Origin of the sequence: Frankia nepalensis, assembly GCF_016786325.1 — a bacterium.
GTDB classification, from domain to species: domain Bacteria; phylum Actinomycetota; class Actinomycetes; order Frankiales; family Frankiaceae; genus Pseudofrankia; species Pseudofrankia nepalensis.
This window is the reverse complement of record NZ_JADWYU010000131.1, coordinates 16523-69037: the sequence shown is the minus strand read 5'-3', so window position 1 is coordinate 69037 and position 52515 is coordinate 16523. Positions and strand designations below refer to the sequence as shown.

45 protein-coding genes and 1 pseudogene are annotated in these 52515 nt (G+C 74.7%); 28 read left to right on the top strand and 18 right to left on the bottom strand.

The window, feature by feature from the left end; all coding sequences use genetic code 11:
* Positions 1-254: 254 nt before the first annotated feature.
* The gene (locus tag I6A81_RS17875) at positions 255-1274 is read right to left on the bottom strand and encodes a patatin-like phospholipase family protein (protein WP_203010239.1); all 1020 of its coding nucleotides are present in this window, start codon (positions 1272-1274) and stop codon (positions 255-257) included.
* 433 nt (positions 1275-1707) lie between these two features.
* Here I6A81_RS17875 and I6A81_RS17870 point away from each other — a divergent pair, with 433 nt between their 5' ends.
* Both I6A81_RS17870 and I6A81_RS17865 read left to right on the top strand, forming a co-directional pair.
* Entirely contained in the window at positions 1708-2235 is a 528-nt protein-coding gene (locus I6A81_RS17870) for an NUDIX domain-containing protein (RefSeq protein WP_203005377.1), read from the top strand.
* A gap of 455 nt (positions 2236-2690) precedes the next feature.
* Positions 2691-3458, top strand: coding sequence for a ThuA domain-containing protein (locus tag I6A81_RS17865; protein WP_203005378.1), 768 nt, complete (start codon positions 2691-2693; stop codon positions 3456-3458).
* 153 nt (positions 3459-3611) lie between these two features.
* On the opposite strand, the gene I6A81_RS17860 is transcribed toward I6A81_RS17865, so the two are convergent.
* From I6A81_RS17860 to I6A81_RS17850, 3 genes are all read right to left on the bottom strand, one after another.
* Complete coding sequence (locus tag I6A81_RS17860; RefSeq protein WP_203005379.1) at positions 3612-5096, bottom strand: toll/interleukin-1 receptor domain-containing protein; 1485 nt, start codon at positions 5094-5096, stop codon at positions 3612-3614.
* Between the two features lie 97 nt (positions 5097-5193).
* Positions 5194-5817, bottom strand: a complete 624-nt coding sequence (locus I6A81_RS17855) for a DJ-1/PfpI family protein (RefSeq protein ID WP_203005380.1) — start codon at positions 5815-5817, stop codon at positions 5194-5196.
* A gap of 43 nt (positions 5818-5860) precedes the next feature.
* On the bottom strand, positions 5861-7897 hold the full coding sequence (locus I6A81_RS17850) for a heavy metal translocating P-type ATPase (protein WP_203005381.1): 2037 nt from the start codon (positions 7895-7897) through the stop codon (positions 5861-5863).
* Between the two features lie 100 nt (positions 7898-7997).
* On the opposite strand from I6A81_RS17850, the gene I6A81_RS17845 reads away from it, so the two are divergent.
* Positions 7998-8396: an ArsR/SmtB family transcription factor gene (locus I6A81_RS17845; protein WP_203005382.1), complete on the top strand. Its 399-nt coding sequence runs from the start codon at positions 7998-8000 to the stop codon at positions 8394-8396.
* 86 nt (positions 8397-8482) lie between these two features.
* On the opposite strand, the gene I6A81_RS17840 is transcribed toward I6A81_RS17845, so the two are convergent.
* On the bottom strand, positions 8483-9544 hold the full coding sequence (locus I6A81_RS17840) for an alpha/beta hydrolase family protein (protein WP_203005383.1): 1062 nt from the start codon (positions 9542-9544) through the stop codon (positions 8483-8485).
* Between the two features lie 438 nt (positions 9545-9982).
* Here I6A81_RS17840 and I6A81_RS17835 point away from each other — a divergent pair, with 438 nt between their 5' ends.
* Positions 9983-10999, top strand: coding sequence for a 2-oxoglutarate and iron-dependent oxygenase domain-containing protein (locus I6A81_RS17835; protein WP_203005384.1), 1017 nt, complete (start codon positions 9983-9985; stop codon positions 10997-10999).
* 468 nt (positions 11000-11467) lie between these two features.
* Complete coding sequence (locus I6A81_RS17830; RefSeq protein ID WP_307874730.1) at positions 11468-12433, top strand: NAD(P)H-binding protein; 966 nt, start codon at positions 11468-11470, stop codon at positions 12431-12433.
* Positions 12434-12620: 187 nt separating this feature from the next.
* Here the strand turns inward: I6A81_RS17830 and I6A81_RS17825 are convergent, their stop codons facing one another.
* A complete protein-coding gene (locus tag I6A81_RS17825) occupies positions 12621-14111 on the bottom strand; it encodes an FAD-dependent monooxygenase (protein ID WP_203005386.1) in 1491 nt (496 codons plus the stop codon).
* Positions 14112-14200: 89 nt separating this feature from the next.
* On the opposite strand from I6A81_RS17825, the gene I6A81_RS17820 reads away from it, so the two are divergent.
* Together I6A81_RS17820 and I6A81_RS17815 are read left to right on the top strand one after the other, a co-directional pair.
* Positions 14201-14839, top strand: coding sequence for a TetR/AcrR family transcriptional regulator (locus tag I6A81_RS17820; protein WP_203005387.1), 639 nt, complete (start codon positions 14201-14203; stop codon positions 14837-14839).
* A gap of 188 nt (positions 14840-15027) precedes the next feature.
* Entirely contained in the window at positions 15028-15549 is a 522-nt protein-coding gene (locus I6A81_RS17815; RefSeq protein ID WP_307874729.1) for a cupin domain-containing protein, read from the top strand.
* A 415-nt stretch (positions 15550-15964) separates the two neighbouring features.
* Here I6A81_RS17815 and I6A81_RS17810 read toward each other — a convergent pair.
* The 4 genes and pseudogenes from I6A81_RS17810 to I6A81_RS17795 form a co-directional block, all read right to left on the bottom strand.
* Positions 15965-16219 (bottom strand): annotated as a pseudogene (locus tag I6A81_RS17810) (ABC transporter permease subunit); the annotation flags it as partial.
* 45 nt (positions 16220-16264) lie between these two features.
* Positions 16265-18826, bottom strand: coding sequence for an FtsX-like permease family protein (locus I6A81_RS17805; RefSeq protein WP_203005388.1), 2562 nt, complete (start codon positions 18824-18826; stop codon positions 16265-16267).
* Positions 18823-19665 carry an ABC transporter ATP-binding protein gene (locus I6A81_RS17800; protein ID WP_203005389.1) on the bottom strand — a complete coding sequence of 281 codons (843 nt, stop codon included), beginning with the start codon at positions 19663-19665 and terminating at the stop codon, positions 18823-18825. Before I6A81_RS17800 ends, I6A81_RS17805 begins: the two co-directional genes overlap by 4 nt.
* Positions 19662-20357, bottom strand: coding sequence for a DUF2306 domain-containing protein (locus I6A81_RS17795; protein ID WP_203010238.1), 696 nt, complete (start codon positions 20355-20357; stop codon positions 19662-19664). The genes I6A81_RS17800 and I6A81_RS17795 overlap by 4 nt, the downstream gene beginning before the upstream one ends.
* Before the next feature lie 273 nt (positions 20358-20630).
* On the opposite strand from I6A81_RS17795, the gene I6A81_RS17790 reads away from it, so the two are divergent.
* Together I6A81_RS17790 and I6A81_RS17785 are read left to right on the top strand one after the other, a co-directional pair.
* Complete coding sequence (locus I6A81_RS17790) at positions 20631-21920, top strand: sensor histidine kinase (protein WP_307874728.1); 1290 nt, start codon at positions 20631-20633, stop codon at positions 21918-21920.
* Positions 21917-22585 carry a response regulator gene (locus tag I6A81_RS17785; RefSeq protein ID WP_203005392.1) on the top strand — a complete coding sequence of 223 codons (669 nt, stop codon included), beginning with the start codon at positions 21917-21919 and terminating at the stop codon, positions 22583-22585. The genes I6A81_RS17790 and I6A81_RS17785 overlap by 4 nt, the downstream gene beginning before the upstream one ends.
* Positions 22586-22884: 299 nt before the next feature.
* Here I6A81_RS17785 and I6A81_RS17780 read toward each other — a convergent pair whose 3' ends face one another.
* Positions 22885-24003, bottom strand: a complete 1119-nt coding sequence (locus I6A81_RS17780) for a threonine aldolase family protein (RefSeq protein WP_203007684.1) — start codon at positions 24001-24003, stop codon at positions 22885-22887.
* A gap of 167 nt (positions 24004-24170) precedes the next feature.
* On the opposite strand from I6A81_RS17780, the gene I6A81_RS17775 reads away from it, so the two are divergent.
* From I6A81_RS17775 to I6A81_RS17720, 12 genes are all read left to right on the top strand, one after another.
* Complete coding sequence (locus I6A81_RS17775; protein ID WP_203007685.1) at positions 24171-25247, top strand: 2OG-Fe(II) oxygenase family protein; 1077 nt, start codon at positions 24171-24173, stop codon at positions 25245-25247.
* A 130-nt stretch (positions 25248-25377) separates the two neighbouring features.
* A complete protein-coding gene (locus I6A81_RS17770; RefSeq protein WP_203007686.1) occupies positions 25378-26436 on the top strand; it encodes an ABC transporter substrate-binding protein in 1059 nt (352 codons plus the stop codon).
* A gap of 49 nt (positions 26437-26485) precedes the next feature.
* Positions 26486-27847: an amidohydrolase family protein gene (locus tag I6A81_RS17765; protein WP_203010237.1), complete on the top strand. Its 1362-nt coding sequence runs from the start codon at positions 26486-26488 to the stop codon at positions 27845-27847.
* Positions 27844-28806, top strand: coding sequence for an ABC transporter ATP-binding protein (locus tag I6A81_RS17760; protein ID WP_203007688.1), 963 nt, complete (start codon positions 27844-27846; stop codon positions 28804-28806). The genes I6A81_RS17765 and I6A81_RS17760 overlap by 4 nt, the downstream gene beginning before the upstream one ends.
* Entirely contained in the window at positions 28803-29708 is a 906-nt protein-coding gene (locus tag I6A81_RS17755; protein ID WP_203010236.1) for a hypothetical protein, read from the top strand. The genes I6A81_RS17760 and I6A81_RS17755 overlap by 4 nt, the downstream gene beginning before the upstream one ends.
* A complete protein-coding gene (locus tag I6A81_RS43505) occupies positions 29705-30532 on the top strand; it encodes an ABC transporter permease (protein ID WP_203005232.1) in 828 nt (275 codons plus the stop codon). Before I6A81_RS17755 ends, I6A81_RS43505 begins: the two co-directional genes overlap by 4 nt.
* Positions 30529-32004 carry an amidohydrolase gene (locus I6A81_RS17745; protein ID WP_203005233.1) on the top strand — a complete coding sequence of 492 codons (1476 nt, stop codon included), beginning with the start codon at positions 30529-30531 and terminating at the stop codon, positions 32002-32004. The genes I6A81_RS43505 and I6A81_RS17745 overlap by 4 nt, the downstream gene beginning before the upstream one ends.
* A 148-nt stretch (positions 32005-32152) precedes the next feature.
* Positions 32153-33601 (top strand): aldehyde dehydrogenase family protein, encoded by a 1449-nt coding sequence (locus I6A81_RS17740; RefSeq protein WP_203005234.1) that lies wholly within the window; start codon positions 32153-32155, stop codon positions 33599-33601.
* Positions 33602-33678: 77 nt separating this feature from the next.
* Positions 33679-35133: an allantoinase AllB gene (gene allB, locus I6A81_RS17735; RefSeq protein WP_203005235.1), complete on the top strand. Its 1455-nt coding sequence runs from the start codon at positions 33679-33681 to the stop codon at positions 35131-35133.
* Complete coding sequence (locus I6A81_RS17730) at positions 35130-36119, top strand: hypothetical protein (RefSeq protein WP_203005236.1); 990 nt, start codon at positions 35130-35132, stop codon at positions 36117-36119. The genes allB and I6A81_RS17730 overlap by 4 nt, the downstream gene beginning before the upstream one ends.
* Complete coding sequence (locus I6A81_RS17725; protein WP_203005237.1) at positions 36116-36943, top strand: GntR family transcriptional regulator; 828 nt, start codon at positions 36116-36118, stop codon at positions 36941-36943. Before I6A81_RS17730 ends, I6A81_RS17725 begins: the two co-directional genes overlap by 4 nt.
* 5 nt (positions 36944-36948) lie before the next feature.
* Positions 36949-37440: an allophanate hydrolase-related protein gene (locus I6A81_RS17720; protein WP_203005238.1), complete on the top strand. Its 492-nt coding sequence runs from the start codon at positions 36949-36951 to the stop codon at positions 37438-37440.
* A 33-nt stretch (positions 37441-37473) separates the two neighbouring features.
* Here I6A81_RS17720 and I6A81_RS17715 read toward each other — a convergent pair whose 3' ends face one another.
* Positions 37474-37911 carry a TIGR03618 family F420-dependent PPOX class oxidoreductase gene (locus I6A81_RS17715; protein WP_203005239.1) on the bottom strand — a complete coding sequence of 146 codons (438 nt, stop codon included), beginning with the start codon at positions 37909-37911 and terminating at the stop codon, positions 37474-37476.
* 810 nt (positions 37912-38721) lie between these two features.
* Between I6A81_RS17715 and I6A81_RS17710 the strand changes: the two genes are divergently transcribed.
* The 6 genes from I6A81_RS17710 (at position 38722) to I6A81_RS17685 (ending at position 44689) form a co-directional block, all read left to right on the top strand.
* Entirely contained in the window at positions 38722-41214 is a 2493-nt protein-coding gene (locus I6A81_RS17710) for a PEP/pyruvate-binding domain-containing protein (protein WP_203010235.1), read from the top strand.
* The gene (locus I6A81_RS17705; protein ID WP_203005241.1) at positions 41211-41879 is read left to right on the top strand and encodes a hypothetical protein; all 669 of its coding nucleotides are present in this window, start codon (positions 41211-41213) and stop codon (positions 41877-41879) included. Before I6A81_RS17710 ends, I6A81_RS17705 begins: the two co-directional genes overlap by 4 nt.
* On the top strand, positions 41876-42289 hold the full coding sequence (locus I6A81_RS17700; protein ID WP_203005242.1) for a hypothetical protein: 414 nt from the start codon (positions 41876-41878) through the stop codon (positions 42287-42289). Before I6A81_RS17705 ends, I6A81_RS17700 begins: the two co-directional genes overlap by 4 nt.
* A gap of 1 nt (position 42290) precedes the next feature.
* On the top strand, positions 42291-43025 hold the full coding sequence (locus I6A81_RS17695) for a TetR/AcrR family transcriptional regulator (protein ID WP_203005243.1): 735 nt from the start codon (positions 42291-42293) through the stop codon (positions 43023-43025).
* Positions 43026-43175: 150 nt separating this feature from the next.
* Entirely contained in the window at positions 43176-43874 is a 699-nt protein-coding gene (locus I6A81_RS17690; RefSeq protein ID WP_203005244.1) for a fused DSP-PTPase phosphatase/NAD kinase-like protein, read from the top strand.
* A 176-nt stretch (positions 43875-44050) separates the two neighbouring features.
* On the top strand, positions 44051-44689 hold the full coding sequence (locus I6A81_RS17685; protein WP_203005245.1) for an acyl-CoA-like ligand-binding transcription factor: 639 nt from the start codon (positions 44051-44053) through the stop codon (positions 44687-44689).
* 60 nt (positions 44690-44749) lie between these two features.
* Here the strand turns inward: I6A81_RS17685 and I6A81_RS17680 are convergent, their stop codons facing one another.
* The 6 genes from I6A81_RS17680 to I6A81_RS17660 form a co-directional block, all read right to left on the bottom strand.
* Complete coding sequence (locus tag I6A81_RS17680) at positions 44750-46384, bottom strand: GGDEF domain-containing protein (protein WP_203005246.1); 1635 nt, start codon at positions 46382-46384, stop codon at positions 44750-44752.
* Between the two features lie 155 nt (positions 46385-46539).
* Positions 46540-46674: a hypothetical protein gene (locus I6A81_RS44925; protein WP_285222785.1), complete on the bottom strand. Its 135-nt coding sequence runs from the start codon at positions 46672-46674 to the stop codon at positions 46540-46542.
* A 145-nt stretch (positions 46675-46819) separates the two neighbouring features.
* The gene (locus I6A81_RS17675; protein WP_203005247.1) at positions 46820-48775 is read right to left on the bottom strand and encodes a flavin-containing monooxygenase; all 1956 of its coding nucleotides are present in this window, start codon (positions 48773-48775) and stop codon (positions 46820-46822) included.
* Positions 48776-48889: 114 nt separating this feature from the next.
* Positions 48890-49732, bottom strand: a complete 843-nt coding sequence (locus I6A81_RS17670) for an SDR family NAD(P)-dependent oxidoreductase (protein WP_203005248.1) — start codon at positions 49730-49732, stop codon at positions 48890-48892.
* A gap of 103 nt (positions 49733-49835) precedes the next feature.
* Positions 49836-50810, bottom strand: coding sequence for an alpha/beta hydrolase (locus I6A81_RS17665; RefSeq protein ID WP_203005249.1), 975 nt, complete (start codon positions 50808-50810; stop codon positions 49836-49838).
* On the bottom strand, positions 50810-51415 hold the full coding sequence (locus I6A81_RS17660) for a TetR family transcriptional regulator (RefSeq protein ID WP_203005250.1): 606 nt from the start codon (positions 51413-51415) through the stop codon (positions 50810-50812). Before I6A81_RS17660 ends, I6A81_RS17665 begins: the two co-directional genes overlap by 1 nt.
* A gap of 196 nt (positions 51416-51611) precedes the next feature.
* Here I6A81_RS17660 and I6A81_RS17655 point away from each other — a divergent pair, with 196 nt between their 5' ends.
* The gene (locus I6A81_RS17655; RefSeq protein ID WP_203005251.1) at positions 51612-52331 is read left to right on the top strand and encodes an alpha/beta hydrolase; all 720 of its coding nucleotides are present in this window, start codon (positions 51612-51614) and stop codon (positions 52329-52331) included.
* The last annotated feature ends 184 nt before the right edge of the window (positions 52332-52515 follow it).

Here is a 52515-nt window from a genome sequence, read left to right as displayed (position 1 = left end):
CCCCCGCCGAACGCCTCCGTGATCTACTAGCAGCCACATAGACCACCAGGTGTTGCGAGCACCCCTGGAAACCGCCGTCCACGACCTCCCCAGGGCACAAACGGCGATCATGTCCGGCGTCGAGACAGAGACAGGGCGAACCTTCGCGGGGCCGGCACCAGGAGCCGCATCCGGCGGCGTTCGTCCCCGGGACGCGGCGCCGAGGCGTCGGAGAAGCCCGCCGCCGCCGGTCCGCGCGGCGGCGGGCGCGGCCGTCAGGCCAGTCCGGGAGCCGGTGCCGCGAGCGGGGGCCGGCGCTGCGCCGGCGACGGCGCCGGAGACAGCGCCGGGACCGGGACCGGGTCGCGAAGCCAGGCTCGGGTGAGCCGGTAGCCGGCGGCGATCAGGGTCCGGGTGCCGCGGAAGTCGAACGGGTTGACGGTCGCCGTGCTGGGCGTGGGCAGCAGGTACACCGTCCCCCGGGCGACGGACATGTCCGCCCTGGCGGCGTTGCCGAGGATCTGGTTGACCGCGCGCAGCGCCAGCGCGAACGCTCCGCGTGGGACGAGTTCGGGGGTCGCGCCGCCGACGGTCGGGCCGACCGAGGGCAGCACGTAGGTGGTCGTCGCGCCCAGGCTCTCGGCCTGCCGGACCGGCGTGTCGGCACTCACCCCGCCGTCGATCAGCCGCCGGCTCCCGACGGTGACCGGCGGAAAGACCCCCGGGTAGGCGGAGGTCGCCAGCAGGGCCTCGACCGCGTCCCCGGACGAGAGCACGACCGGGCATCCGGTCTCCAGGTCGGTGGTGACGACGTGCGCCGGGATGATCGTCTGCTCCAGGCGGGGCACCACCAGCCCGCTTTCCAGCAGGTGGCGCAGCCCGGTGCTGGAGGTCAGCCCGTCCTGCCGGCCGACCAGGCCACCCACCAGCCCACGCAGGGACAACGGGGCCACGTCCTTGCGGCGCAACGAGGCCCAGATGTCGGCCACCCGTTCGATGCCCACCGCGGTGGGATCGCTGGCGTAGGCGACGGCGTTGAGCGCGCCGGCCGAGGCACCCACGACGAGATCCGGGACGACGCCCGCCTCGGTCAGCGCCCGCAGCATCCCGATCTGGGCCGCGGCGAGGCTCCCCCCGCCCTGGAAGACGAACGCGACCCCGCCTTCGGCGGAGCCCTCGCCGGCGTCCTTCGTGTCCGTGGTGTCGGCGGCCCGCGGGCCGGCCGCGAGGCGAGCACCGGCCCGCGGCGGGACCGAGGGACGCGACGACTGAGAGGGAAGCAGCGGCTCGGTCATCGGACCTCCCGGGCATGTTCAGCGGCCTGAAGGGCCCCGTCGCCTCGCCTGGAGGACACCGCCGCCCAAAGCCGATGTCAGACTATGACAATCTCATTAACAGCGACACCACCGTGCCGTATGCCACATGGCCGACAGGAAGCGATCGGACACGCCTGGCGGCGGGACAGCGGCGGCCCGGCCCGCCCGCTGATCCGCGTACGGATTCGGCGATCTCCGATTCCTGGCTGGCTGGTCGGCGTGCCTGATCGCGAGCTTCGCCGCCGGCGACGCGACGGCGGCCCGCGCGGAGCCCTGGTCAGGAGGGCGGGCTCGCCGCGAGCAGGCACCGGCCGCCGCTGCCACCGTTACGGCGGTCATCGTTACCGCGGCTGCCACGGACCGGATGAAGGTGGTCGCGGTAACGGGTGCGGACCGATTATGGTCACGGTTCATGCAGAATTCGTTTTGCTCGTACTGCGGTACTGGTTATCAGCCCGAGGCGCTGTGGCCACGGGTATGCGACGCCTGTGGCGAAACGACCTGGCGCAATCCGCTTCCGGTCGCGGTGGCGCTGCTGCCCGTCGCCATGCCCGAGGGTGATCGCGGCCTGGTGGTGGTGCGCCGTGACATCGACCCCGGCCGCGGTGAGCTGTCGCTGCCCGGAGGCTTCATGGAGGTCGGCGAGGTCTGGCGGGAGGCCGCCGTCCGGGAGCTGCGCGAGGAGACGGGAATTACCGCGGACGCGGCCGACGTCCGCCTGTTCGACGTCCACAGCGGGACCGACGGCGGGGTGCTGCTGGTGTTCGGCCTCCTTCCGGAGCGTTCCTGGGCCGAGTTGCCGCCGGTGACGGCCACGGAGGAGGCAACGGAGTGGCTGGTGGTCACGGAACCGCGGCGGCTCGTGTTCCCGACCCACACGGACGCGATGGCCTCGTACTTCGCCCAGGTGGCCGGGCGCGCCTCCCTCCCCGCCACCTGACCGGCCGGCGACCCGGGCATCTGACCTGGGCCATTCACTGACGTAGGCGATCCACCGCCGTGGACCAGCGAGCTGGTCCGCGTCCCGGTGGCCCGCGTCCGCCAGGGCGGGCGGCCGGCGATGTGCCGACGCCCGGCCGCCCAGTCGCCCTGCCGGCGGGCTACGGCCAGCGGCCGGTCTCCTGGGTGTCGTCACGCTCGGATGCCGCATCCTTTTACGGCTTTTCTGGACGTTCTGGGCGCGGCCGTCAGTGCTCGACCGGGTGGATCTGGGCGGCGGACCGGACCGGCTGTCCCGGCGCTGACGGCACGGATCTCCGGGGCGGCGGATCGTGTGGTGACCCCGGCGACGGCCCGCCGCCCATGGCCGACGCGGCGCCGCGCCGCCTGGCCCAGCGCGAGAGCGGCACCGGAGCCAAGGCACCGGCGCCAAGGAATCTGAGACGAGGAACTGGCATGCTGGAAATGGATGGTTCCCGACGTCCGCCGCGGGTCCTGGTCTGGGGCGAGAACGTGCACGACCAGGAGGATCACGAAGTACGGCAGGCGTATCCGCTGACCATGCACGAGACGATCGCCGCCGCGTTGCGTCGGCTGCTCGGGGAACGCGCGCTGGTGGAGACCGCGACCCTGCAGGAGCCCGACCACGGGTTGAGCTCGGCCCGCGTCGCCGAGGTCGATGTCCTGCTGTGGTGGGGACACGTCGCGCACGACGTGATCGCGGACGAGGTCGTGGACCGGCTGCAGCGCCGCGTGCAGCAGGGGATGGGCTTGATCGTGCTGCACAGCGGCCACCTGTCGAAGATCTTCCGTCGGCTGATGGGCACGAACTGTCACCTGCGCTGGCGCGAGGGAAACGACAGGGAGATCCTCTGGCCGATCATGCCCGGGCACCCGATTCTGCGGGGGATATCTGGGCCCATCGTCCTTCCCGCCCACGAGATGTACGGGGAGCCTTTCAACGTACCGGCCCCGGATTCCCTTCTGTTCATCAGTAACTTCTCGGGCGGGGAGGTCTTCCGTAGCGGTATGTGCTGGACCCGCGGTCAGGGAAAGGTCTTCTACTTCAGCCCTGGCCACGAGACCCATCCCGTCTACCATCATCCCGAGGTCCAGCTGGTGCTCGCGAACGCGGTCCAGTGGTGCGCTCCCAGCGGTGCTCAGGCAACCCTTGAATCGTCTTTGCGCTCTCCGGAAGGCTGGTTCGAACGGGAAACGACCTGAGGTCCGCCGCCGGCTGGTTCTGAACCGCCCGTCAGGTGGGTGAACGGCTGGGGGCGCGGTTACCGGCGCCCGCTGGGACGTCCGCCGCCGGCGAAGCGGGCGAAGCGGACGGTGCCGCCGCGTCGGATTTCCGAGCCTCGCCGGCGTCCGGCTTCAGATGACCCACAGCCGCGCCGTCGCGTCGCTGCTGCCCGTGGCCAGGAGATTCCCACCCGGCGCGAACGCGACCGCCTTCACCCTGTCGGTATGGCCCGTGAGGGTTCCGCGCGGTCTGGGCGCTGCCGGGTCGGCGACGTCCCACAGGCGCACGGTCGCGTCGGTGCTGCCGGTGGCCAGCGTCCGTCCGTCCGGCGCGAACGCGACCGAGCGCACCGAGGCGGTGTGGCCGGCGAGCGGCTCGCCGATCGGGCAGGGCGCTGCCCGATCGGTCAGGTCCCACAGCCACACCGCCGTGTCGGCGCCGGCGGTGGCCAGCGTGCGTCCGTCCGGCGCGAACGCCACCTGTCGTATCTCGCGGCCGTGGCCGGTCAGGGGATCACCGATCGGCCGGTGCGTGGCCGGGTCGGTGACGTCCCACAGGCGCACGGTCCCGTCGGTGCTGCTGGTGGCCAGGGTCCGACCGTCCGGCGCGAACGCCACCGACCGTACCCAGTCCGCGTGGCCGGTCGACCAGTTCGCGAGCAGGCGGGGCCGGGCAGGACGCGTCACATCCCACAACCGCGCTCTGCGGTCGTCGACGGTGGCCAGGATCCGATCGCCCGGCGCGAACGCCATCGACCACGCCCAAGGGGTGTGGCCGGTGAGGGGCCGGCCGCTGAGGTGGGGCCTGGCCGGGTCGGTGACGTCCCACAGGCGGATCGTGCCGTCGGCGCTGGAGGTCGCCATGACGCGCCCGTCCGGGGCGAACACGACCGACCTCACCCGGTCGGTGTGGCCGGCGACGGGCTGGCCGGCGGGGCGCAGAGCGGGCGGGTCGGTGACTTCCCACATCCGGACCGTCATGTCGACGCCACCGGTCGCCAGGATGTGCCCGCCCGGCGCGAACGCCACCGACCCCACCTCGCCCGTGTGACCCGGGAGGAGGCCGGCGACCGGTCCGCGCCTGGGTACGGACGGCGGGGCCGGGTGACCGGGGAAGGATGGTTCCCGAGCCGGCGAACGTGGACCCGGCGTGGCTGGGAAAGCCGGGGCGGAGGCCGGCTTCATCCGGCCATCCAGCGCGGCGCGGACATGACGCAGCAGATGGAGCCGAGCCGTCTCGGCGGACAGACCGAACAGGTCGATCGAGATCACGGAGCCGAGCAGACCGGGACGGTCGCAGTCCTCGACGCGGACCGGGAGCAGCTTGCGCTCCAGCCCTCGCGGGTCCGCCGCCTGCGCGGCCTGCCATTCCTCCTGCCCATACACGGACGTGAGATAGGTGGTGGACAGCACCGCGATCGTCCGGGATGCCCGGGTGATCCCCTCCTGCATCTTGACCCGCCAGTTCGACCCGGGGACGAAGTCCCACGGCTGGCACAGCACCCGGTAGCCGGCGTCCTCCAGCCACCACGCCACCCACTCCGCCCACGCCTGGTCGGCGCGGGTGGAGGAGACGAAGAAGTCCAGCCGCGCCGCGGCATCGGCGTCCCCCGACATGGCCCATATTTTCCATCCACCGGCCGGGGCTTTACCGGCCACCGGCGGAACGGGAAACCCTCGGAGGAGAAATGCCGCCCCCTGGGTCGGCGGTGCCCTACGGCCTGGCCGCGAGTTGCTGGTCGCCCGCCCGCAGGACGGAGAGCACCCGGTCCACCGTGTCCTGTTTCTCGCCGACCGGCGCCACGTAGTCGATCGCGGCACGGGCCGCGGCCTCGCCGAGCGTTCGGCTGATCACCCAGGCGGCGAGGTACTGCGACGCCAGGCAGCCGCCGGCCGTCGCGATGTTCCCGACCGCGTGGAACGGCCGGTCCAGCACCTCGACGCCGCTGGCCTCGACCCATGGGCGGCTGGTGGCGTCCGTGCAGGCCGGGACCGCCGCCAGCAGGCCGAGGCGCGCCAGCACCAGCGCGCCGGAGCACTGCGAACCGATCAGCTGCCGGGCGGGGTCCAGCGGAAGCGCTCCGAGCAGGCGGTCGTCCTGGACGACGTCCCGCGTCCTGATGCCGCTTCCGACCAGCACGACGTCGGCCTGCGCGGCGAACCCGAGGGGGCGCTGGCCGGTGACCTCGACACCGTTCATCGAGGTGACGACCGGCGTCGGGGTGGTGAGGTAGGCCGTCAGACCGTCGGGACGGCAGCGGTTGATGATCGCGGCGGCGATGAAGCTGTCCAGCTCGTTGAACCCGTCGAACGTCACCACGGCGACCTGCGCGCCCATACCCGTCCCCCTGCCCTGTCCCCGCTGTGGCCGGCACCGGTACTCAGACCGTAACGGACCCCGGCGCCGTCTTTCGAGACGGTGGCGGCGCGCCGGCGGGCGCGGCCTGATCGCCTCCGGCTCGGCGCCAGGCGCCGTCCGTCAGCAGCCGCAGCCCGTTGAGGCCGACCAGCACCGTCGAGCCCTCGTGGCCGGCGACGCCCAGGGGCAGCGGCAACGTGCCCGCCAGGTCCCAGGCCACGAGGCCGGCGATGAACGCCGCCGAGACGGCCAGGTTCTGCGTCACCACGCGCCGGGCGCGCCGCGCGAGGGCGATGACCGTGGGGATCGACGCCAGCTCGTCGCGGACGACCACGGCGTCGGCGCTGCGCAGGGCGAGGTCGGAGCCGACCCCGCCCATCGCGACGCCGAGGTGGGCGGCGGCGAGCGCCGGCGCGTCGTTGACGCCGTCGCCGACGACGAGCACCTTGTGGCCCGACCGCTCGAGGTCCCTGACGACGGTGACCTTGTCGGTGGGCAGCAGGCCGGCGCGGACGTCGACGATGCCGACCCGATCGGCGAGGTGGGCGGCGGTGCGCGGGTTGTCCCCGGTGATCAGGATGGGCGCGGCGCCGGTCAGGCCGGCGAGCGCCTCGACCATGGCGGCGGCGTCCGGGCGCGGCTGGTCGGCGATGCCCAGCACCCCCGCCGCGCGGCCGTCGACGGCGACCAGGACGGCGGTGCGCCCGTCCTCTTCCAGCCGGGCGGCCAGCGCCGTGGCGGCCGGCTCCGGCCGGCCCGCCGGCGGCCGGGCGGGGCTGCCGACCGCGACCGCGCGCCCCCCGACGGTGGCGGTCACCCCGGTGCCGGGGAGGGCGGCGAAGCGCCGCGCCGATGGGACCCGCAGGCCGCGGTCGCGCGCGGCGGCCACGACGGCGCGGGCGAGCGGGTGCTCGCTGGGGTACTCCGCCGCCGCCGCCAGCGTGAGCAGGGCGTCCGGGGTGAGGCCGCTGCCCGGCGACGGCCAGACGTCGGTCACGGTGGGGGAGCCGTCGGTGAGGGTGCCGGTCTTGTCCAGCGCGACCATGTCGACCTCCGCCAGGCGTTCCAGGACGACGGCTGACTTGATCAGGACGCCGTGGCGGCCGGCGTTGGCGATCGTGGACAGCAGCGCGGGCATGGTCGCCAGCACGACCGCGCAGGGCGAAGCGACGATCATGAAGGTCATGGCGCGCAGCAGCGTCGGGCGCAGGTCCGCGCCGAGCAGCAGCGGGAGGGTGAACAGCGCCGCCGTCGCCGCGACCATGCCGACGCTGTAGCGCCGCTCGATCTTCTCGATGAACAGCTGCGTCGGCGCCTTGGTGCCCGACGCCTCCTCGACCATGGCCACGATCCGGGCGATCACCGAGTCCGCCGGGTCCCGCGCGACTCGTACCCGCAGCGCGCCGGTGCCGTTGAGGGTGCCGGCGAACACCTCGTCACCGGTCTCCTTCGCCACCGGCAGCGGCTCGCCGGTGATCGTGGCCTGGTCCACCTCGCTCACGCCGCCCACTACCCGGCCGTCGGCGCCGACGCGCTCCCCGGGGCGTACCAGCAGGAGGTCACCCACCCGCAGCCGCTCGGTGGGGACCGTCTCCTCGGTGCCGTCGTCGGCCAGCCGGCTGGCGGTGGTGGGCGCCAGGTCGAGCAGGCGGCGCACCGAGTCGGCGGTCCGGGCGGTGGCGATCGCCTCCAACGCCCCGGACGTCGCGAAGATCACGATCAGCAGCGCCCCGTCCAGCACCTGTCCGATCGCCGCCGCGCCGAGCGCGGCCAGGACCATGAGCAGGTCGACATCCAGCGTCCTGTCGCGCAGGGCGACCAGGCCGTCGAGGCCTGGTCGCCACCCGCCGGCCACGTAGACGGCCGCGTACAGCGGCCCCCACACCCAGCCCGGTGCCCCGAGCAGGTGGAGCGGCAGCGCCAGCAGGAACAGCGCCACCGCGGCGGTCGCCCAGCGGCCCTCCGCCAGGACGGCCAGCCGCCAGCCTCCGGCGGAGCTCGCGGGCCGCGCGAGATCGGCCGTGGGCGCCGGGCGGGGAGTGGCCAGCGTGGACGACATAGGCGGCGAGCCCTCCGCGGGTGAGGAACGAGGCGAGCACCAACGCTAGCATGTTCACATGAACATTTGTTCATCTATTTGGACGGGCTAGGCTGGCCTGGTGGGTCATGGAGCCGCGCCGCCGACCCGGGGCGCCCCGCGGGCACGCCTCGACGCGGCCACCGCGGCGAAGGTCGCCACCACGCTGCAGGCGTTGGCCACGCCGTCCCGGCTGCTGATCCTCGCGCGGCTACGCGACGGTCCGCTGCCCGCCACGGAGCTCGCGGCCGAGGTCGGCCTGGAGCAGTCCGCCTGCTCCCACCAGCTTCGCCTGCTGCGCAACCTCGGCCTCGTGACCGGCACCCGCCAGGGCCGATCCGTCGTGTACTCCCTGTACGACAGCCACGTCGCCGAGCTCCTCGACCAGGCCCTCTACCACGTCGAACATCTCGGCCTCGACCTGCGCGACGAGCCCAGCCCCGCGGCGGCCGCCGCGGCCTCGGACCAGGAACTCGTCTGATCGTTGACCACGGCCGCGCGGGAGTGACTCGATTTCCGGATCTTCCCGCGCGGTGAGCGGGATTGCGCTCACCGGCGCGCCCTGCGTCAGCTGGCCGCCTGGTAGGTCGCGAGCCCGGAGCGGCGGACGTCGTCCGGCAGCGCGCGCAGCGCGGTGAAGTCGCCCTTGAGGTAGGCGTCGAGGAACGCGGCCACCGCGTGGTCGACGGTCTGGCCCGCCTGGTCGAAGAACATCGTCGAATGGCCGGCGCCGTGCAGGGTGAGGTAGTAGCGCGGCCCGCGCAGGGTCGTGAACATCTCGTCGCTCTTGGCCGGCGGCACGGTCTGGTCCTGGTCGCCGTGCAGGATCAGCAGCGGGATCGGCGGGTTGTCGGCGAAGGTTCCGTTGAACGGCGCGAGCGTCCCCGCCATCGACACCACGGCCTTGACCCGGGAATCCCGGCAGCATGACAGGTAGGCGGCTGCGAGTGTGGTCGCGGCGCCGAGCGAGTGGCCGGTGATCGCCACGCAGCTCGGCTCGAGGTGACCGGCCAGCGGCGCCCCCTTGGCCGTGCTCCAGGCGCCGAGCGAGGTGATGACGAAGCTGACGTCGGCCGGCTGGTTCGGCAGGTCGAGGATCGTCCCGCCGGGGCCACTGGACAGCGGGAAGGTCGGGGTGGCCACGACGTAGCCGTGGCGGACGAGCGGCGCCGCGATCACGTTCGCCGCGACGGTCCCGTCCGCGGTCACTCCGTGGGACAGCACGACCAGCGGGAACTGGCCCGGGGCGGGCTGCGCGCCCGCGACGGGCGGGGCGTCCGGGGCGGCGCCGGCCGCCGGGGTGACCGGGTAGCTCACGACGACCGGGATCGCGCGGTCCGGCCTGCCGGCCAGGCCGCGGTCGGGCACGGCGTCCGTCGGACGGCTGTCGTCGACGAACGTGACCTGGGTCTGGCCGACGCCGTAGCCGCCCCGCGTCGAGGCGGCCGGATCATCCGCCGGCAGGCACCCGTGGGAGGCCGCCGCGGGCGCCGCGGGCGCCGCAGTGGCCGAGGCGGCCACCGTCGGCCGCGCCGGCTCGTCCGAGCACGAGGTGATCAGAACGAGCCCCAGCGCGACGGCGCAGGCCACCGCCGACGCCGGTGAGACCCGCCTCAGTGGCCTGGCCATGCAGATGCCCCCCGCCGGATCCCAGCCCGTCCGCCTTCCGCGCGGCGGTCGAGCCCCGCCGGCGGATCACCGCCGGCGGATCACCGCCCCACGGTAGCGACCGGGCCGGACGCGGGCCAGGAGCGCGCCCGCGAAGCCACCCGACGACGCGCCACGAGGGCGCGGCGCGGCCGTCGCGACGGCGGCGAGCACCCGGCCGCGAAGGTTCCGCCCGTACGCGGAGAACATCTGACCCCACCAAAGTGACAGTGAAGTTGGCCGGCCCCGTCACATGGCCGGACCAGGTATCTGGGGCGTACGGCGCCCGTCAAGGAACCCCGTTCACGGCGGCTCTGGCGCGCTTTCGGTTCTGTCGCGCATTCGCCTCTGGTACAAGTCGGGTGAGACCGTCGCCATTGTGCCGTGGGATCGACGCGCAAATTCCAGAAGGAGACCGAGATGGCCGACCTCCGGACCTTCCAGCTCCCCGACTTCGTCGACGGCGGAGGCTCGAACATCAAGTTGGCCGACGAGTTGATCCAGGCGTGGCGGACCGACGGAATCCTCCAGGTCGCCACCGACCCGACACAGGACCTGAAGACGAAGGACGCGATCGAGTCCAGCAGGCGCTTCTTCGGCATGCCGGCCGAGTTCAAACGCGGATGCGTCAGCGACCTGACCTACAGCGGATACATAGCGTCGGGAGAGGAGCAGACGGCCGGCGAATCGGACTATTCGGAGATCTTCACCGTCTGCCCGGACGTCCCGTTGGACGACCCCCGGGTGCTGGCGCGGCGGCCATGTCACGGCCCGGCTCCCTGGCCGGACGGCGAATACCGCCGCGCGATGCTGGCCTTCATGGCGGAGCTGGGAACCGTCGGCGAGAAGCTGCTGAAGCTGACGGCGCTCGGCCTGGGCGTGGGCATCGACGCGCTGACGGACCTGACGAAGGACGGCTGGCACCACATGCGCGTGCTCCGCTTCCCGGCCCGGTCGGAGCACACGAGCAGGGGCATCGGGGCGCACACCGACTACGGGCTGCTGGTGATCGCCGCGCAGGACGACGTGGGCGGGCTCTACATACGCCCGCCGGTCCACGGCGAGCGCCGGAGCAGGAACTGGCTGCCCGGCCAAAGCATGGCGGGCAGGTACGAGAACGAGGATCCGTGGACGTACGTGAAGCCGGTGCCGAGCGTGTTCACGGTCTTTCCGGGCGACATGCTCCAGCTGATCACCGACGGATTCCTGCTCTCCACTCCGCACAAGGTGATACTCAACACCCGAGAGCGTTTCGCCCTGGCCTACTTCCACGAGCCGAACTTCCAGGCCCGCGTCCGCCCGCTGTCCGGCGGGGGAGACGGCGACCACATCCACTACGGACGACACTTCACCAGCATGTTCATGCGCTCCTACCCCGAACGCATCACCACGCGGCGGATCGTCGAGGAGGACCGGCTGTCGCTCCTGGTCCCATGAACGAGCGCCGAGCCGCGCGGCTTTGGCGCGGCTATGGGGCTCGACCCGATCGTGATTTCCGCCCGCCGGAGGTCGTGGAATCGGCCGGGCCGCGACCGCGGGCCCCGATCACCGGTTACGCCGGCGGTCAGGACCGTGGGCTGACCGGTGGCGGCGGTACTGGGCGAGCCGCTGACACGAGCGCGGCGCCGGCCTGAGGGCCGGCCCCTCCCGGGGCGCCGCCGACGGGGCATTTTGATCCAATCCCGCCGGATCGCGGCGATTCCGTGATGATTTGCTTCGGCTCCTGCGCGCGGCATTCTCCCGTGATTCGGGTGAGTCGGGTGATTCCGCGCCTGCCGGCCTCGCCGGTGCCTCCTGGTCTTCGGTGGTGTGGTTTCCGCCGATGGCGGGCGGGCAGCGATGCCCAGAAGCCCGCGCGCCGGCGGAGACGGCTGGACGTCCGCGGGCGAGGGGGCGGGTGATGACGTGAGTCCTGACGCGGGCCCCGTGCTGGTGACCGGAGCGGCGGGCGGCCTCGGCGGGGTCGGCCGCATGGTGGTCGAACTGCTGGTGGCCCGGTCGGTGCCGGTACGCGCGATGGCGCACCGGGACGACGAGCGGGCGGCCGCGCTGCGAGGGCTGGGTGTGCCGGTCGTCGTCGGTGACCTCACCCGGCCCGACGACGTCGCCCGGGCGCTGGACGGGTGCCGCCGGATGTACTTCGCCATGAGCGTCTCGCCCGACTACCTGGAGGCGGCGGCGACCGTCGCCACGGTCGCCCGCGCCACCGGTGGCCTGGAGCGGCTGGTGGCGATGTCACAGCTCACGGTGTCCCAGATGAACCCGCTGCGCACGCGGGAGTCCCACCAGCAGCGGCTGCACTGGCTGTCCGAACAGGTGCTCGACTGGTCCGGCCTGCCGGTGGCCCACGTCCGCCCGACGGCCTTCTGCGAGAACCCGCTCTTCCTGTCCCTCGCGGCGCACTCCATCCGCCGGGACGGGACCCTGAGCCTCCCCTTCGGCGCCGGCCGCACCTCACCGGTGGCGGCCCGGGACGTCGCCCGGGTCGTCGCGGCGCTCCTCGCCGACCCGGAGGCGCACCGGGAGCACGTCTACGAGCTCACCGGCCCTCGAGCGCAGGACATGAGCGCGGTGGCCGAGGAGTACTCGCGCGCGCTGGGCCGGACCGTGTCCTACGTGGACGTCGCCCCCGACTGGTGGTCCCGCGAGATCCTGCCCGCCGCCGGGCTCCCGCCGTTCGCCCAGCAGCACCTGCTCACCCTCGCGCGGATGCACCGCGAGAACAGGTTCGACCGGCTGACCCGGACGGTCGAGCAGGTCACCGGCCTGCCCGCGCAGACGATCGAGGCGTTCGTGGCCGAACACCGGGCCGCCTTCACCCCGGTCGCCGGTCGCCGGCCGGTCGGCGCCACCCCCGGCCCCGGCCGGTGACACCTCCGCGAACGTTTCCCTGCCGCCCGCCCCCGCGAAACCGAGGCCAGTCGGACGCAGCGCGTCGCCCGCGACGCGGAACGTCTGACTGATCTTTCGGCTGTCGTTCTGGTACGGGCGAATGTCGCTGAACGCGGCACCATCCAAGAGCGCGCGACTGCTCGGCGCCGGCGGCCGGCGCGTCGGCTCACCGGCGGCCGGCGGCGGCCAGCGCGGGCGCCTCCCGGAGCGCGGGCCGGCCGTCGGGGCGCAGTGCCAGCGCGCCGCCGGCCGGAATGCCCAGGGCCTCGGCGGTGCGTCGGTCGAGGCGGTGCGTCTCGACGGGCACCTGGGGCGTGAGCGTGCCGCCCAGGGCCAGCGCGAGTGCCGATCGGTCCGTCGCCGGGCCGTCAGGGCCGGTGAGCACGGTCAGGCCCGGGCCGAGGAGGTCGAGGGTGGAGACCCGCCCGGTGGCGCGCCCGCCGATGGCGCCGTGGCCGTCCTCGGTGCCCGCGCGGTCGACCCAGGCATGCGCCACCCGGCCGCCGAGGTCGAACTCCAGTTCCTCGGCCGGGTCGCGGTAGGAGCCGTCGAACTGCGCGGACAGTGTCGCGTTACGGCGGCCGACCGGCGCGCGCTCGGCCTCGTAGCTGTCGAGCAGTTCGGGGGACGCCCACCCGAGCGTCACCCAGGCGAGTTTCCAGCCGAGGTCGTGGCCGTCGTGGACGGCGGTGTTCAGGCCGGTGCCGCCGCGCGGGGTCATGCGGTGCGCCGCGTCGCCGGCGAGGAAGACGGCGCCGTCGCGGTAGCGGCGGGCGATCCTGGCGTCGAAGCGGAACGTCCCGGTGCGCAGGATGGTCGGGCGCAGGCCGGGCAGGCCGATCGCCGTCGCGATCCGGTCGGCCAGGTCCTCGTCGGTGGGCGCGGGCGTGTCAGGGTCGTGGTCCTGCCCGAACAGCCAGCGGCCGTCACCGGCCGGGAGCAGGACGCCGCTCGCCTCGGGGTTGGTGATGGTGTAGATGAGGTGGCGGCGTTCGCCGAGGAGATCCAACAGGGACCCCTCGGGAAGCGGCGCCTTGAACAGGGTGGCGCGCGCGCCCAGCCAGGGGGAACCGAGAACACCACGAGCGCCGACGCCGCCGCCGACCTCCTCCGTCTCGATCCCGAGCATGCCCCGAAGCGGGCTGTGGGCGCCGTCGGCGGCGACGACGTAGGCCGGTTGGACCGTGCTGGTCGCGCCGGTACCGGTGTCGCGCAGGCGCGCCTCGACAGTCCCGTCGGCCTGGCGCAGCGTCACCAACTCGGTGTCGAACCGGACCTCGACATGCGTGAACCCGGCCAGGTGGTCGAGCAGGACGGCCTCCAGCGTGTCCTGCGGGGCACAGGCCGGCGCGGTCGGGCTCAGTCGGGAGACCACGTCGGGATGGGGCCAGACGGTGTCGAGCTCGTTCCCGTGCGGCGAGACGAGGCTCGGGCCGATCCAGGCCTGCCACCGGACGTCGACGCCGCCGGCGCGGACGGGCTCCTCCAGGCCCCAGGACCGGATCAGCTCCATGGTCCGGGTACTGATCCCGGTGGCCCGGGGCAGCGGGGAGGGCTCCGACCGGCGCTCGACCACCAGGGTGGGCACGCCGTAGCGGGCCAGGGTGATGGCGGCGGCGAGGCCGGCCGGGCCGGCGCCGACGACGAGAACGGTCATGATGCCCTCATTTCGCGAGACAGCTTGTCTTTCAATGGGCATGCTGTCTTCGGTCGGTCAGGCTGTCCATCGAATGTAAGATTGGCGTCATGACGAGCCGGCGGTACGAGCAGCGGCTGCGCGCGCAGAGCGCGGAGCAGACCAGGCGGCGCATCCTCGACGCGATGTACGACCAGCTCCCGAAGATCCCCAGCGTGGACGCGGTGGCCCGGCAGGCCGGCGTCGCCCGCTCGACCGTCTACCTGGTCTTCGGCTCGCGGGCGGGGCTGTTCGACGCCCTGCTGCGCGACGTCAGCGAGCGGGGCGGGTTCGCCGACCTCGTCCGGGCCGTGCGGGACCCGGACCCGCTCACCCACCTGCGGGGCGCCATCCTCGCCAATACCCGGATCTACGGCCGGCAACGCGACGTCCTGGTCGCCCTGCGCGCGGAGGCGGCCGCGCTCGAGGGCGCGCTGGAGCGGACCGAGCAGGGCCGTCTGGGCGGGCTGGAGCACCTCGCCAGCCGGCTCGCCGAGCACGACCTGCTGGCGGTGCCGAAGGACGTCGCCGTCGACGTGCTGTGGATGCTCACCGGCTTCGAGGCGTTCGAGGCCCTGCGCACCGGCCGCGGCCTGTCGGTCGACGCCGCCGCCGCCCGCCTGCTCGCCACGGCCGAGCGCACCCTGCTGCGCGTCCCGTCGCCCGAAGGCGCGCGGAACGAGCAGTCATCGCGTGACGTTTCAGCCTGAGATCCCGGCGTGCCGCGGGATGCTCCGCCGATGCCGGTATCCCGCCGTGCGTCGCCGCGTCGCCGGGGAGTGGCACGCGGTGGCCGGCGCGAGATAATTTCTACAAAATCGGTAGGGATCTCGGAGTTGCTGGTGTCGGGCTGGTGTCCGGCCGCGCCACGGTGGCGACCCGCCTGGAGGAGGTCCGAGTGGAGGAAGCAGGCGACCCGGCCGACCGTTCGGCACTGTCGCCCACCCCGGCGCCAGCCGACGGTTTTCACCGGCGGCTGCACCGGATCAGGCCGGCCGGGCTGTCCGCGCGCACGGCACAGACGGACGGCATGCGCCGGGTCGAGGCCATCTCCGGCGACACGGTCGGCTCCGTCGACCTGTGGATGGGGCAGACGCACGTCGCGGCCGCGACGAGGTCGGCCAACCACCACCACGGACGCTCCGAGACGGGTATCTACGTCGTCACGGGCAACCCGAGCTTCGTCTTCCTGGACGGCGAGGACGAGACGCGGATCGACACCGGACCCGGCGACTACATCTACGTGCCGCCGTGGGTGCCGCACCGGGAGGAGAACCCCGACCCCGACGAGGAGGCGGTCGTGGTGATCGCGCGCACCACGCAGGAGGCGATCGTCGTGAACCTGCCAGACCTGCGCTGGGTCGGCCCGGTCGCCACCGGACCGGTCGATCCCGACTGGGGGGACCGGCGCGCCGACTAAGGCCCTTCCCGTGGAACGTGCTCGGCCGCCTGGTGCGCCACCCAGTGCACGCTCCACGCTAGGACGGCGCCTGTGATCGCCATGACTGAGACGCGGTCACATGATCGAGGTCGCGTGGACAGTGCCACTATCCCTACCTAAACCACCGGTGTGGTTAGCTATGTCCCGCCGACGCCGTCCGGCCCGCCCGTGGGCGCCGCGCGCAGTGCCGGCCGACTGGACCACGCTGTCTCAGCCGGCCGGCGGGCGGGCCGAGGCCGGCGGGAGTCAGGCCGGCCGAGCAACGGCTCGGTCGGCCCAGCTCCCGCTGGTGGTGGATCCGCTGGTTCAGGATGCCAGCCAGACGTCGACCAGTGAGGGACCTCGGGCGTCGACGTCGAGCGCGAAGCGCCGCACGTTCTTGCCGACCGCGACGAGTCAGGGCCCAGACCGGCCCCACCGCGTTCGGCAGCACATGCTGGAAGAGGACCCGCGGCCAGCGGGCGCCGCCGGAGTGCGCCGCCTCGACGAAGAGGCGCTCGCGGACCCGCGGCACCTCGGCCCGCATCACCCGGGCGGTGCTCGCGATCGCCGCGACGCCGATCGCGATGGCGACGTTGACGGTGTCGCCCTTGCCCAGCACGGTGATCAGGGCCAACGCGAGCAGCTGCCCGGGGATCGAGAGCAGCACACCGGAAAGCGCCCCGTGGCCGGACCCGGAGCGAGCCGGGCCGGTCTACTCGCGGACGCCGGCCAGCTCGGCGGGGCGGCGGCGCAGCAGCAGCGCCGCCGGGAGCACGCTCGCCAGCACGGCCGTGACCAGGCAGGCCAGGACGATCGCGGCCAGCGGCGCCCAGGGCACGGCGAGCGGCACCGACGGCGCGACGTCGGCCAGGCCGTGGCGGGCCCCGAGCGCGGTGACCGCCGTGACGGCCACGGCCAGCAGCACCCCGACGCAGGTCACCAGCACCGCCTCGACGCCGACCACCGCCAGCACCTGCCGGCGGGTGGCGCCGGCGAGCCGGAGCGTCGCGAACTCCCGGGCGCGGTCCCGGGTCGCCATCACGAGGGTGTTGGCGATCGCGATGCCGGTGTAGACGAGCGACAGGCCGAGCATCGCGACCGACGCCTGCCGGCCCACCCGCGCCTCCTGCTCGCCCGCGGCCGACAGGTAGCTCCCGGTGTCGGCCACCGTCGCGGCCTGGGCGGCGGCCGCCGCGCGCACCTGCTCCAGCGACGCGCCCGGGGCCAGCCGCAGGTAGACGACGTCGGCCACCGGGACGGCGTGGCCCGCGCGCAGCCGCCACGGCAGCAGGACGGTCTCCGCCAGGTCGAGCTGCCGCCCGAGCACGGCCACCACCCGCAACCGCGCCGGCGTCGAGTCGCCGAGCCACAGCTCGGCCGTCTCGCCGAGCTCCCAGCGCCCCGCCGGAACGGCGACCGTGTCGGTGCCGGCGAGGTCGGCCAGCGATCCGGCGACCAGCGGGACGTCGAGCACGGTGGTGAGGTCCGCGCCCGACGCGTAGCGGCCGGTCCAGCCCTCCGGCTCGTCGCCGTCCCGGACGTAGACCCGGCTCTCGGTGACGGGAACGGCGGCGCTCACCCCGCCGACCGCGCGCAGCGCGGCGACGGCGGCGTCCGGCAGCCCTCGTCCGGTGACGGGGACGGCGAGCGCCTCGGCCGTGATCCGCTCCCGGGCCGCGTTCTGCGTCGCGGCCTGCAGCGTGCCGAGCCCGGTCAGGGTCGAGCCGGCGATGCCGACGGTCACCAGGATCGGCGCCGCGGTCGCCGCGGTGCGCAGCACGGCCGCCCGGGCGCCGTGGCCGGCGAGCAGGCCCACCGCCCCCGAGGAGCCCGAGAGCGGGGCGCACAGCAGCGACACCAGCGGCGGAACCACGAGCGGGGCGAACATCGCGCAGGCGACGATCAGGAACAGCGCCGTGATCATGATGAGCGCGACGGCGTCCGCGCTCGGGTTCGCCATCAGCACCGCGACCAGCGGCACGCAGCAGCCGAGCGCGACCAGGCCGGCCACCGCCCGCGCCGTCGTCATCGGCCGTCGGTCCACCGCCGCCTCGCGCAGCGCCTCGACCGGGCGGACCCGCCCCGCCCGCCGCGCCGCCACCCAGGCACCGAGCAGCGCCACGCCGAGCCCGGTCCCGAACGCGGCGGCCACCGGCCAGAAGACGAACCGGGCGGTGAAGTCGCTGGGCACGAACCCGGTCCTGGCCAAGCGCGCGGCGAAGTCCGGCGCGATCGCCGCTCCCAGGGCTCCGCCGGCCAGCGAGGCGAGCACCCCGACGAGGAGGGCCTCGCCGAGCACGATCCGGAATACCTGGCGGGGCGTGGCGCCGGCGGCGCGCAGCAGGCCGAACTCACGACGCCGGGCCGTCACGGCGTAGGCGAACGTCCCGGACACCACGAAGATGGACACGAAGCCGGCCAGGCCGGTGGTGGCGGCGAGCAGCGCGACCGCCTCCGTCCGCCGCTCGGCGTCGGGATCGGGCTCGGCGCGGCGCCGGTCGTTCCCGGTGAGCACCTGGACGGAGCCGTCCTCGAGCGCGGCGTCGCCGACGGCGGCGCGGGCCGCGCCGGCCAGCGAGGCGACGGACCGCGCGGCGCCGGCACCCGGCTCCGCGTCCGGCCCCACACTCGGCTCCGCGCTCGGCCCCGCGCCTGGCAGGGTCAGCGCGACCGCCGCGACGCGGCCGTCGGCGAGGTCCCGCGCGACGGCGTCGGTGATGTAGAGCGCCGCCGGGGCGTCGGTGCGCAGCACGCCGCTGACCACGAAGCGTTCCACGCCGCGCCCGCTGACGACGGTGACCTCGGTTCCCGGCCGGTGGTCGGTCGGCGCGGTGAGCACGACGTCGGCGGGGTCGCGGGGCGGCCCGCCCGCGACCCACTCGTAGGGGTGCAGCGCGGCGGCGGACCACGGGTGGGCGGTGTCGCCGGGCGCGCCGGGCGACACCGCGTACGCCGCGAAGTCCACCACCAGGGCGGCGTCCAGGCCGGCGAGCCGCTCGGGCAGGCCACCCGGCAGCCCGCGCGTGCCGGCCGTGCGCAGCGAGGCCGTCTCCCGGTCGTCGCCAGAGCCGGTGGTGACGCTGACCGTGCCGCCACCCGCCACCACCACGTCGGCGTCGACGTACCAGGTCGGGCGGCCCTCGCCGCCCCCGACGCTGCTCACGAGGGTCAGCGCCATCGCGGCCAGCAGCGCCACCCCGAGCGCCAGCGCGACGAACGTGCCCACCAGGCTGCCCTTGCGGGCGCGGACGGTGTGCCAGACGATCCGGATCATGGCCGCTCACCCGCCGGCCGGGCTAGCCGCCCGCTCGGCGGGCCGGTCTTCCTGGCCCGCGCGACTGCCGCCGTCGGCGCCCCCGCTGGCTCGGCGGCCCCGGCCGGCTCGGCCGTGGGCTCGAGGCCGGCCAGCCGGGCGGCGACCGTCTGCGGGGTCGGGTCCCGCAGCTCACCCGCGAGCCGGCCGTCGGCCAGGAACACCACCCGGTCGGCGTAGGAGGCGGCGATCGGGTCGTGGGTCACCATCACGATGGTCTGCCGGTCCCCGTCGACCAGCCCGCGCAGCAACGTCAGCACCTCGCGGCCGGTCGCCGAGTCCAGCGCGCCGGTCGGCTCGTCGGCGAACAGCACCGCCGGACGGGTCACCAACGCCCGCGCGATCGCGACCCGCTGCTGCTGGCCGCCCGACAGCTCCGCCGGCCGGCGCCGGCCCCGGTCGGCCAGGCCCACCGCCGCCAGCACCTCCCGGACCTCGCGGCGGCGCGGCCGCCGGCCGGCCAGCCGCAGGGGCAGCGCCACGTTCAGCTCGGCGGTCAGCGACGGCACCAGGTTGAACGCCTGGAAGACGAATCCGACCCGGTCCCGGCGCAGCACCGTCAGCGCGTGCTCGCTCAGCCGGCCCAGGTCCTCGCCGTCGAGGAGGACCTCGCCCGCCGTCGGCCGGTCCAGGCCGGCCGCGCACTGCAGCAGCGTGGACTTGCCCGAGCCCGACGGGCCCATCACCGCGGTGAAGGTGCCGCGCACGAAGGCGAGCGTGACGTCGTCGAGCGCCGTCACCGCGGCGGTCCGCCGGCCGTAGACCTTGCTGACGCCACGCAGCGCCACCGCCGCCGTCATGCCGACACCCCCCGCCGGGCCAGGAACCACTGGGCGACGAGCAGGTTCGGCATCCAGCACAGGAACGGCACGACGTGGTACGCCCGGTCGAACGCGACGTCGGCGTCGGTGCCCGCGAGCCCCGTCTGGGCGGCGATCAGCACCCCGAGCCACAGCCGCAGGGTCACCGCGGCGTAGGTCAGGGCGAAGGCCCGGATCGCCCAGCGCCGGTGGGCGGGGACGTCCCGGCGGCGGATGGCCCGCCACGCCGCGACGGCGAAGCTCACCCACAGCAGCGCCAGCAGGCCGAAGCCGGCGACGCCGACCGGGCCCGCCAGGTTCACCGACGACAGCACGGCTCCCGCGACCCCGGCGACCAGGATGGCGCCGAGCGTGATCCGTCCGGCCGTCCGGTGCAGCCGGGGCGCCCGGGCCCGCACTCGGGCGGAGAGCTGGATCGGCGAGAACAGCAGGGCCAGCCCGCCGAACACGACGTGCAGGTAGAACGCGACCTGGATCGGCGTCGACCGGTCGACGTAGTTCAGCGCCAGGTCGCTGTCCTGCTGGGCCAGGGCCGTCAGGGACGTTGTCAGGTACGGGAGCGGGGCGAACAGCGCGATGGCCACCGCGCTGAGCGCGAACCACCAGGCGGCGGCCGCGCGGCCCAGGCCGTGGCCGCGGCCCCGGCCGGTGGGAGAGGCCAGGGTGGCCATCGGATGCCTCCGGGGCAGAGTGCGGGGTGGGCGCTGAGCAGGCATGGAGCAGCTCAGGGCGGTGCTGGGGGAGCGGGATGGGCGGGCTGCGGCGGTCTTCCACGCTGGGTGGTCATCGCCTCGATCAGGGTCGCGGGGCGGGGCGGCGGGGGTCGACACCCTGGCGGGTCGTCTCGCCGCACGTCCGGTCACCCTCGGCGTCACCCGCGCGGGTGACGCCGATTGCCCGGCCTGGGGATGGCGTCACGGCGGCGAAGCCGGTCACCATGTGCTGTGTCCTCGGCCACGGTCGCCTCCGACGTCCTGCCCGTCCCGCCGGCCCCGCCGCCCCGGGAGGCCACCGCCTCCCCCGGAGCCGGGTCAGGTCATCCGCTGTGGCGCGCGCGCCCGTACCGGGCCGACGTCTGGCTGGCGGCCGGGCTGGCGGTCGTGATGATCACGGTGACTCTGGTCTCGTCCGGCCGGGCGCCTTACCACTCGCCGGACGCGGTCATGGTGGCGCTGGCCGCGGTGTCCGCGCTGGCGCTGGCCTGGCGGCAGGCCGCGCCGCTCGCGGCGACGGCGGTGACGTCGGTGATCGTCGCGGTCAACGCGGCGGCCGGCTACAGCGTCGTGGCCGTGCAGTGGCCGGCGTGGCTGGCCCTGTTCAGCTGTTTCTCGGTGGGTGGCCGTGGCCTGCGGGTCGCCGGCACCGCGCTGTGCGTCCTGGCCGTCGGCGGCTACGCCCTGTTCGACCGTGGCGAGCTCACGGTCGAGGACCTCGCCGGGATCACCATGTCGTTTCTCATCGCGACGGTCGGCGGTGACGCCGCGCGCAGCCGCCGCGCGGTCGCCGCGGCGCAGCACGCCCGGGTCCGCGGCGAGGCGCGGGAGCAGGCGCTGGCCGCCGAGCGCCTGCTGCACGAGGAACGGGGCCGGCTGGCGGGTGAGCTGCACGACGCGCTGGGCCACACCGTGAACGTGATGGTGCTACAGGCGGGCGTCGCCCGGCGGCTGTTCGCGGAGAACCCGGCCTTCGCGCGCCAAGCCCTCGCCGACATCGAGAACGTGGGCAGGGAGGCACTGGGCGAGCTGGACCGGATGCTGCGGGTGCTGCATCCGCGGGCAGACGAGCCGCTGGGTGCCGAGAACTTCGAGATCGGTCCGGACGCCGGTGACGGGGACACGGGCGACACCCGTGACCGGACCGGCGTCCGCGGCCTGGCGGAACTCGCCGACCGGATCCGGGCCACCGGCCGGGAGGTGGATCTCGACGCGGAGCCCGTGGACCTGTCGACGGGTAGCGAGCGGGCGCTGTACCGGATCGTCCGGGAGGCGCTGACCAACGCCGCGAGGCACACCCACACCGGGCGGATCCAGGTTCGGGTCGGCCGGGTCGCCGACCAGATCCGGGTCGAGGTGTTCAACGAGGGCGCCGGGCTCGCGTCCCCGGTGCCGGGCCGGGGACTGATCGGCATGCGGGAGCGGGCCCGGCTCGAGGGCGGGTCGTTCGAGGCGGGACCTGTCGAAGGCGGCTTCCGGGTGCTGGCCACCCTCCCGACGCACCCGGCCACCGGCTCGTGATCAGCGTTTTGCTGGCCGACGACGACGGCCTCGTGCGCAGTGGGCTGCGGGCGTTGCTGGACGCGGAACCGGGCATCCGGGTCGTCGCCGAGGCGGCCACCGGGGAGGAGGCGGTGCTGGCGGCGCGCGGTTACCGGCCCGACGTCGTGCTCATGGACGTGCGGATGCCCCGCCGGGACGGGGTCTGGGCGACGGCTCAGATCACCGGCTGGCCGCATCCCCGGCCGCGGGTCCTGGTGCTGACCACCTTCGACGTCGACAAGGTGGTCGAGGACGCGCTGGCGGCCGGGGCCGACGGCTTCCTGCTCAAGCGGGCCACCCCCGAGCAGCTGATCGACGGCATCCGGGTGGTCGCCGCGGGCGACGCGCTCGTCGCCCCGGCGGTGACCCGCCGGCTGCTGGCCACCCTCGCCCGCCGGCGCGCGCCGGAGCGCGAGCTGCTGGCGCTGGCCGACGAGCTGACCGACCGGGAGGCGGAGGTGCTGCGGGCGCTGGCCGACGGCCGGTCGAACACGGAGATCGCGGCGGCGCTGAACGTGTCGGTTGAGACGGTCCGCACCCACGTCAAGCGGATCCTCAGCAAGCTCGGCGTCCGGGACCGCACCCAGGCCGTCGTGTGGGCCTACCGCGCCGGCTTCGTCGACATGACGGCCCCCGGCCCCTGACCCGCGCGCCAGACGGCGCCATTCATCGGCTGGGCGCCCAGGCCGCCCCCGCGTCGGCTGCCCGCGGGCTGGCGGGCCGCGATGCGTCTCCTGACCGTCCGGTCCCGCCAACTCCGTAACCACCAATGTCCGCCTGCTCCACATGATCGCCGATAGTGCCCCGGCGGGGTCGTGAACAGGCCCTGTTCACGACCCCGCCGGGGCAGAAACGGTGATCATGTCCGAGCTCGGCGGACGTGCATCGCGGCTGCTGGGACGCGTCGCGCGGTGCCAGGGCCGGTCACGACGTGCGGCGGCGGTCAGGCGGTCGGCTGGTCGGTGGCGAGCAGCCGGGCGAGGATGTCGCCGGCGCGCCGGATCCCGGCGTCGTCGACGTCGAGGTGGGTGACGATCCGCAGCGTCGTCGGGCTGACCGCGCCGACGAGGACGCCCTGCTCGGCGGCGCGGGCGACGAAGGCGCCCGAGTCGGCGACCCGCACCAGGATCATGTTCGTCTCGACCAGCTTCGGCTCGAGGCTGCCGGGCGCGGCGTCGGCGAGCGTCGCGGCGAGCTCACTGGCGCGGCGGTGGTCCTCGGCGAGGCGGTCGAGGTGGTTCCGCAGCGCGTACAGACCGGCGGCGGCGAGCACCCCGGCCTGGCGCATCCCGCCTCCGAGCCGCTTGCGCCACTCGTGGGCGCGCTCGACGCGCGCCGCGTCCCCGACGACGAGCGAGCCGACCGGCGCGCCGAGCCCCTTGGACAGGCAGACCGACAGCGTGCCGAAGAGCTCGCCGAGGCGCCGTGGGGGGACGCCGAGCGCGACGGCGGCGTTCCAGATCCGGGCGCCGTCGCAGTGCAGCACCACCCCCGCGTCGTCGGTGATCGCGCGCAGCCGCTCCAGCCGCTCGACGGGCCAGACCCGGCCGCCGGCGCGCGCCTGGGTGTTCTCCACCGCGAGCGCGCTGGTCCTGATCATGTTGTAGTTGTGGCCGATCGAGTGGGCCCGGATCTGCGCCGCGACCTCGGCGAGGTCGAGCGGGCCGGCGAGCCCGGTGAGGGTGCGGGTCTGCACGCCCCCGAGCGCGGCGAGGCCGCCGAGCTCGTAGGTCACGATGTGCGCCTCGGTGTCGGCGACGATCTCGGTGCCGGCCGGGGCGCTGGCCCGTAGCGCGCAGAAGTTGCCCATCGTGCCGCTGGGCACGAACAGTGCCGCCTCGTGCCCGAGCAGGTCCGCCGCGTGCTCCTCCAGGGCGCGCACGGACGGGTCCTCGCCGTAGACGTCGTCGCCGACCTCGGCGTCCGCCATCGCCCGGCGCATCCCGGCGCTCGGGCGGGTCACGGTGTCGCTGCGCAGGTCGACGGGGCCGCCGGGCGCGGCGGGCGCGGGGGCGGGCGCGGCAGCGGCGGCGGGGGCGGCTGAGGTGGTGTGGGGATGCATGGCTTGCGACGGTAACGCCTGTGAGCTGCCCCTTCGCGCGGGGCTGCCCGGCCGGACAGCCCCGCCGAAGAGCGTTACGCGCCGCCACGTCGGCGTGATACGCCCGAAATCTGACGCCTCTAGCGTTCGGATCCAAGTTCGGATCCGAAGTGCCTGGAGGTGCTCTCGTGCGGGTTCCGTCGTTCTCTCTGCCAGAGGTCGTCGCGGATGTCCGGGCTGGCCGGGCGCCCGCGGGCGGGGAGTTCGACCGGGTCTGCCGGGAGGTCGGCGCCTTCGTGCTGACCGGGCTGCCGCTGCCCGCCGGCCTCGTGGACGACGTGCTCGCGCGGACCCGGGAGTTCTTCGCGCTGCCGTTCGCGGCGAAGGCGGCCCGGGTGAGCGCGGACGACCAGTACGTCGGCTGGCGCGGCACCGACGGCAACCGCAACGAGTACGGCTACGCCGACGAGAAGGAGATGTTCCACATCGGCCCGCGGGTCGCCGCCACCCTGCTGGGCCTCGGCGAGCACGCCGCGTCCCACCCGGCCGAGCCAGCGCCGCGCCAGGGATCCGGGCTGCTCGCCGCGGCCGTCGAGGGCTGCGGGCTGTGGCCGGCCGAGCTGCCCGGGTTCGTCGACGCCTGGCACCGCTACTACGCCGCCATGCAGGAGTCCGCGGCCCTGCTGGGAACGGTGATGGCGGCGGCGCTCGGCGTGGCGCAGGCCCGGTGGTCGGACATGGTGGCCGGCAACTGGGCCGACCTCGCCGCCAACTACTACCCGCCGCCGCGGCCGTCGGCGCCGCCAGCGATCCGCAACGCGGTGCACTCCGACCTGACCCTGTTCACCGTCCTGCTCCAGGACCCGCCGGGCAACGGCGGCCTGGTGATGCGGGACCGCTCGGGCGGCTGGCATGACGTCGAGCCGGCCGCCGGCGAGTTCGTCGTCAACGTCGGCGAGCTGCTCACCTATCTGACCCAGGGCGCCTGGTGGGCGGTGCCGCACGAGGTCCGGCCGGCCGACTCGACGGCCACCGGTGACCGGCTCACCATCCCGTTCTTCTACCGGCCGAGCGACCACCGTGAGCTCGTCCCGTTCCACGAGCATGGCGCCGCGCGCGGCGCCGGGCCCGCGCCCGCCGGCACGCCGCTGACCGACGGCTTCCTCGCCGACACGGTCCTGGCCGACGCGCTGCGCGACGCCCGCCCGCTGGACGTGGGCGCCTGGGTCCGCCGCCGCAAGCTCCAGCAGCGCGTCACCACCTGACGCCCCTCCGTCCCCCGCCCTCCGCCGTGCCGCGGAGGTGTTCACGGCCTCTGCCCGCGGCCGTCCAGCCCCGCGTTCCCCGTCCTTCGCCGCCCCCGCTTCCTTCGGTGTGCTTCCGAGAGGGAAAACCATGTCTGCGCTCAACTCCACCGCCAGCCGCCGTGCCGTGCTGCGCGGCCTGTTCGGCGGCGGCGCCCTGCTCGCCGCCGGCCCGCTGCTCGCCGCCTGCGGCTCGGACGACGACGACAGCTCGTCCACGACCGCCGCCGGCCTGACGACCGTCACCTGCCAGCTCGGCTGGAAGAAGTTCACCCAGTTCGGCGGCCACTTCGCCGCGCTGAAGAACGGCTACTTCACCGCCGAGGGCATCGACGCGAAGTTCGTCTCCGGCGGCCCGAACATCGACCCGGTCTCGGTCGTGACCAGCGGCCAGGCCGACATCGGCGACGCGAACGGCTCCGACATCCTGCTGTCGGTCAGCAAGAACATCCCGGTGATGGCGTTCGCCACCATCTACCAGTCGACCCCGAACGCGCTGATGTCCCTCGAGGACAACCCGGTGAACTCGCTCGCCGCCATGGCGGGCAAGACGGTCGGGCTGCCGAACACCGAACGGCCGCTGCTGTCGGCGATGCTCAGCCAGGCGGGCGTCGACCCGTCCACCGTGAACATGGTCCCGGTCGGCACCGACCCGAGCATCCTGAGCTCCAAGCAGGTCGACGGCTACATCGGCTACGGCACCCAGCAGGGCCTGTCGCTGCGGCAGTCCGGCGTGCCGGTCACCATCACCTACTTCTCCGAACTCGGCAACCCCGACTACGGCAACGCCCTGTTCGCGACGAAGGAGACCATCGAGGGCAAGAAGGACCTGCTCACCCGGTGGCTGCGGGCGGACCGCAAGGGCTGGGACTACTTCGTGAAGAACCCCGAGGAGATCGCCCAGTACACCTGGGACCAGTACCACAACGAGACGGGCGCGGTGCTCGCCGACGAGAAGGAGTCGGCGAAGGCCGCCGTGCCGCTGATCACCGGGCCGGACACCGAGAAGCACGGCCTGATGTGGGTCGACGAGGCCGCCTTCGAGAAGGTCTACGACCTGTACAAGGCCGCCGGCCTCATCGACAAGCCGGTCGACTACGCCTCCGTTCTGACGACCGACATCCTGGTCGGCGCCGGGGCGACGGCGTAGCCGACGGCGCCCGACCCGCGAGGACCGGACCAGGGACCGAGGCCTGACGATGAGCGTACGCACCGGCCGCTGGCGGCTCGCCGGCGTCATTGGCGACGCCGGCCTGCCCGCGGCCGGGGCGGATACCGGCACCGGGTGGGAGCTGGCGGTCGACGACGGCGTCATCGCCACCCTGCGCCCCGCGCCGGCCGGCTCGGCGGCGGCACCGACGCTGGTGCTGTGCCCGCCGCTGCTGAACGGGCACGACCACGGCCGCGGCCCGGGCACCGTCGACGCGGGCATCCCCGACGCCCCGCTGGAGGACTGGCTGGACCTGCTGGGCCGGCCGGTCCGCCCGCGCGGCCAGGATGAGCTGGTCGGCCTGGCCGCGGACGCCATGCTGCGCGCCGGCGTGGGCGCCGCGGTCTTCTGCGTCAACCCGACCGGGCCCGACGTCGTCGACGAGGTGCGCGCGGCGGCCCGGGCGGCGTACACCCGGGGGATCCGCGCCGCCGTCGTGTTCCCGGTCCTCGACGCGGGTGGCGACCGCCGGGGCCGGCGGCGCGACGCCCGGGGCGCTGGCGCCGCCGCGGCAGACGCGCTGATCGCCGAGGTCGAACGGCTCGCCGGCGAGCTGGCGGACGAGGTCGCCGGCACGCCGGCGGCGGGACTGGTCGACCTCCAGTTCGGCCCGGTCGGCCCGCAGTGGGTCGCCGAGGCAACGCTCGCCCGCCTCGCCGAGCACAGCGCCGCCACGGGCCGCCGGCTGCACCTGCACCTGCTGGAGAGCCCGGCCCAGCGGGCGTGGGCCGACGAGGTCTACCCGGAAGGGCTTCTGCCGGCGATGGACCGGCTCGGGCTGCTCACCGAACGGACCACCGTCGCGCACGGCACCCAGCTGCGCGACGACGAGCTGGCGCTGCTCGACGAGCGTGGCGTCACGCTCGCCCTGAACGCCTCCTCGAACCTGCGGCTGGCCTCCGGCGTCGCGCCGGTCGCGCGGGCCGCGGCGAAGGTCCGTGCCGCCTGCCTCGGCCTCGACGGGCTCGCCCTGTCCGACGACCACGACGGCTGGGCGGAACTGCGCCTCGCCCGCGGGCTCTGGCAGGCCCAGACCCACCGGCGGGTGCCGGGCGCCGAGGCGCTCGCCCTAGCCACCGCCGCCGGGCGGGCCGCGTTCGGCGCGGCCGCGCCCGCGCCGCCGGCCGAGGGCCGGCCCGCGGACTTCGTCCTGCTCGACCTGAGCCCATGGCGGCACCTGTTCGGCCACCCGGACTGGCCGCTCGCCGACATCGCGGTCGCGGCGGCCGGCCCGGCGCGCGTCGCCGAGGTGTGGGTCGCCGGAACCCGGGTGCACCACCGCCCCGAGCCATCCAGCCGCCCCGAACCGTCCAGCGCCCAGGCGCACCGACCCCGGGAGGTTCCCGCATGAGCCTGGCCTCACCCGCCGCCGGCCGCACCCAGACCGGCGGCCCGGCCGCCGTCGGCGAGAACGAAGGCGGTGCCGTCGTGCCCGAACCCAGGTCCGCGAGGTCTGCCTCCGCGCCGGCCTCCTCATCGGCCCCCGCCTCGGCGACCGTGTCGGCGAGCCCGGGCGGGCAGGCCGCGCCCGCGACATCCGGCGGTGCCGGCGCGCCGGCGCTGCGGATCGAGGGCGTGAGCTTTGGCTACCCCGGCCGGCGCGGCGCGGTCACCGCCGTCGACGACGTCAGCTTCACCGTGCCGGTCGGCGGCATGGGCGTGCTGGTGGGGCCGTCCGGCTGCGGCAAGTCGACGCTGCTGCGCCTGGTCGCCGGGCTGCTGGAGCCGACCGCCGGCACCATCGACGTCGCCGGCGTCGCACCCGCCCAGCTCAGGCGCGACCGCCGGGCCGGGTTCGCGTTCCAGGACCCGGGCCTGCTGTCCTGGCGGTCGGTGCGGCGCAACATCGAGCTGCCGTTCGACCTGGCGAGGCTGCCGAAGGACCCCGCGTGGGTCGACCACCTGCTGGAGATCACGGGCCTCGCGGACTGGGCGGGCCGGCGCCCGCGGGAACTGTCCGGCGGGATGCGCCAGCGCGTCGCCCTCGCCCGGGCGCTGGCGACCCGGCCGGACGTGCTGCTGCTCGACGAACCGTTCGGCGCCCTCGACGAGATCACCCGCGCCGACCTGAACTTCGAGCTGCTGCGCATCGTCTCCGACACCGCCACCACCTGCCTGCTGGTCACCCACTCGGTGGACGAGGCGGTGCTGCTGGCCGACACGGTCGTCGTGCTCGGCCCGCGGCCGTGTTCGGTGCACGCGGTCCACGACGTGCCGGTGCCGCGCGCCGACCGCCGCGAGCTGCGCGACAGCGCCGAGTTCGCGGCCCGCTGCCGCGCGATCCGCGCCGACCTGGAAGCCGCGCGATGACGGCGACCACCGCGGCACCCGCCGCCGCGCCGGCCGCCACATCCCCGGCGGCATCCGCCACATCTCCGGCGGCATCCGCCGCGGCCTCGACGCCGGACAAGGCGACGGCGCGGCGCGCCGCCGCCTCCCGGAGCGTGTCGGGAGCGGCGCGCCCGTCGACGCCGGTCCGCGTGCTCGTCGCCGCGGCGGCGGTCGCCGCGCTGCCGGCGCTGTGGGCGGCGCTGGCCGCGACCGGCTGGCTCGGCCCCAGCCTGATCGGCCCGGTCGCGACCGTGCGGGCGCTGCACGACCAGTGGTCGATGATCTGGTGGAACGCCGAGCCGACGCTGACCGCGACGGTCGTCGGGGCCGGGATCCTGCTCGCGGTGACCGCCGTCGGCGTCGTCGCCGTCGCCGCCGTGCCGGCGCTCACCCCGGCGCTCGGCGGTGCCTCCGTCGTCATCGGGTCGCTGCCGCTGATCGCCGTCACCCCGGCGCTCGCGCTGGTGATGACCCGCGGCCAGACGCTGGTGACCACGGTGACCGTCCTGTCCGGGCTGGTGCCGGTCGCGGCGATGCTCGCGGGCTCGGCGCTCGCCGCCGCCCGCGGCCGCGACGAACTCGGCGCGCTGTACTCGGCCGGCCGGCTGCGCTGGTGGTGGCACGTCGGCTTCTGGAACAGCGTGCCGGTCCTCGACCTGGGGCTGCGCGCGATGCTGCCGGCCTGCTTCGTCGGCGCGATCGTCGCCGAGTGGTCCGGGGCGACCGGCACCCGGGGGCTGGGCCAGGTGATGGTCAACGCCCTGTTCAGCTACCAGCCCGAGGTGCTGTGGGCGGCGCTGCTGCTCGCCGCGCTCGCGGCCCTCGCGCTGTTCGCGCTGGCCGCCGCCCTGATGACCCCGCTGCGCAGGAGGATCCGGTGAACGCCCCGTCGAACGGCCGCCGCCGCGGCGCGGCGATCCGCCCGGGCAGCCACGCGGTCAGCGTCGCCGGGGCGCTGGTCGTCCTCGTCGCCGGCTGGCAGCTCTACGTCTGGGCCGGCGACGTGCCCACCTACCAGGTCGCCTCGCCGGCCGAGGCGGCGAAGGCGGCGTGGTCGAACGCGCCGCTGCTGGCCGAGCGCTGCTGGGTCACCGCGCAGGGCGCGGCGCTGGGGCTCGCGGCGTCCGCCGCGGCGGCGCTGCTGCTCGCGGTCGTCGCGATCCGGCTGCCGCTGGTCCGCACGCCGCTGACCGCCTACGCGCTGCTGTTCAGGACCCTGCCGATCGTCGGCGTCGCGCCGCTGCTCACCATGATCACCGGCCGGGGGCTTGGCACGTCGGTCGCCTGCGTCGTCGTGGTCACCGTGTTCACCCTGCTGATCGCCGCGCTGGACGGCATGGAGTCGCTGCCGGCCGAGGTGCGCGAGCTGCAGGACCTCTACGCGACGCCGTTCACGCGCCGGCTGCGCACCGGGCTGCTGCCGAACGCGGTCGGCAGCCTGCTGGTCGGCCTGCGGGTCGCCGCGCCCATGGCGGTGCTCGCCGCGCTGCTCGCCGAATGGCTGTCCGGGCTGGAAGGGGTGGGGGAGCTGATGACGACGTCGCTGGCGAACCGGGACAGCGAGCTGCTGTGGGCGACGTCCGCCGTCGCCGCGCTGCTCGGGCTCGCCGCCTACGTGCTGCCGTCGGGCCTGGTCGCGCTTGCCGACCGGCTGGGCTTCGCCGTCGCCCCGACCGCGTCCGGAGCCCAGGCAGGTGGCCGGTGACCGGCCTCGCGCTCGCCGTCGCTCCCGCCGAGCTGGCGTTCGGCGAGTCGGGCGGGTCGTCGCTGGCGGGGGTGGTCGACGCCGACCCGGCGCTGGTCGCCCGCGTCGAGGAGCAGCTCGCCGCTCGCCTGGACCGCTGGTGGGAGCTCGCGCTGGCGATCCACGCCCGCCCCGAGCTCGGGCTGGTCGAGCACCACGCCGCCGACGCGCTGTGCGGCGCGCTCGCCGAGCACGGCTTCGCCGTCACCCGCGGGCTCGCCGGCATGCCGACGGCGTTTCGCGCCGAGTACGGCAGCGGCCCGCTCACCGTCGCGTTCACCGCGGAGTACGACGCGCTGCCCGGCATCGGGCATGCCTGCGGGCACAACCTGATCGGGACGATGGCCGTCGCCGCCGGCGCCGCGCTCGCGACGGTCGCCGACGCGGCCGGGCTGCGGGTGCTGGTGATCGGCTGCCCGGCCGAGGAGAACGCCGGCGGCAAGATCTACTTGATCGAGGCCGGGGTGTTCGACGACGTCCACCTGGCCGGGCAGATCCACCCGGCCAACCGGGACGAGCTGTGCCCGGCGACCCTGGCCAACGACACCCTCGCGGTCAGCTACGCGGGCAAGGCGGCGCACGCGTCGTCGTTCCCGGAGCGCGGCCGCAACGCCTACGACGCGATCACCGTCGCGAGTGTCGCGATCGGCCTGCTGCGCCAGCAGCTGCCGGACAGCGTCCGCGTCCACACCCTGGTCAACCACGCCGGGGACGCGGTCAACATCATTCCGGACCGGACCGCGATGACGGTGAAGGTGCGCGCCGCCGACGCCAGCACGCTCGAGGGCGTCACCTCCCGGGTCGGCGACTGCCTGCGCGCCGGCGGGCTCGCCGCCGGCTGTGAGCCGACCCTGCGCCGCACCCTGCCGCGGTTCTCCGAGATCCGCTACGACCGGCTGCTGTCCCGGCTGTTCGCCCAGGCCTGCCCCCGGTTCGACGGCGTCGACCTCGACTTCCTCGCCGGCCCCGGCGGCCCCGGCGGTCCTGCCGGTCCTGCCGGTCCTGACGGTCCTGCCGGTCCTGACGGTCCTGACGGTCCTGACGGTCCTGACGGTCCTGACGGTCCTGACGGTCCTGAGAGCGTGCGCGACGCCGGCGAGACGTACACGCCGCCATCCGGGCGGGCCGCGAGCACCGACGTCGGCAACCTGTCCTGGGCGATCCCGATGATCCAGCCGATGCTGCGGCTGGAGACCGGTGGCTGCGGCAACCACGAGGCGGCGTTCGCCGCCGCGTCCGCGTCCCCGAGCGCCCGGCTGCTGCTCGCCGACGGGGCGCGGGCGCTCGCGCTGAGCTTCCTGTCGGCCGGGACCCGGCACGCCGAGCACTACCTCGCCGCCGGCTCCCCGGCCAGGCGGTCGGCCCGGCGCGCCGAGGCCCGCGCCGCCGAGGTCCTCGACCTGGGCGTCCCGCTGCTCGACCCGCCGAGGTGAGTACCCGAGCGATCCGCCGCTGACCGGAACCGAGCGCGACCGAACACCGCTACGCGCCCTGACGACCACGAGGCCCTGACCACCGCGACGTCCTGACCACCGCCGTGTCCCGCCTGCCTGCCAGGCCCGCGCCCACCCAGGAGGAACCGTGGCCCGAAGCGATCTGCCCGTCACCGGCCATCTCGTCGCCGGCGAGTTGCTCGCCGGCGCCGCCACCGACGCCATGGCGGTGCACGACCCGTCGACCGGGGAGGTGATCGGGTACGCCGGGCAGGCCGACGACGCGCTCGTCGCGCGGGCGCTGGCCGCCGCCTCCGCCGCGCGGCCCGGCTGGGCGGCGACCCCGCTGCGCGAGCGGATGGCCTACCTGGACGCCTGGCGCGGCAAGCTCGCCGCCGCCGCGGACGCGCTGACCGAGCTGGTCATCGACGAGATGGGCCTGCTGCCGGCGTTCGCCCGCAACATCCACGTCGGCCGGGCGGTCGCCTGCCTGGAGCACCTGGAGAAGCTGGCCGAGGCGGTGCTCGCGCCGCGCCGGGAGGGCATCTCGCTCGTCGTGCGGGAGCCCGCCGGCCTGGTCGCCGCGATCACCGCCTGGAACTTCCCGCTGCACATGCTGGTCAGCAAGATCTCGTCGGCGGTGGTGCTCGGCAACACGGTGGTGCTCAAGCCCTCGGAGGTGAAGCCGCTGGCCGCGTGGGCCGCGACCCGGCTGCTCGCCGAGCTCGACCTGCCGCCCGGCGTCGTCAACGTCGTCGGCGGAACCGGCCCGACCGTCGGCGCGGCGCTGGTCGCCCACCCGGACGTCGACATGATCAGTTTCACGGGCTCCCGGGCCGTCGGCAGGCAGATCCTCGCCGCGACCGCGGCCACGATCACCCGTAGCGTGCTGGAGCTCGGCGGCAAGAACCCGGCGCTGCTGCTGCCAGACGCGCCGCTGGACGCGGCGCTGCCGGCCGTGCTCGGCAGCTGCTACTTCAACAACGGCCAGGTCTGCGGCGCGCAGAGCCGGCTGATCGTGCCGCGCCCGCTGCTCGCCGAGGTGGAGGAGCGGCTCGTCGCGCTGGTGGCGGACATCGTGGCCGGGCCGCCGCGGGCCGCCGGGACCCGGCTCGGCCCGGTAGTGAGCGCGGTCCAGCGCGACCGGGTCGCCGGCTACATCCAGACCGGGGTCGACACCGGGCTTCGGCTGCTCGCGGGCGGCCCGGGCGCGCCGGGCGGGCTCCCGGACGACGCCGCCGGCGGTTACTACGTCCGCCCGACGGTGTTCAGCGACGTCCCGCCCGACCACCCGCTGGCCCAGGAGGAGATCTTCGGACCGGTGCTGACCGTGCACGCCTGCGACGACGTCGACGAGATGGTCGCGGTGGCGAACGGGACCCGCTACGGGCTGACCGCGTCGGTGTGGAGCGGCGACCTCGACCAGTCGATCGCCGTGGCCCGGCGGGTGCAGGCCGGCCAGGTCGTCGTCAACGGCGGCGGGTTCAACCTGTCCGCGCCGTACGGCGGGGTGAAGGAGTCCGGGAACGGGCGCGAGCACGGCCTGGAAGGGCTCGCCGAGCTGACCGAGGTGAAGGCGATGCAGCTGCCCGCCTGACCCCCGCGCCGCGCCGCCGCGCCGTCATCCCGGGCCCCGCCCCGCCACCCTGGACACGCGACCGAGGAGCATCCCTCATGGACAGCCATACCGGTTCCGCCACGGCGAGCCCGCCGTTCGACCTCGTCGTACGCGGCGGCACGGTCGTCTCGCACGACCGGGCGGTACGCACCGACCTCGGCATCCGCGACGGCCGGGTCGCGGCGGTCGGCGCCGGGCTGGGCGGTGGGCTGCGCGAGCTCGACGCGACCGGGCTGGTGGTGCTGCCCGGCCTCGTCGACGTGCACGTCCACCTGCGCGAGCCGGGAATGACGCGCAAGGAGGACTTCGCCAGCGGGACCAGGGCGGCGGCGGCCGGCGGGGTGACCACCGTCGTCGACATGCCGAACACGCTGCCCCCGGTGGAGACCACGGCTGGCTTCGCCGAGAAGCTGGCGCTGGTCACGCCGAAGGCGCACGTCGACTTCGGGCTGTACGGGATGCTCGGCAAGACGAACGCGGACGAGATCGCCGGCCTCGCCACCGCGGGCGCGATGGGCCTGAAGCTGTTCATGGGGCAGACCACCGGCGACAACCCGTGCCCGGACGACGGCGCGATCTTCACCGGCCTGCGCGCGGCCACGGCCGCCGGCCTCGTCGTCGGCGTGCACGCGGAGAACGACGCCCTGCTGCGCCGGCTGTCCGCCGAGCTGCGCGCGGCCGGGCGCACCGACCCCCGCGCCCACCTGGAGGGCCGGCCGGCCGTCGTCGAGGTCGAGGCCGTCACCAGGATCAGCACGCTGGCCAGCGTGGCGGGCACCCAGCTGCACATCCACCACCTGTCCACCGCCGCCGGCCTCGACCGGGTCCGGCTGCTGCGCTCGCTCGGCCACCGGGTCACGGTCGAGGTCCTCGTCGCCCATCTGCTGCTCGACGACACCGCGTACGACAGGTACGGGAACCTGGTGAAGCTGAACCCGCCGATCCGGCCGGCCGACGACGTCGCCGCCCTGTGGCGGGGGATCGCCGCCGGCGACGTCGACATCATCGCGACCGACCACGCGCCACACACCGCCGAGGAGCAGGCCGAGACGGACGTGTGGCACGCGCACGGCGGCTTCATCGGCGTGGAGACCATGCTGCCGCTGCTGCTCACCGAGGTGCACCGGGGCCGGCTGTCCCTGCCCGACCTGGTCCGGCTGTGCTGCCACACGCCGGCCAGGACCTGGCGGCTCGACGACCGCAAGGGCCACCTCGGCGTGGGCGCCGACGCCGACCTCGTGCTCGTCGACCCGGCCGCGCCCGGTGAGATCGACCCCCACCGGCTGCACTCCAAGCACCCGGTGACGCCGTACGCGGGCTGGCCGACGGTCGGCGCCGTGCGGGCCACCTACCTGCGCGGCGAGCTCGTCGCCAAGGACGGCCAGGCCGTCGGCGCGCCACGCGGGCGCCACCTCGCCCCGGCGCCGGCCACCGCGACACCCGCTCCCTCGACACCCGCCACCGCGACGCCGGCCCTCGCCCCGGCGACCCCCGCCGGGAGCATGGCATGATCGCCACCGTGACCGCCTGGACAGGCCTCGCCCCCGCGCCGATCTGGCCGAAGGGGGGCCCGGCGCCGAAGGACGACGTCGTCGGCGCGGCGGTCGCCGCCTTCCTCGCCGCGGAGCTCGCCCCGCTCGGTGTCCAGCCGGCCGGCGGCGCCCGGGCCACGGCCGGCGGGCCCGCCCCGACGGTCGCCATCGGTGCCATCGGCACCACCGCGCGGCACGCCGTCGGCAGCCCGATGCTCGCGAGCGCGGTCACGGCCGCCGGCCTCTCGCTCGGCGCCGCCCGGCCCTTCGCCGACCCGGACGCGCTCGTCGCGGACCCCGACTGGACGCTGGGCGTCGTGCTCAGCCCGTGGAAGCGCGACGTCGCCGCCCGGCTGGGCCAGCTGTCCGCGTCGGCCGCCGCGACCGGGGTCGTCGACACCGTGCTGCGCCCGCCGGCCGGCTCGTCGACGGGCGCCGCGGCCCGGACGGCGCCGATCGGCCTGAACACCAACTCGTGGGCGGCGCAGGCCGTGCTCGAACTGCTCGCCGCCGGCCGTACCCCGGCCAGCGTCGTGCTGCTCGGCGCCGGCGCGTCGGCCCGGTCGGTCGCGCTCGCCGTGCGCCGCGTGTGGCCGGCCGCCCCGCTGCTGGTCAGCGCGCGGTCCGCCACGGCCGCGGGGGAGCTCGCCGCGCTGGCCGGCGCCGAGGCGGCCGCGCCCGCCGACCTCCCGGACGCGCTCGGCGGCCAGCTCCCCACGATCGTGATCAACTCCACCGCGTGGGGGGAGACGGCCGACTCCGAGGCCCACCCGTTCCCCTTCCCGACCGAGGCGCTGCTCGGGCCGGGCAGCGGGTTCTTCGACCTGAACAACCGCCTGTCCGACCTGCAGGCCCGCGCGCTGGCCGCGGGCTGCACCGTGAACTCGGGAACGCTGATGCAACGCGCGACGCACGCCGCCCGCGCGGCGGCGGTCCGCGCGATCCTGACCCAGGAGACCCCATGACACCCGAGGTACTGCGCCCCTCCGACGGAGGCGAGCTCACCCGCGGCGCGGCTCCCGACGACACCGTGTCAGGCGGCTCCGGGTCAGGCGGCTCCGTGGCCGGCAACACCGTGGCCGGCAACGCCGTGCCTGGCGACGCCGTGCCTGGCGACGCCGTGCCAGGCGAGGGCTGGCCGCGGCCGGCGGGCACGGGTACCGCGACCGTGCGCGAGCGGGTGTACCGCTACCTGCGCCAGGCCGTCATGACCGGCGAGCTGGCGCCCGGCACCCGGCTCGTGGAGGATCGCATCGCCGAGGAGCTCGGGGTGAGCCGCACCCCCGTCCGGGAGGCGTTGCAGCGCCTGACCAGCGAGGCGCTGGTGACCCGGATCCGGCGCGGCCAGCTGGAGGTCTGCGCCGTCGGCCCGCGCGAGCGCGCCGAGATGCACCTGCTACGGGTCGCGTTCGACGAGGTGGTGGCCCGGCTGGTGAGCCGGCGCGCGGCCGAGATCGACTGGCAGGCGATCCTCGACAAGCTCGGCCCGCTGGACGCGGCGCTGCGCGAGGGCGGGATCGGCGGCCCCGCGTTCGCGATGGCGCATCTCGACCTGCACATGGCCGTCAACCGTGCCGCGTTCAGCCCGCGGACGTCGACCTTCCTCCAGTCGCAGGCGTTCCTGTACCCGACCGACGACTACGTCCAGCAGGGCGGCTACGAACCGATCGAGCAGCACCGGGCGCTGATCGCGGCTCTCGCCAGCGGTGACGAGGAACAGGCCGTCGCCGCGGCCCTCGCGCACGCCGTCCGCGGGCACGCGCGCCGCACCGGCCTGTCGGAGGGATGAGGAGCATGACCGACCTGACCACGGGCACCCGGCCCGGCGCGGACGACCTCGGCGCGAACGATCTGGGCGCGGGCGCTCCCGCCATCGACCGCTCCCGCCTCGACAACCGGTCCGACATCGTCCGGATGTTCGTCAACGGCCAGGCGATGAGCGGCGGATCGATCCACGCGCCGCTCGCGGACGCCGAGTTCCTGGGCCGGGCGTGGACCGCGCCGCGGTACCGCTTCTGGTCGTTCCGCGACGAGTTCCCCGGCCTGGAACCGGTCACCGCCGGCGGCTGGTCGGTGCCGGGCGAGCTCTACGCCGTCAGCTACGCGGTGCTGCGCGACCGCCTGCTCCCGCTCGAACCACCCGAGCTGGAACTGACGGTCATCGAGCTGGCCGACGGCAGCGGATCCCTGAGCATGCGGGTACGGGCGGCTGCCCTGGCCGGCGCCGTCGAGATCCGGCACCCCGACGGCTGGCTCGGCTACCTCGCCACCCGCCAGTCCGGCTAGTGACCGGCGCGAGCCCAGCCTGACGCGTGGTCGTCAGTTGCTGTAGACGCGGCGGGGGTGGAGGAAAACCGCGGCGCGGCGCTGTTCGGCCATCACCCGGTCGTAGGTGTCCCAGTCGTCGTGGGTGCCGCCGGCGGCGGTGAAGATCTCGCGCAGCAGCAGGCGCAGCCGCTCGGAGTCCACCTCCGGGTGCGGGTCGTCCGGCCCGATCAGCTCGGCGGTGCCTTCCGCGGTGACCCACCGCCAGCCTGAGCGCACGGTGACGGTCAGCTCGGGCCTGGCCCGCAGGTTCGCGAGCTTGACCGCCCCGTAGGTCACGAACGCGACGACGTTCTCGCCGGTGAGCGGGTGCGCGAGCACGCCGACGTTGACCACCGACGACTGGATCGTGCGATCCGCCCGGGTCGTGGACACGACGGCCAGCCCGTGCTCCTCGCGCCCCAGCTCGGTCAGGTCCTCCAACGTGGTCACGGTGCCGAGCCTCTCACGTCGTCAGCGCGTCGCCCCGGCAGACCGGCCCGACCGCGGGGCCGGTCCGAACGGTGTGTCCGCGCCTGCTACGGCGACGTCCGCCCGGCGTTCGCGAAAGACCGCTGAGGGCCGCGCGATGGTGGTCGGTGGTGACGACGCGGGTTCACCGATCCGATGCTGGTGCCGCGTCAGTCAAGGTTCGCCCGGTCGCGGACCCGCGCCGCGGGCTGGCGCCACCGAAGTGTCAGCGGTAGCGCGGTCCATGACTCGCGGATCGGCGAACAAGCCCGCAACCTGCCCCGCGCCCCCAGGCCTACCGGCACGCTCGGAACTTGTCCGGCAAAACGCGAGTCATGGACCGCGGATCGGCGGACAAGTCCGCGGTCCGGCCCGCACCGCCGCCCTCCGCGCCCCATGACTGCCGGCACGCCCGCACCTGTTCGCCCAGAAGACGAGTCATAGCGCGCGTTCGAGCTGACACTTCGCCTCCGGTCGGAACCGACCCGGCGGGTCCTGTCTTGTCGATCGTGACGGCGCGTGGCGGCACCCAGGTGGCAAAACCGTTCTGTCCTGTGCTCTCGGGCCCGGTGCCCGGCAGGGCGGTCCGGCTCGGGGCGTCCGGGTGGGGAGCGTTTCGGATCTTGACGCCTGGGACGGGACGTGCCGTCGGCCACACCCGCGACATCTCGGCGTCAAATGTCTTGACACGGACTTTTGTCGTTGCTGAGACTTATGTCAGTCGAATGACAGATCGCTTCGCGCCGCGCCGCGCTCCAGCCGACGGGGCGTCCCGCTGCTGAGGAGATCCAGGTGGCCAACGCGACGCACGGCATTCCCGAGCAGCCCGATCCGCCGGTCGGAACGGCTGACATCCGTGACCTCGACGACGCCGGCGGCGATGCCGGCGCGGCCGCCGGCGTGGTCGCCGGCGGCGGGTGGGCCGTCGACGACGTGGGCGGCAAGGCGGCGGCGCTGGCACGCGCCCGAGCCGCCGGCCTGCCCGTCCTGCCTGGCTTCGTGGTCACCACGGCCACGGCCGCCGCCGTGGCCGACCCGGGCCATCCCGGGCACGCGGCCGGTCTCGCGGCGCTGGCCACGGCCGTCGGCCGGCTCACCGGCCGGCTGCGTCCCGGCTCGTCGCTCGTCGTCCGCTCCTCTTCCCCCGTCGAGGACGGCTCGGTGTCCTCCCAGGCCGGGCGGTTCCGGTCGGTGCTGGACGTGGCCCCGGACGACGTGCCCGCCGCGCTCGCGGACGTGGTCGCCTCCGCCGACGGCGCGCCCATGGCCGTGCTCGTCCAGCCCCAGCTCGAGGCCCGCGCCGGTGGCGTGCTGTTCGGTGTCGACCCGGTCGGCACCCACCCGGACGCGCTGATCCTCGCCGCGGTCCCCGACACCCCGGCGGGCCTGGTCTCCGGTGACCTCGACGGCGTCACCGTCCCGCTCAGCCGCCGGGGCCGGCCGCTCGCCCCGCGCCCCGACTGGCTCCCGCCCGACCTGCTGCGGTCCCTCGCCGAGCTGGCCAGCTCCACCGACCGCCTGTTCGGCGGGCCGCAGGACATGGAGTGGGCACAGGACCGCTCCGGGACGCTGCGGCTGCTGCAGAGCCGTCCGGTCACCGCCACCGCCCGGCGCCAGCCCCGCCCGGCCCGAGGTGCCCACATCCTCGGGCCCGGGCCGGTCGCGGAGACCTTTCCCGAGCCCCTGACACCCCTGGAACAAGATCTCTGGATCCCCCCGCTGACGGAAGGCGTCGCCACGGCGCTGCGGGTCGTCGGCGGCGCGTCGCGCCGCCAGCTGGCCCGCACGCCGCCGGTGCGGGTCGTCGCCGACCGGGCGGTCGCCGACCTCGAGCTGCTCGGCGCGGCCCGCCGCCACCATCGCGTCTGGTACGTGCTCGACCCGCGTCCGGGCCTGCGCCGCCTCACGGCCGCCTGGCGCGTCGGCCGGCTGCGGGTCGGGCTGCCGGCGCTCGCCGCTCGTACCATCGCCGACCTCGACGACCTGCTCGCCGACGTGCCGCCGCTGGCCGGCCTCGACGACCGGCAGCTGCTCGTCGCGCTGCGCCGCGGCGCGGACGCCCTGGCCACCGCGCACGGCTACGAGATCCTCGTCGGCATCCTCGGCGCCCTTGACTCGCCAGCCTCATCGGGCGCGGGCGGCCGCCGGTCGGCGGGCACGGCCCGCGCGCTGCCCGGCGTGGCCAGGACGTCTGGCGACGACTCGTTCCACGGCGCCGCCAGCGCGGCGTTGCGGATCCTGCTCGCCGAACAGGCCGGCGACGCGACCCGGGCCGACCGCCTCGCCGTTGATCGTCCCGCCGCCGTTGATCGTCCCGCTGCCACCGACCGCCTCATCGCCGACCGCCCCGTCCTGCTGACGCTCTCGTCCCCGTCCATCCCGCCGAGCGCCACGCTGCCCGTGATGACGCCGGCGTCGCCGGTGCCCCGGGCCGCGCGGGCCGAGGAGGGGCCCGACGGCCGGGCCGGCGGGAACCGCCTGACCGCCGAGGCCCCGCCGCCCCTGGGCGCGGCGCCCTTCGCGGGGCCGGCGGCCGACGACCCGCACCCGGGCGCCGCCGACCCGCGGGTGCTGCGCGAGGCCCTGCGGCTGCGGGCCCGTTGGCTGCACGAGCTGACGGCGCGCATCGCGATGGAGCTGGGCCGGCGGCTGACCGCGCGCGGCCTGCTCGACGATCCGGCCGCCGTCACCGGGCTGCGCCTCGACGAGCTCGCCGGGGCGGTCACCGGCACCTGGACGCCTGCCGGGCAGCGCCTCGCCGGCCGGCCGGCCTCGCCGGGTGCCGACGTCCCCCTGCCAGCGGCGTTCCAGCTGTCCGCCGACGGCGAGGTCGTCCCGGCGCGGCTCGGCGGGTCGCGCCGGGAGTCGGCCGACCCGGGCAGCGTGACCGGGGTCCCCGCCGGCGGCGGCATCGGGGCCGGCACCGTCCATCACGGCGAGAACCCTGGCACCGGCGCGGTCCTGGTCGTCGACACCCTCAGTCCCCAGCTGGCGGCGTCGCTACCGGGCCTCGCCGGGCTGGTCAGCACCACGGGCAGCCCGCTGTCGCACCTGGCGATCCTCGCCCGCGAGCTCGGTGTCCCCACCGTCGTGGGCGTCGCGGACGCCCGCCAGGCGCTTCCGGCCGGCGCCCACGTCGTCGTGGACGGGAACTCGGGGCGCGTCGACATCGTCCCGGACAGCCCGCGCAGCCTCGGCGCGGGGCTTCCCGAGGCCGTCAGGGAACGCCCCGTCGCCGGCCCTCGCAGCCAGGACGGGTCCACGTCCGAAAGGAGCACGCCATGATCATTCGTCGGCTCACCGTGCTGGCGCTCCTGGCGACCCTGCTCGGCAGCGGCGGCTACGTCATCACCTACCTGGTGCGCTGGGAGTGGCAGCGCGCCGTCTTCTCCGCCCTGGTGTTCCTCGCCGCCGAGGTGGCGCTGGCCGCTCTGTGGATCACTAACCGGCTCGGCGCCGCCAGCTCCAGGCCGGCGCCGTGGGCCGCGCCGGCCGCCCCGGCCCACCCCGCCACCGACGGTCTCCTGGCCGGCTCCGTTCCCACGGCTGGGTGGACCGGGGCCGCGGTGTCGTCCGAGCAGCGGCGGCTGCGGGCCGTCCTCGCCGCGGGCCGGCCCGCGCTGTCGAACCCGTTCTCCTGGCTCGACCCCGCGAGCGGCCGCACGAACGTGTTCATCCCGCTCCTGCTGGGCGCGGGCCTGCTGTTGTCGGCGCTGGCGTGGGTGGTCGAGCGGGTCGCGGCGGCCGTCGCCAAGCCGCGGGCGGTCAGCTCGATGGCGGCCGAGCTCGCGTCGCTGCGGCTGCCAGCCCGGCTGGTGCCGCCCCGCGTCGACCCGGGCTGGGCCTACCGGCCGGGAGCCTGGTCATGGACCGCCACGGCCGCGGTGACCGTCGCCTCGGGGCAGCCGGCGCCGACCGGCGGCGCGCCGGCGGGAGGGGCGGGATCATGAGCGCCCGCCGGACCGGCGCCCTCGTCGTGGTCCTCGCCGTGGCCGTGGGGGCGGTGGTCGCCCTCGGCGCCCTGCGTGAGGCCACCGAGAGCCGGTCAGACGCGGTGCCGCCGGGCACGGCGAGCGTGGTCACCGTTTCCCTGCGGTCCAACCAGCGCGCCCCCGACAGCCTGGACGCCGCCGCCCTGTGGACCGGCTGCGCCCGAACGACGATCGGCGCCTCCGCGCGGGCACCCGGGCAGCTCACCTGGCTCGGCGACGGGCGGTTCTCCGTGACGGTGACGCCCGCGATCGGCGAGCACGGGCAGCGGCGGCTGCGCGGCTGCCTGGAGGATCACCGGATCGACCACCTCCTCGGCTCGGTCACGTCGATCTCGATGGTCCCCGCCGCGGTCCGGGCGAGCGGGTGACGTGATCCACCGCAAGGACCTGCCGGCCGCGGAATGCCGCCGGGGCGGGGACGGTGCCGGGCTGCGGGACCGCAAGAAGGAGCGGACCCGGGACCAGCTCGCCGCCGCCGCGCGCGACCTGGTGATCGAGCGTGGGTACGAGGCGACGACGGTCGACGACATCGCGGCGGCGGTCGACGTCTCGCCGCGGACCCTGTTCCGCTACTTCCCCACGAAGGACGACGCGATCGCCGAGACGCTCCGGGCGGACGGGAAGCTCGCCCTGCTGGCCGAGGTGTTCGCCGCGCGCGCGGGAGACGAGCCGCTGATGAGCTCGCTGCGGTCCGCGGCGCACACCCTGGTCGACGCGATCGGCCGGGAGCGGGCGAAGGCGGTGCGGCTGGCGCGGGTGCTCGACGCCGCGCCGACGCTGCGCGCGCGGTTCGCCGACGAGAAGCGCCGCTGCCAGGCGGATCTCGCGGTCCTGATCGCGCGCAGGCTCGACGCGGAGCCGACCGACGGCCGGGCGCCGATGATCGCCGCGCTGACGGTGGAGATCCTGTCCGCCGCGGTGGACCGGTGGGCGGCGATCGGAGGCGAGGCCGACCTGCGCGCGATGGTCGACTACGGCTTCGACCTGCTGGAATCCGGCGCGACGGCCTGCGCGGTCGTGGCGGCCGCCGGTGCCGGTCGTGCCTGTCAGGCGCGGGAGGCGCCTGGAGTCCTCGCGGGCGGCGGCTGGCCGGCGACCGGGTAGCGGGCGGCGGGAGCCGCGAGGCGCCGCGGGGCGACGGCGACTCGCGCCGCGCCGACGGTCTGTTCCGGGCGGCGTCCCGTGCCCGGACGGCGGCCCGAAAGGGGGACCGGGTGTCACGCGGCGTGGACCGGCCGCCTAGAGTCGACTGCGGTGGTCTCGTATGTCGCGCTCGAACTGGTCGTCCCGTCCCGCCCGGCCCGCGCCGGACGATGGGCGCTGCGCCTCGCCGTCGGCCTCGTCCTGTTCTGGGCGCTCGGCAACGGCGCGATCCTCGGCGTCAGCCACTGGCTCGCCGCCCGGCACGCCCCGCCGCTGGCGGCGTTCGCCGGGACCGGCAACGTGGAACGCGTCGACGAGCACCTGTGGCGGTCGGCCGCGCCGTCCGCCGACGGCTACCGGGCGTTCGCCGCGGCGGGTGTGCGGACCGTCGTCGACCTGCGTGACCTGGACGACGCCGGGCTGCGCCGCAATCCGGGCACGCAGGACGTCCTCCCGGAGCTCGGGGTGCGGCTGGTCCGCATTCCGATCAAGGATGGCCACACTCCCTCGGCCGGTCAGGTCGAGCAGTTCCTGTCGGTCGTGAGCGAGGCGCGGGGCCCGGTCCTCGTGCACTGCGGGGCGGGTGTCGGCCGGACCGGCAGCATGGTCGCTGCCTACCAGGTGAGCACCGGCCGGCTCGACAGCGACGACGCGCTGCGCCAGAGCCTCGCCGTCGGGCCGCCGTCCCTGGAGCAGATCGTCTTCATCGCCCGGCTGGAGCGCGGTGACATCGACGGGCCGGGCCTCGTGGTCACCGCGACGAGCCGGGTCCTGGACAGCCCGCGGCTACTGTGGAACCGGTTGCGCTGACAAGGACCCGCCCGCGCGGCCGCCAGGCGGCGCCCCGGTGACCACTGGGCCACCAGATGGTGGAGTCCGTGCCCCGACAAGGCCGGATGCCGATAATCGGCCTGTTCACGTCGCCCGTCGCGACGCACCCCGCCCCCACGGGCGGTGGGCGGCGGGCCCGATCGGAGGAGCCCTCGGTGGGACTGCGCCAGCGCAAGAAGGAACGGACGCGCGACCAGCTCGCAGCCACCGCCTGCCACCTGTTCACCGAGCGGGGGTACGAGGCGACCACCGTCGAGGACATCGCCGCGGCGGTGGAGGTGTCACCGCGCACGTTCTTCCGCTACTTCCCGACGAAGGGGGACGTGGCGGTCGAGATCCTGCGCGCGGTGACGCTCGACATCATGCAGACCTTCGCGGACAGGCCGCGCACCGAGCCACTGATGACGTCGTTGCGGGTCGCCGCGCACGCGCCCGTCGACGCCCACGAACAGAACGCCGACCAGGCAGCCAAGGTCCTGCGGATGCTGTGCACCAATCCGTCGCTGCGCGGACGCCAGCTCGAGGAGCAGTATCGCGTCCGGCAGGAACTGGCCGCCCAGATCGCCGACCGGCTGGGGATGGACCAGGCCCGCGACATCCGCCCGCGCCTCATCGCCGATCTCGTGGTCGCCGCGCTGGCCTCGGTGGCCGAGTTCTGGGGCGCCAGCGACGGCGACGCCGACCTGCGCCACCTCACCGAGGTCGCGTTCGACCTGCTCGGCGCGGGCCTGTGCGCGCTGGCCGAGCCCCCGGTGCCGGCGGACCTGGCCGAGCACGCCCCCCAGCGCGTCTGACGACCGGGACGCGCGTCGAGCGCGCGGGTCGCCCGCCGCCGCGGCGGTCACTCGGGCCGTTCACCCTTTTTGCAGCTGTTTGACGTGGTACATCGCGGTGTCGGCCTGGTGGAGGATCTGTTCGGCGCTGACAAGTGATTGGTGGCTGTCGGCGAGTGCCACGCCGATGCTGATCTGTATCCGCTGGAGATGCCCGGCGAGGGTGACAGGCCGGTCCATGGCCGCGGTGATGCGCCTGGCGCACTGCCTGCCGGCGGTGTGCGGGTCTGCGTCGCTGCGGGTGAGGAGAACGGCGAACTCGTCGCCGCCGAGGCGGGCTGCGAGGTCATCCTCGCGCACGGCGGTCCGAAGGCGGTCGGCGACGGTGCGCAGGAACTGGTCGCCCGCGGCATGACCGTGGGTGTCATTGACGGTCTTGAAATGGTCGATGTCGCAGAAGAGCACGACTACCGGCTGACCACGTTCGCTGTGCGCGGTGACCGCGAGTTCGAGCTCGAGGATGAACAAGGCGCGGTTGGCCAGGCCGGTCAGCCCGTCGTGGTACGCCTGGTGTCGAAGCTGCTGATGCACTACCCGCAGATCGCTGACGAGCCGCCGGTTCTCCGCGACGACGATGAGCTGGCGGAGGGTGGCGAGCGCGGTGAGACAGAGCGCCACGTAGAGGGTGAGGCCGCGTAGCGCGCCGTCGCGGACGGCGGTCGCGAGGACGAGGACGGCCGCGACGGCGAGAGGCAGGTAAGGCAGGTAGGCGTGGAGCCATCGGCGGACCTCGTCCCCCTGCCAGCGAAACCGGCCGATCGTCACCCGGTCGCGCTCGGGCGGTCGCTGGTGCCGCGTGTCCCGTGCCGGGGCGATCATGGCGAGGGCTACCAGGACGGGGCCGGCGGCGGCGCCGATCCAGAGCGGCACGGTGCCCTGCACGTCCGCGCCGGGCAGGCTGAGCCGGACCAGCACCGTCTCGGAGGCGGCGAGCGCGACCAGGCCGACGCCGAGCAGGGCGAGCGCGCGGCCGTTGCTGGGCCGGCGGAAGGTCGCCACCAGCGCGAGGACCACGACGAGCAGCGCCGAGGTCATCGCGAAGGCGAGGGCGATGACGAACGACGTCCCGCTGATCCCGCTGCCCACGACGTGCCGCAGCAGCGCGAACCAGGCGATCAGGAAGATGGACAGGACGATCATCAGCCCGTCCAGGGCGATGACCGTGTGGGAGTAGCGGGGCCATACCCCGCCGTCCGGCCGCGGAGGCGCCCGTTTCTGCCGCTCGTCGGTGCCGGCCGGCATGCAGATCAGACCGGCGATCGCGAGCACCGGAGCGACGAGGAACACGCTCTCGGGCGGAGTCAGCCGCAGCAGCTCCGGGTTGCCGGAGAAGTACTGGCGGGTCCACTCGACCGCGCCGGGCAGGGTGGACAGCGGGCCGGCGGCGACCAGCAGCCGCCAGCGCCGCTCGACGCCGCGGGTCCGCGCGATGCCGACGACCGCGAACACGGTCGCCAGCGCTCCGGTGGCGAACATGGTCGCCGCCTGGGCGACCAGCCGCGGCTGACCGGACAGGGCCAGCTGGCTGGCCGTCGACAGCGCGAGCAACGCCAGCACCAGCGTGAGCATGGCCCGAAACGTCCGGTCGGTGACGGGCCGCGCCGCCATGGCGCCGGCACGGCCCGCCGGTCGCGTCTCGACGCCGCCATCTGGCAAGATCCGGCCTCCCTCACGCCGTTCACTCCACGATGGCTGCCGCACGGGCACCGCGCACGTCCGATGACCGCGCTGCGTGGCCAGGCGACGGCGTGACAAACCAGGCAAGGCCGCCGGCTACTGGCCCGGCCCTCCATGGCCCGGCCCGGTCCGGCTCACCGGTCCGCTTGCGCGGGCCCCGTCGGCGCGCCGAACGCGCCCTCGGCCCCGCCCCAGGCGTGCCACCGCTCGGCGATCGGACCTTCGACGACAAAAGGCTCGGCCATCTCGTCCCCCGTCGCGGCCCGCACGCGCCTACCGTCGCGGCCGCCGCCGGTCGAGTGTAGGGAACGGCGCGTTTCGCCCATGTCCGCCTCGCCGGGGTCCGCGTGGCAAAAGCCGTCGGACCCGCACGACGGTGGCAAAGGGCGCGCGGAGGCGGGTGGCGGGACGCTCCTATCTGACGACCAGGTCGTCGTGGTTCGGCCTGCGCAGCCGGTGCCACATCTCGTTCCCGGGGAAGGGGCAGTTCGTGACCGAGCGGCCGTGCCCGTTGCGGTAGTAGCTGTTCGCCCGCGGATCCATGTAGATCTTGAACTTCTCGCGCGCGTCGAGCTGGTCGTTGTACCGCCAGTAGGCCTCCTCGGTGACCTCGACGGAGCGTTTCCCGGTGAGGATCAGCTCCTTGACGAGGTCCAGGAGGTAGCGCGTCACCATCTCCTGGTGGTTGATGACGCCGAGCCCGCCGTACGGGTTCATGTTCGGCCCGTAGATGAGGAAGAGGTTCGGGAAGCCGGGCAGCATGGCGCCGAGGTATGCCCGGGGGCCGTCCTTCTGCCACAGGGTGTGCACCGACTGCCCGTCGCGGCCGACCACGTCCATCGGCCAGAGGCATTCGTTCGCCCGGAACCCGGTCGCGTAGACGATCGCGTCGACGTCGTGGTCGGTCCCGTCGACGGTGCGCACGCCGGTCGGCGTGATTCGCTCGATCGGGTCGGTGACGAGGCTGACGTCGTCCCGCAGGATCGCGTCGTACATGTTGTAGGCGGCGTCGACCTGGATCGGGCGGGCCGAGAACGGCGGGTGCGGCGGGATCATCTTGTCGACCAGGTCCGGCCGGCTCGCGAGCTTCTGCCGGATGAACGCGACCCGCTCGTCGCGGATCTGCTTGTTGACCGCGCTGCGGGCGTACGGGTCCTCGAAGTCCGGGTCGATCTCGCGCAGCGGCCCGGATAGGTACGGGCCCAGCAGCCAGGTGGTCCGGAAACGCATGAAATGCGGGTGGAACGGCAGGTTCCGGTCCAGCCAGCCCACCTGGTCCGGGAACGGCGAGCGGTACCCGTTGTGCTCGAAGAGCCATTGCGGGGTGCGCTGAAACACGGTGACGTGCCCGGCGAGCCTGGCCAGCTCGGGGACCATCTGCACGCCCGAGCAGCCGGTGCCGATCACCGCGAACCGCCTGCCCGCCGGGTCGAGCTCGTCCGGCCAGCGCGCGGTGTGGAACGACGGGCCCTCGAACGTCTCCATGCCGTCGATGCGGGGCAGGCTCGGCCGCGACAGCAGCCCGACCGCGCTGACGACCGCGTCGGCTCGCAGCACCCGCTCGCCGTCCGGCCCCTTGGCCACGACCTCCCAGGTCGCGGTGTCCTCGCGCCAGGTCATCGTGGAGACCTCGGTGTCGAACACGATGTGCTCGCGCACCCCGAACCGGTCGGCGAACCAGTTGAAGTAGCGCTGGTTCTCGTCCCGTGAGCACCACGGCGACGGGGTCTCGAACTCGACGCCGAGGATGTGCGTGTAGGCCCGGCTGGGGGAGTCGACGCGGGCGCCCGGATAGTGATTCTCGAACCACGTTCCACCGACGCCCGAGTTCTTCTCGAGCAGGGTGAAACTGATCCCGGCGTGCTTGAGGTGGGCCGCGACGTTCAGGCCGCCCATACCCGCGCCGACGATGACGACGGAGAAATCTTGCAGGCGGCGCCGGTCCGGGGCCGGCTGGTCCCAGGTCAGCCCACGGGCCCACGGGTCGAGGGAGAGCTCCTCGACCCACAGCTCGGCGTCCTCGGCCGGCAGCTCGTCCACGCCGCCGGCGAGCGCGAGACTGCGGGGCAGCCGCTCGCGGGGGCCGGGGGCGACCGGGCCCGCGCCGGCGTCACGGTAGTCCTTCAGGAAACGGGCGGCCTTCGCCCGCAGCAGCGCGATGTCGGCCGGATCGGTCAGCCCGAACGAGAGCTTTCCGCCGACATAGCCGCGCACCGGGCCGATCTTCGTCGCGGCGACGCTCTCGTCGCCGGTGAGCTGGTACAGAAGCCCGCGTAACGCCAGGGGATCGGCGTGTTCGACGGCGTCGTCGATCTGCTCGTCGCTGGCGGCGAGAAGCTCCGGTCTGGTCCGCTGGTCCTCGCTGGTCATGTTCTCGGTTCCTCCACCCGCGCCGTGGGCGCCAGTTTCACGGGTCGGACTAGGCGTTTCTCGGGCTGGACTAGGCGTTTCTCGGCCCCGCGGTTCTCGGGTCGGACCGCGCGCTCAGGCCGATGGCGGTCGCTGCTCGGCCCGCAACTGGTCGGCCATCATCAGCGGTGTCACGGCCATGACTCCGCCGTCTACCGGCAGGACGACCCCGGTGATCCAGCGGGCCTCGTCGCTGGCGAGGAACACGGCGGCCCAGCCGACGTCCCAGCCGTCGCCGTTCGTGCCGAGCATGGTCGAGGCCGCCGCGAGCCGCTGGCGGTAGTCCGCCTCCGGCGTGACCCCGAGGACCGAGAACAGCAGGGGAGTGGTGATGTGGCCGGGGGCGATGGCGTTCACCCGGATGCCGTCGCGGCCGTGCGCGTACGCCATGTCGACGGTGAGCGCGTGCACGCCACCCTTCGCCGCCGCGTAGCTGGCGTAGCCGCCGCCGCGGGCTCCCGCGATCGAGCCGATGTTCACGATCGACCCGGCGCCCTTGGCCGCCATGACGGGCACCGCGCTCTTGCTGGCGAGGAACATGGTGCGCAGGCTGAGTGCCTGCACCCGGTCCCAGTCGGCCTCGCTGGTGTCGACGACGGTGCCCATCACGGAGACCCCGATGTTGTTCACGAGGACGTCCACCGTGCCGAAGGCGTCGACGGCGGCGGCGACCATGGCCTCGCAGTCGGCGGCCTTCGTCATGTCGCCGCCGAAGACGACCGCCGTGCCGCCCTCGTCCTCGATGATCTTCTGGGTCTCGGCGGCCCGGTCGGGGTCGATGTCGGCGAGCACCACCCGCGCGCCCTCGCGGGCCAGCAGGATGGCGCAGCCGCGGCCGGTCGCCATGCCGGGGCCGGGGGTCGAGCCGGCTCCGGTGACGATGGCGGCCTTGCCCGCGAGGCGTCCCTGTGCGGTCATGCGTCACGCTCCCGGCCCGACTCGTCGTGTGCAGGGCACGGTAACCGGGGTTTTTCGGGAGGACAAGTGAACGCTTACTTGTGTACGGGCCGGGTGTGGCCCGTCACCCGAGCGCGCGCAGGACCCGGCGGAGGAACGCGACCCGGCCGGCCCGCGCCTCGGCGGAGATCGCCGCCCCCGGCGCGATCCCGTCGAAGCCGTGGAAGCCGCCAGCCCAGACACGCAGGTCCGCCGAGCCGCCGGCGGCCCAGATCGCGCCCGCGTAGGCGACCACCTCGTCCCGGAAGACCTCGGCCGACCCGCAGTCGAGGTAGGTGGGCGGCAGGCCGGCCAGGTCCGTGGCGCGCGCCGGCGCGGAGTAGATCGACACCGCGTCGGTGCCCCGCCGGTCGCCGAGCAGGGCGGACCAGCCGGCGGCATTGCTGGCGCCGTCCCACACGCCGATCCCGCGGATCTGGCGGCTGGAGAGTGTCTTGTCGCGGTCGTCGAGCATCGGGCAGAGCAGGAGCTGCCCGGCGAGCCTCGGGCCGCCGTAGTCGCGCGCCAGCAGCACGGAGCCGGCGACGAGACCACCGCCGGCGCTCAGCCCGACGGCGAACAGCCGGCCGGGGTCGAACCCCAGCTCCATGGCCCGCGCGGCCGTCCAGACCAGGCCGGCATAGCAGTCGCGCAGCGGCGCCGGGTCCGGGTGCTCGGGCGCGCGCCGGTACTCCACGGTCATCACGACCGCGTCGAACAGCTCGATCCAGTCGAGGTAGCGGTCCATTCCGGAGAACCGGTCGCCCGTCACCATGCCGCCCCCGTGGGCGAAGTAGAAACCGGGGCCGCCCGGCGCCCCGGACTGCTTCCGGATGACGCTCACGGTGACCTCCGGATCCTCGTCCAGGCCGGGGACCAGGTGGTCCTCGCGGACGAGGCCCCGCGCCGCGAGCGCCGCGTCGACCTCGGTGAGCGGCAGGGAGATCCGCGATCTGATCATGGTGTCCACGTCGACGGTCGACAGCAGCCGGCCCGTGGCCAGGACCGGCTGGAGCTCGCGGTCGAACGGCGGTGCTGGTAACGATCCCTCGCTGGGCATCAGCTCTCCTGGCCTGGCGCGGTGGAACGCGCTCCGGCGGCCCGCGCCGCGGGCTCGTTGTTCGCGGTGAGCCGGTAGGCGGCGCGTTCCAGTGTCGGGAGGATGTCGGTGATGTCGAGCTCGCCGGCGGCGAACCGGGCGCCGACGGCGTACGCGACGTTGGTCAGAACGAGTGCGACGTCCTCGACGTAGCCGGGCTCGCCGTCCGCGAGCACGGCGCGCCCGGCGGGCCCGATGATGGCCATCGTCTGCCGTTCGAGCCGCTCGCCGCCCGGGGTCGCGCGGGCCCTGTGGTAGGCCTCGAGCATGCGCGGGTTGCGCTCCCACGGTTCGAAGACGTGCCGGAACACCCGCATCAGGCCGTCATAGAGGCTCTCGCCGGGTGGCGGCCCCGGCACCGGGGCACAGGTGTTGCTCGCCAGCCACCGCTCGACGGCGGTGATGATGAGCTCGTCGCGGGTGCCGAAGAGCTTGTAGATCGTGGAGAGCGAGACGTGGGCCCGCCGGGCCACCGTCCGCAGCTGCACGGCGTCGTAGCCCTCGGACTCCAGCAGCGTGAGAACGACGTCGACGATCGCGCCGGTAGGCCGCCGTGACTCCGCCACCTCCGCGAGCTCCCTTCGTGTCCTCCCGGCGGGTGTCCCCGGGTCCTGGCATCCCTGCGTCCGGCCACGCGGCCTCGGTTGACACCACCACAGTAACGTGGTTACTTCGGTAACCACGTTACTCGGGTGTCTGGTCCTGGTTCCGGTCGTTGCGTCCGGTTCCGCCCGGCGCCGGCGACGCGGAGGAGACGCGATCATGGCGACATACGTCCTGGTACACGGAGGCGGCCACGGCGGCTGGTGCTACCAGCGGGTGGCCCGGCTGCTGCGGGCGGCCGGGCACGAGGTGTACGCGCCGACGCTCACCGGCTTAGGGGAGCGGGCGCACCTGGTCGGCCCACACGTCGACCTCGACCTGCACGTCCAGGACGTCGTCGCGCTGCTGCACCACGAGAACCTGCGGGACGTGATCCTGGTCGGCCACAGCTACGGCGGAATGGTCATCACCGGCATCGCCGACCGCGCCGCCGACCGGGTGGGCCGTCTCGTCTACCTGGACGCGGCCAATCCCGTCAACGGCCAGTCGCTGCTGGACGTCGCCGGGCCGATCATCGAGGCCACCCGCCCGCTGGGGAAGGTGGTCGACGGGGTCGAGCTGGTGCTCATCCCGTTCCCCGAGGCTGGCGCCTTCTACGGGGTGACCGACCCCGAGGACATCGCCTGGATGGCCGAGCGGCTGACCCCGCACCCCTGGCGGTGCTTCGAGCAGCCGCTCACGCTCACCAACGAGGCCGCGCTGTGGGCGATCCCGCAGTACCACATCGTCTGCACCTCCACCCTGGCGACCAGAGACCCGGAGCTGATGGCGAAGGCGCGCGCGGCGGGCAGGCTCTGGGACATCGACACCGGGCATGATCTGATGATCACCGAGCCGAAGGCGGTCGCCGACGCGCTCGCCGAGGTCGCCACCTCCTGACCGTTGCTCGGCCTGGTCGTTCCTTGACCGGCACGTCGAGATCTGCCGCCCGCTGGTCCCCGAGTCGGTGACCGGCGGGCGCGGGCGTCTTCGGGCTCGCCCACGGCTGGCGGGTCGCGGTGGCTCCCGGCACGCCGGGCGGGCGGAGCCGGCGCGCGCCGCGCGGGGGGCCCGGGCGGTGGGC

Coding starts and splice junctions, on each gene's coding strand:
- I6A81_RS17875 (WP_203010239.1), bottom strand. CDS start 1,274: ATGACCGAGCCGCTGCTTCCCTCTCAGTCGTCGCGTCCCTCGGTCCCG.
- I6A81_RS17870 (WP_203005377.1), top strand. CDS start 1,708: ATGCAGAATTCGTTTTGCTCGTACTGCGGTACTGGTTATCAGCCCGAG.
- I6A81_RS17865 (WP_203005378.1), top strand. CDS start 2,691: ATGCTGGAAATGGATGGTTCCCGACGTCCGCCGCGGGTCCTGGTCTGG.
- I6A81_RS17860 (WP_203005379.1), bottom strand. CDS start 5,096: ATGTCGGGGGACGCCGATGCCGCGGCGCGGCTGGACTTCTTCGTCTCC.
- I6A81_RS17855 (WP_203005380.1), bottom strand. CDS start 5,817: ATGGGCGCGCAGGTCGCCGTGGTGACGTTCGACGGGTTCAACGAGCTG.
- I6A81_RS17850 (WP_203005381.1), bottom strand. CDS start 7,897: ATGTCGTCCACGCTGGCCACTCCCCGCCCGGCGCCCACGGCCGATCTC.
- I6A81_RS17840 (WP_203005383.1), bottom strand. CDS start 9,544: ATGGCCAGGCCACTGAGGCGGGTCTCACCGGCGTCGGCGGTGGCCTGC.
- I6A81_RS17835 (WP_203005384.1), top strand. CDS start 9,983: ATGGCCGACCTCCGGACCTTCCAGCTCCCCGACTTCGTCGACGGCGGA.
- I6A81_RS17825 (WP_203005386.1), bottom strand. CDS start 14,111: ATGACCGTTCTCGTCGTCGGCGCCGGCCCGGCCGGCCTCGCCGCCGCC.
- I6A81_RS17820 (WP_203005387.1), top strand. CDS start 14,201: ATGACGAGCCGGCGGTACGAGCAGCGGCTGCGCGCGCAGAGCGCGGAG.
- I6A81_RS17805 (WP_203005388.1), bottom strand. CDS start 18,826: ATGATCCGGATCGTCTGGCACACCGTCCGCGCCCGCAAGGGCAGCCTG.
- I6A81_RS17800 (WP_203005389.1), bottom strand. CDS start 19,665: ATGACGGCGGCGGTGGCGCTGCGTGGCGTCAGCAAGGTCTACGGCCGG.
- I6A81_RS17795 (WP_203010238.1), bottom strand. CDS start 20,357: ATGGCCACCCTGGCCTCTCCCACCGGCCGGGGCCGCGGCCACGGCCTG.
- I6A81_RS17780 (WP_203007684.1), bottom strand. CDS start 24,003: ATGCATCCCCACACCACCTCAGCCGCCCCCGCCGCCGCTGCCGCGCCC.
- I6A81_RS17770 (WP_203007686.1), top strand. CDS start 25,378: ATGTCTGCGCTCAACTCCACCGCCAGCCGCCGTGCCGTGCTGCGCGGC.
- I6A81_RS17765 (WP_203010237.1), top strand. CDS start 26,486: ATGAGCGTACGCACCGGCCGCTGGCGGCTCGCCGGCGTCATTGGCGAC.
- I6A81_RS17760 (WP_203007688.1), top strand. CDS start 27,844: ATGAGCCTGGCCTCACCCGCCGCCGGCCGCACCCAGACCGGCGGCCCG.
- I6A81_RS17755 (WP_203010236.1), top strand. CDS start 28,803: ATGACGGCGACCACCGCGGCACCCGCCGCCGCGCCGGCCGCCACATCC.
- allB (WP_203005235.1), top strand. CDS start 33,679: ATGGACAGCCATACCGGTTCCGCCACGGCGAGCCCGCCGTTCGACCTC.
- I6A81_RS17730 (WP_203005236.1), top strand. CDS start 35,130: ATGATCGCCACCGTGACCGCCTGGACAGGCCTCGCCCCCGCGCCGATC.
- I6A81_RS17725 (WP_203005237.1), top strand. CDS start 36,116: ATGACACCCGAGGTACTGCGCCCCTCCGACGGAGGCGAGCTCACCCGC.
- I6A81_RS17720 (WP_203005238.1), top strand. CDS start 36,949: ATGACCGACCTGACCACGGGCACCCGGCCCGGCGCGGACGACCTCGGC.
- I6A81_RS17705 (WP_203005241.1), top strand. CDS start 41,211: ATGATCATTCGTCGGCTCACCGTGCTGGCGCTCCTGGCGACCCTGCTC.
- I6A81_RS17700 (WP_203005242.1), top strand. CDS start 41,876: ATGAGCGCCCGCCGGACCGGCGCCCTCGTCGTGGTCCTCGCCGTGGCC.
- I6A81_RS17675 (WP_203005247.1), bottom strand. CDS start 48,775: ATGACCAGCGAGGACCAGCGGACCAGACCGGAGCTTCTCGCCGCCAGC.
- I6A81_RS17670 (WP_203005248.1), bottom strand. CDS start 49,732: ATGACCGCACAGGGACGCCTCGCGGGCAAGGCCGCCATCGTCACCGGA.
- I6A81_RS17665 (WP_203005249.1), bottom strand. CDS start 50,810: ATGCCCAGCGAGGGATCGTTACCAGCACCGCCGTTCGACCGCGAGCTC.
- I6A81_RS17655 (WP_203005251.1), top strand. CDS start 51,612: ATGGCGACATACGTCCTGGTACACGGAGGCGGCCACGGCGGCTGGTGC.